The organism is Bradyrhizobium sp. RDI18, from assembly GCF_043203335.1.
Lineage (GTDB): Bacteria > Pseudomonadota > Alphaproteobacteria > Rhizobiales > Xanthobacteraceae > Bradyrhizobium > Bradyrhizobium retamae.
This window is the reverse complement of record NZ_JBICRN010000006.1, coordinates 1307210-1364880: the sequence shown is the minus strand read 5'-3', so window position 1 is coordinate 1364880 and position 57671 is coordinate 1307210. Positions and strand designations below refer to the sequence as shown.

The following is a 57671-nucleotide window of genomic DNA, read 5'->3' as shown; positions in this document are numbered from 1 at the left end:
GAGTGGATCCGGAAAGACATTGCGCCGCTGGCGGAGCGCCTCGGCAGCACCGTCTCCGATCTCGACAATTTCGACTCATTCGAGTGCCGCGGCCGTAACCGCATCGTCGGCGCAAAACTCTCCGAGCACGGCCGCGCCAATGCACTCGACGTGCGCGCCTTCAAGCTCACCGATGGCACCTCGATCTCGCTAACCGACCGGACCGTGCCGCGGAAATTGCGCGAGGCCGTGCTGCACTCCGCCTGCACGCGGTTCTCGACCGTGCTCGGCCCGGGCTCGGACTGGTACCACGAGGACCACATCCATCTCGATCTGATGGAACGGCGCGGCAATTACCGGATCTGCCAATGGGACGTATGGGATCCGCTGCCGCAGAAGGCCCCGTTGTTGCCGGCCGAGCGGCCAGAGGAGGCGCCGCCGCGGGAGGTCGCCGCCAAACCCGATGACGCCAAATCCGACGCGAACAGGTCTGACAAGCCTGATGCAAACAAGTCTGGTGCGAAGTCCAATGCGGCCCAGCCGGACGCTGAATCGAATGGCGAGAAATCGGAAAAGGCCGAGCCGGCGCGCGAGCAGAAGCCCGCAACGAAAAAGCGCCGGAAAAACCGGCGCTCTTGATCTTCCACTGCAGTGTAACCGGCGTCGGCTACTGCGCCATAGAGCTGCTGTTGCCGCCGCCCTGCAGCGCCATCTTGGAATTGAACGGCGAGTCGCCCTGCTTGGGTTCGAGCACGACGACCACGGTGCCCGTCTTCACCCGGCTGTAGAGGTCGATGACGTCTTCGTTGGTCATGCGGATGCAGCCCGACGAGATCGAGGCGCCGATATATTCCGGCTGGTTGGTGCCGTGGATGCGGAACAGCGTGTCGCGGTTGCCCTGGTACAGGTAGAGCGCGCGGGCGCCGAGCGGATTGTCGACGCCACCGGGCACCGAAGCTGGCAGGCCTTCAATACGCTTGTGAATGTCGGCGGTCGGCGTCCATTTCGGCCATTCCGCCATGTTTCCGACGCGCGCGATGCCGGAGAAGGCGAGAGCTTCCTCGCCGACGGTGACGCCATAGCGGATCGCCTTACCACCATCCTGGACCAGATAGAGGTAGTGGTTGTCGGAATCGACAACGATGGTACCGGGCAGTTCCTTGCGGTGATAGTCGACGATGGCGCGGCGGAACGGTTCCGGGGGCTTGACCGCGGCGTAACGCGCCTTGGCGAGCTGGGCCTTGTCGTTCGGCTTGAGGGTGGCTTCAGGGGCGGCTTGGTAAGTGGTTGCCGGCATGCAGCCGGATAACGCAAGGCCGGCGGCGAGCAGCCCCAAAATTACTTTCAGCGACGACATGGGTACACTTCCAATCGAAAGTCTGGCGTTCGCAAGCCACAATCTTGCGCCTCAAACGCGACGATTCCATTAATCCCATTATCCGCAAAAGCCGGCTGACATGCCAGCATTTGCGCGTCCGTTCTGCGCTGCGGAAGGCTGGCTGTGGCTTTTATGCCGCAAATTTTGCGAGTTCCGGTTGATTTCAGGGCAGGTGATGGCGCGGAACCAAATCGCGGCCGCACCGCCGCCACCCCGCTGCCGTAAATATGGACCGCCGGTTAATGCACGGGTCATGATGCGCTTGCCAGAATCGGGTTTAGTGGCGCTGGGTGGGATTTCCACCGGTTCCGGAGTTGCCTATGTTTTCGGTGTTTGTTCCCTCCGAATCTACCCTGAAGAAGCTCCCGGCGGTGGACCCGGCGGCATTGCCGGACAATGCGGTGTGGATCGACCTGTTGAATCCAACGCTGGAGGAGGACCGCGCGGTCGAGCGGCTGACCGGGATTGCAGTACCGACCCGGGAGGACATGCAGGAAATCGAGATTTCCAGCCGGCTCTATATCGAGAACGCCGCCCGCTACATGACGGCGACGCTGATGTGCCAATCCGACACCGATATGCCGCGGACCACGGCCGTCACCTTCATTCTCGCCGGTCGCCGTCTGGTGACGGTGCGCTACGACGAGCCGAAGCCGTTTGCGCTCGTTGAGCACAAGCTGGCGCGCTCCTGCCTGCCCGGGATATCGGGCGAGATGGTGCTGATGGAACTGCTCGACGCGGTGATCGACCGCTGCGCCGACATTCTGGAGCGCGCTGGCGCCGAGGTCGACCAGGTCTCGCACGACATCTTCGAGCCTGAAAGCGCACGCCATGGTCAGGCCAAGCGATACTCGCAGATCCTGATCGCGATCGGGCGGAAGGGGGATCTGGTCTCCAAGATCCGCGAGAGCCTGGTCTCGATCGGCCGCGTCGTCACCTTCCTGTCGGCCGTGATGGAAGGCGTCAAATGGTCCAAGGACATGCGCGAGCAGCTCAAGACCATGCAGCGCGACGTCGGTTCCCTGACCGACCACGCCTCCTACCTCTCCAACAAGATCACCTTCACGCTCGACGCCATGCTCGGCGTCGTCAATCTCGAGCAGAACAACATCATCAAGTTGTTCTCGGTGATGGCGGTGGTCTTGATGCCGCCGACCTTGATCGCGTCGGTCTACGGCATGAACTTCAAGGTGATGCCGGAACTCGAATGGGCGCACGGCTATCCGATGGCGCTGCTCATGATGCTCATGGCAGCAGTGCTGCCGTACTTGTTCTTCAGATGGAAGAAGTGGCTGTAGATCACAGTTCCGTGCGGTTCCCGATGTGCGAAAGATCGGCTCAATCCCACCGCTAAAATTTGAGCGGTGGACTGAACGAATGGTCGAAACTTGTCTGCGATAACGCGTCTCTCAGGCCGCGAGGATCCCATGGTTGAGAAACTTATAATGTCGCCACGCAACGTCATCGACCTGGCCCGCTATCAGCAGAGCCGCGGCGTTGGCAAGGCGCAGGCGTTCTCGACGCGGCTTTGCCGGCACTGCGGTGCTGTGCTGGCGGACGGCGAGAACGAGGACGAGTGCTCGAGCACGTTCAACGTCGCTGCGGCGACTGCTCTGCGCACAGCGCAGCGGAAGTTTTGCGCGGAGTGAACGGCGAGCATCCGACGAAGCGTAGGATGGGTGGAGCGAAGCGATACCCATCGCTTCATCGCGATCCGGTTGATGGGTTTCGCTGCGCTCTACCCATCCTACAAGATCACGTCGTGCACTACACGTGCTGGCCGCCGTTGATGTGAATCTCGGCGCCGTTCACATACGAACTGGTTTCCGTGCACAACACGTAGATGATCTTCGCTACCTCGTCCGGCGTGCCGAGGCGATGCATCGGAATCTGCTGCTCGACGATCTTCTCGGTGCCCGGCGAGAGGATCGAGGTGTCGATCTCGCCGGGCGCGATCGCGTTGACGCGGACGCCGACCCGGCCGAAATCGAAGGCCATTTCCCGTGTGAGCGACGCAAGCGCCGCCTTCGAGGTCGCATAGGCCGCGCCCGCGAACGGGTGCACGCGCGAGCCCGCGATCGAGGTGACGTTCACCACCGCGCCCCTGGCGTGTTTCAACTCCTCGAGCAGTCCGCGCGCGATCATGATCGGCGCGAAGAAGTTGACGTGAAAGACGTGGTTCCAGGTTTCGACATCGGTGTCCATGGTGCCGAGCCGCCCGCCGCCCGGCGCCTTCGGCGAGATCGCCGCGTTGTTGACCAGCGCGTGCAGCTCGTCGTTCTCCAGCCGTCTGCGGATCTCGGAAATCGCGCGCACGGTGTCGTCATGGCTGCCGAGGTCGACCTCGATGTGATCCTCCGGACCGGCGCCCCACGGGCAGACTTCCGGAAAGGCATGCCGCGAACAGGTGATGACGCGCCAGCCGGCCGAAGAAAACCGGATCGCGGTGGCATGGCCGATGCCGCGGCTGGCACCGGTCAGAAGCAGCGTGCGCCGTGGCGCATTGGATGGAGCGGGCATGCAGGTCTTTCAACTTTGAACGTCGTCGCGTGCGTTTAGCGTCAGGGATAGAGCCGCACCTTGCTCCAGGCTTGTGACTGCGCATCGCGGCGGAATTCGATGCGGTCGTGCAGGCGGTACGGTCGGTCGTGCCAGAATTCGAAACGCTGGGGCGTAATGCGCCAACCGCCCCAGCCGGGCGGGCGCGGCACTTCGCCGATGAAGTATTTGGCGGCGACCTTGGCGATTGCCTGCTCGAAGGCGAAGCGGCTCTCCAGCGGCTGCGACTGCTTGCTGGCCCAGGCGCCGATCTGAGCCTGCTTCGGACGCGTCGCGAAATAGGCATCGGCTTCCTCGTCCGTTACCGGCGTCACGCTGCCGCGGATGCGCACCTGACGGCGCAGCGACTTCCAGTGAAATAGTAAAGCGGCCTTAGGATTTGCGGCGAGTTCGCGGCCCTTCTGGCTGGCGATGTGGCTGTAGAACACGAAACCATCGGCATCATAGCCCTTCATCAGCACCATCCGGACATCGGGTAGCCCGTCGGCATCGACGGTCGCCAGCGCCATCGCGTTGGGATCGTTCGGCTCGGACTTCACGGCTTCTGCAAACCACTCGGCGAACAGCGCAAACGGTTCCTCGGCCGCGGTAAAATCACCTGATGTTAACGGTGCCGGGTGTTTGATGGAGGTCGTGTCCGTCATGTCAGGAGTCCCAGTTGCGTACCTTCGCGTCCCAGAACGCGTTGCAGCCCCGATACGGGCACGCCCTATAGGGCATGGGGACGCGTTGGCCTATCGGCGATCGGGCCGAGGGGCGCTGTGATGACGTTGATTTTGATCGGTCTCGGCTCGGGCGGCTGCAGCATGTCGCGCCCGGATGCCTACGCCAGGATGGGCGCTGCCGACGTCACGGGTGCACTGGGCAAGCAATCGCCGGTGCCGACCGAGAGCGATCTCGCTTTTGCCCGCACCGCCGCCTCCGACGTGCTGACCAAGGGCGACAAGGATTCCAGCCAGCCCTGGGAAAATCCGGAGACCGGCGCGCGCGGCTCGGTGACGCCGCTATCCCAGGCCTATTCTGCGGAAGATGGGCGCACCTGCCGGGATTTCCTGGCGAGCTACGTCAACGGCCGCTCGGAAAGCTGGCTGCAGGGCGCGGCCTGCAAGGCAGGCCACGGTAGATGGGAAATCCATACGATTAAGCCGTGGACGAGGGGATAACGCCTCAAATCGACTTCAAGCGACGTAGGTAGTTGCAAAAATGCAACTGGCTCCCCAGATGAAGCCAAAGCGGGCGAATTGCCCTAAGCTTCAAGAACCGAATTTCCGTGAAGGAGACCTGACGGATGCGCGACCCCTATGAGGTCTTGGGGGTGCCGCGAGGCGCCAGCGCTACGGCGATCAAGAGTGCCTACCGCAAGCTCGCCAAGAAGCATCACCCCGACAACAACAAGAACGATCCGAAGGCTGCGGCGCGATTTTCCGAGATCAACGCGGCCAACGAGATCATCGGCGACGAGGACAAGCGCAAGCAGTTCGATCGCGGCGAGATCGATGCCGAGGGCAAGCCGCGCTTCCAAGGTTTTCCTGGTGGCGGCTTTTCCGGCGACTCGCGCGGCCGAGCCGGTGGAGGCGGTTTCGAATCCTACACTTTCCGCAGCGGCGGCGGCCCCGGCGGCATGGGCGGCGCGGGCTTCGAGGACATCCTCAACAGCATGTTCGGCGGCGCAGCCAGGAGCGGACGTGCCGGCGGCAGCCGGACCTTTGAATTCGAGACCGGTGGAGTCGGCCTCGATCTCGATCTGAACGTCACCATGACGGTGTCGCTGGAGGAGTCGGTCAAGGGCGGGGAAAAGCGCGTCCGTTTGCCAACCGGCAAGGAGCTCAACGTCAAGATCCCCGCAGGCGTCACCGCCGGTCAGCAGATCCGGCTAAAGGGGCAGGGCGAAACCGCGCCGGGCCACCCGCCGGGTGATCTCCTGATTACGGTCAGCATCGCCCCGCATCCCTTCTTCAAGGTCGATGGCAGCGATTTGCGCCTGGATCTGCCCATCACGCTCTATGAGGCGGTGTTGGGCGGCAAGGTCCGCGTGCCCACCCTGGGTGGCGCGGTCGAGCTCTCGATCCCGAAAAATACCTCGAGCGGCCGTACCTTCCGCCTCAAGGGCAAGGGCCTGCCCAAGCCCGGGGAAACCGGGGACCTGCTCGTCACCACTCGGATTATTTTGCCCGACGGGAACGATAGCGAGCTCGAGGCATTGATGCAGAAGTGGCGCGATGGCCACCCATACAATCCGCGCAGCGATCTCGGCTGATTCGGCCGGGGTCGTGGCGCAGATTTTGCGTGGAATTGGATGGCGGGGTTCCGAGCAGGAGTTTCCCGAAAAAGCGCATTTCTTTCCTGGAAACAAAGGGTTTCCCGGAAAAGGGGCGGCCTCGAAAGGGGGACCAGCGCGGTACCAAACCCCGATCGAGGCCGCTTGCGCCGATCGGCGGATCGAGCGCTACTCATTTTCGCGTGATCACCCGGTGCATTAATGAGACGCGTCGGTGTTTTGATTCCAGATTTTCGATGTCAGAATTTGGACAAGCGGCGCGGGTGTTGCCAATTCGTCGCTTTTCGGCGCCGTAGCCCGGATAAAGCGAAGCGCAATCCGGGAACACGTGATCCGATCGCAACGATCCCCGGGTTTCGCTGAGTTCCATCCGGGGCTACGGGGTTAACCCTTCTTTTCCATCTGATCGTAGACAGCCTGGGCGATCTGGGTCAGCCGTCCCCGATCGACGCCGGTAGACACCACCGCATAGATGACGCCGTCGTCGGCCCAGAACAGGGTGCTCTCCTTGCCTTCCGCCGCGTACCGCATTTGGGTAGCCTCGGAACCCGATTTTGCGGTGTAGATCGTGAAACGTTCGCCTGAAGCACTCTCATACATCATGAAGGACGCCGGGCCGCCGAAACCGGGCAACAGCCGTCCGCCGACGAGTTTCAATCCGGCCCCCGCCAGCTCCGGCGCGCGGACGACCCAGCCGCAGCGCTTCGTCAGCCATTGCTGCAGATGATGGCGTTCGCTGCCCGGCACCTCGACGGGATGCCGCACTTCCACCACGTAAAGCCGGTGCGCCTCGATCGCATGCACCGTCAAATTTTGGAAAGCCGAAGGTGCAGTCGCCGCGCCGCGTGCGAACCAGCCGATGCCGCCGCCGGCGATGAACGCCGCCAGCGTCGCCGCCACCGCGCCGTACACCCATCTGCGCGGTTGTCGCACCAGCCGTTCGATCTCGAGCCGTCTCGGCACCGCCTCGTCGACAACCGAATCGTACCTGGTATGCAGCGCTTCCGCCATCGCGCGCCACGACCGCACCCGCGCGGCATCGTCGGGATGCGAGGCGAGCCACGCTTCGACGTCGCCGCGGCGTTCTGCCGGCAGTTCGCCGTCGACGTAAGCATGCAGCTCGTCTTCGGTGACGGGAATGTTGCGATCGGTCATTGTCGTCTCTGTCTATCCTGATCTGCTGCGTAACGCGTTTCGTGCGCCTTCGTCATTTCACCCGCCTGAGCGCCGCGCGTTCGCCCTCGAGCGAAGCTTTGACATGCGCGCGTGCGCGGGCAAGCCGGGACATTACGGTGCCGATCGGCACGCCCTGGATGTCGGCGACCTCGCGGTAGCTCAGCCCTTCCAGCATCACCAGGAGCAGCACCGAGCGCTGTTCTTCCACCAGCGTTGCCAGCGCACGCGCAATGTCGCGGCCCTCCGCCTCGGTGCCGCTGGCGTCCGGGTTGTTGTCGAGCAGCGGCATGAACTGCGGCCGCCGCGCCAGCGAGCGCCGCCGGTTCTTGTTCAAATTGGTCAGGATCGTATAGAGCCAGCTCCTGACGTCGCCGCCGAGAAACAGCCGCTCGGAACGCAACGCACGCACCAGCGTATCCTGCACCAGGTCGTCGGCGATGTCGGCATCGCGCGCGAGTGCGCGTGCATAGCGGCGGAGCGCCGGAATCATGGCTTCGACACTTTGACGAAACGCGCTCATCGGGACCAGATTGCTAGAGTTGCGGGCGCGAACGCCTTACCTAGCATAACACCCAATCGCCGCGTCTATTCCGGCCATTGAGGCCGATCCGGAACAGCGTTAATCCGAGAGCCGATTTAGGCTCGACCGCGCTGGACTGCTGGTGTACCTCAAGCCCCACAGGGAAGCTCGATTGGAAACCGGATGTCGCAGAAATCAGGTCTGATGCAGGGCAAGCGCGGGGTGATCCTCGGCGTCGCCAACAACCGCTCGATCGCCTGGGGCATCGCCAAGGCATGCCACGACGCGGGCGCGGAAATCGCGCTCACCTGGCAGGGCGATGCGCTGAAGAAGCGGGTCGAACCTCTGGCCAAGGAGCTGAACGGCCTCCTGCTGGGCCATTGCGACGTCACCGATGCCGAGACGATCGATGCGGTGTTCGATGTGCTCCGCGAGAAGTGGGGCAAGATCGATTTCGTGGTCCACGCCATCGCGTTCGCCGACAAGGACCAACTCGACGGCCGCTATCTGGAGACCACGCAGGACAATTTCTCCAGGAGCATGCTGATCTCCTGCTATTCGCTGACGGCGATCACGCAGCGCGCCGAGAAGCTGATGACCGACGGCGGCTCGATCCTGACGCTGACCTATTACGGCGCCGAGAAATGGATGCCGCATTACAACGTCATGGGGGTTGCGAAGGCAGCGCTCGAAGCCAGCGTGCGCTATCTCGCCGCTGACCTTGGTGAAAAGAACATCCGCGTCAACGCGATCTCGGCAGGGCCGATCAAGACGCTTGCGGCGTCGGGCATCGGCGATTTCCGCTACATTCTGAAGTGGAACGAATACAACGCGCCGCTGCGCCGCACCGTGAGCATCGAGGAAGTCGGCGGCAGCGCGCTGTATCTGTTGTCGGATCTGTCGCGCGGCGTCACCGGCGAGGTGCATCACGTCGATTCCGGCTATCACGTCGTCGGCATGAAGCGCCCCGACGCGCCCGACATCTCGCTCTCCAATTCGGTAGCCAAGGAATAGCCGTAAAGTCCGATGTCCGCGCCCGTGATCTACTACATCCGCCATGGCGAGACGTCGTGGAACGCGGAAGGCAGGCTGCAGGGCGCGCAGGACATTCCGCTGAACGATCTCGGCCGCAAGCAGGCGGCCCACGCCGGCAACGTCCTCTCCGATCTCCTGAAGCGGGACGGCCGCGACAAGTGCGCGCTGCCGTTTGTCGCCAGCCCGCTCGGCCGCGCACGGGCGACGATGGAATTGGTGCGTGGCGCCCTAGAACTTCCGCCGGAAGACTACGCGCTCGACGACCGCCTGCGTGAGATCCGCTACGGTGTCTGGGAGGGCTCGACTCTGGCCGAGATGCAGGCCGCCGACCCCGTGCTCTACGCCAAGCGTCTGACAGCGAAGTGGACGATGGCGCCGGAAGGCGGCGAGACCTATGCCGAGGTGCAGCACCGGATGCGCGACTGGTACGATTCCGTGCGCGCGGATACCGTCGCCGTGGCCCATGGTGGCACCGCGCGGGCGTTGATGGTGGCGCTCGGTATCGAGACGCCGGCCAGCGCCGCCGACCTCGTGATCGAGCAGGGCGCGGTCTACGTGTTCCGCGACGGGGGGCTTAGGAAGTATAGTTAAGGGGGAAGCCGATGAATGCCGTCATTCCGGGTCTGGTCCTTCGGACCATCCCGGAATGACGGTCTGCGGGTTTGACCGCCGCCCGGCACCGCGTTACGACACGTCATGTCCCACAACACCTTCGGCCATCTGTTCCGGGTCACAACCTTCGGCGAAAGCCATGGGGTCGCGATCGGCTGTGTGGTCGACGGCTGTCCGCCGCTGATCCCGCTGACAGCAGAGGACATCCAGCACGATCTCGACCGCCGCCGTCCGGGACAATCGCGCTTCACCACCCAGCGCCAGGAGCCGGATGCGGTCAAGGTCCTGTCCGGCGTGATGGCCCATCCGGAAACCGGCGTGCAGGTGACGACGGGGACGCCGATCGCGCTTCTGATCGAGAACACCGACCAGCGCTCCAAGGACTATTCCGAGATCAAGGACAAGTTTCGCCCGGGGCATGCCGACTTCACCTATGAGGCCAAATATGGCCTGCGCGATTATCGCGGCGGCGGCCGCTCGTCGGCGCGCGAGACCGCGACGCGGGTCGCTGCCGGCGCCATCGCGCGCAAAATTCTCCCCGAGGTGAAGGTGCGCGGCGCGCTGGTGCAGATGGGCCCGCACAAGATCGATCGCGACAAGTGGGACTGGGACGAGATCGCGCGCAATCCATTCTTTTGTCCCGACAAGGACAAGGCCGCCTTCTTCGAGCAGTATCTGGACGGCATCCGCAAGAGCGGTTCCTCGATCGGCGCGGTTATCGAAGTGGTCGCCGAAGGCGTGCCAGCAGGATGGGGCGCGCCGATCTACGCCAAGCTGGACACCGACCTGGCGGCGGCCATGATGAGCATCAATGCGGTGAAAGGTGTCGAGATCGGCGCGGGCTTTGCCGCCGCCGAATTGTCGGGCGAGGAAAACGCCGATGAGATGCGCACCGGCAATAATGGCACGCGCTTCCTGTCCAATCATGCCGGCGGCGTGCTCGGCGGCATTTCGACCGGCCAGCCGGTGGTGGTGCGCTTTGCGGTGAAGCCGACCTCGTCGATCCTCTCGCCGCGCAAGACGGTGGATCGCGCCGGCGCCGACACCGACATCATGACCAAGGGCCGTCACGACCCCTGCGTCGGTATCCGCGCGGTGCCGGTCGGCGAGGCGATGATGGCCTGCGTGCTGGCGGATCACTTCCTGCGCCATCGCGGGCAGGTCGGCGGGTAAGGACCAGCCTTTCTCTCACTGCATGGCGTCTGCGATCTTTTCCGCCGCCATCAGGACCGGGAAATTGGTGTTGGCGCATGGCACCACCGGGAAGATCGAGGCGTCGACCACGCGCAATCCCTGCACGCCCTTGACGCGGCCTTGCGTGTCGACGACCGCCATCGGATCGTCCGCCCGGCCCATCCGGCATGAGCAGGAGGCGTGCCACACGCCGATCGCCGCCTTGCGCACGAAGGCTTCGAGCGCCTCGTCGTCGCGCATGACCTGCTCGAACGTAAAACCTTCGACGATGAAGTTATCGATCATGGCGTGACGCAACGCCGCCGGCCCGTCCATCAGCGTTGCGGCAATGGCGGTGAGGATCTTGTTCTTGGTGTTGACCACACCGATCTTGCGCACGCGGTCGGAATACGAGGCCGGGAATGGCTTGTCGGTGACGGCCTTGAGCGGCGCGCTCATCTGCAGCGCCGCCATCTTGCGAAAGCCGCTCATCAAGCGATCCAGATCGCGCCTGTCGGACAGCAGGTTGAACTGGACAATTGGTTCTGCGCGCGGGTCGGTTGAGGCGAGTTTCACCTGCCCGGTTTCCGAATAGGTCTTGTTGACGAAAGTGAGCAGCGAGGCGATCTGCTCGCCGACCGAATGCCACGCCGACTTGGTGAGGACGGCGACGAACATGTCGCCGGCCGGCGTTCCCGGAAGGCCCGAGGAGTAGCGCAGCCCCATCTGGATGTGGCGTCTGGTGTGCGCGTTCATGCGCGCACCACGGCGCACAAAAGACGACAGCGCGATCGAGGGATGATCCATCAGACCCTGGCCGACGCCCGCAAGGCCCATCAGGACCGGAATGCCCATTTCCTTCAGGTGCCCGACCGGTCCGATACCAGCGCGCAACAGATGCGCCGGCGAATGGATCGCGCCACATGAAAGGATGACCTCGCGACCGCGAAACTCCTGTTCGCGGCCATCGACCAGCGCCTTCACGCCGACGCATTGCGTGCCCTCGAACAGCAGCTCCTTGACTTGCGTGTTGGTCGATATCGTCAGGTTCGCGCGCTTGCGTGTTTCGCGATCAAGATAGCCCATCGCAGCCGAGACACGCTGCTCGTCCTGATTGGAGTGCGTCACCGGAAAGTAGCCGTCGACGAACTCGCCGTTCTGGTCGGGCAGGAACGCATAGCCGGCGAGCTTGCAGGCCTCGCCCATCGCCTGCGAATGCCCTGTCCAATGCTGGCGCGGAATGCGGCGGACGGGGATACGGCCGTCCTTGCCGTGCAACGGCCCGTCGAAATCGAGATCGCGCTCGACCTTCTTGAAGTAGGGCAGCACGTCCTTCCAGTTCCAGCCCGTGGCGCCGCGGGCCTCCCACTCTGCGTAGTCGGTCGGCGCGCCGCGGTTGGCCATCTGGCCGTTGATGGAGGACCCGCCGCCCAGTACGCGCGCCTGCTCATACTTGCGGAGCGGCGGGCGGCTTTCATCGGGGTTGTTGTGGCTGACGATTTGGGTCGTGACCTTGAGTTCGGTCCAGTGGAAGCGCGGATCGAAATATGCCAGCCCCGAATAGCTGTCGCGGATCTCGGGCGGCTCGTTGCCGGGCGGCGTGTCCTGGCCTGCTTCGCAGAGCAGGACGTTGTTGGCGCTCCTGGCGGAGAGCCGGTGGGCCAGGACCGAGCCCGCCGATCCGCCACCGACGATGATGATGTCGTACACTTTGACGTTTCCTCTTGTTTTTGCATCGTAAAGCTAGCGCAGCTCCGTCGTCGGGTCACGCCGGGAGCGCGCTTGACCTTTCACGGAGTTGCGCGGCAAATACCGGCGTGATGGATATCGCAGAACTGCAGAAGCTGACCGACTGGCTGATCGACGGCGGGCGAACCGCGACGAGCCCGACCCGGTTCATGGCCGAGTGCTGTGAACGAATGGTGGCGGCCGGGCTGCCGCTCTGGCGCGTCGGCGTCTTTGTCCGCACGCTGCATCCTGAAATCTACGGGCGGAATTTCATCTGGAAATCGGGTGCCGAGGTCGAGATCGGCACGGTCGATTACAATATCCTGCAGTCACCGGTTTTTCACGACAGCCCGCTGATCATCGTGTTCCAGCAGGGGATTGAAGTTCGAGCGCGCATCGATGATCCCCAGAGCAGGCGTTTTCCAATTATCGACGACGTCCGCGCCGAAGGCGTTACCGATTATGTCGCGCTGCCGCTGCCCTTCATCGGCGGCACCGTGAACGCATCGAGCTGGACCACCAAACAGCCGGGCGGCTTCACCGAGGAACAGTTGGCGGCGCTGCGCAGCCTCGCAAAGCCGCTGGCGCGGGTGGTCGAGATCCTTAGTTTGAACCGCATGGCCGCGAGTCTTCTGGATACCTATGTCGGCAACAGCGCCGGCGAGCGGATCATGGGCGGACAGATCAGACGCGGCCACACCGAGACGATGAATGCCGCGATCTGGCTGTCGGATTTACGCGGCTTCACGGCGCTGTCGGACCGGCTGCCGGCCGAGACCGTCGTCGACATTCTGAACCAGTATTTCGATTGCCAGGTCGCCGCGATCAAGAAGCATGGCGGCGACGTGTTGAAATACATGGGCGACGGGCTGCTCGCGGTGTTCCCGATCGACGAATATGTCGGCGATGAGCAAAAGGTCTGCTCGCATGTGCTGGAGGCCGCCCACGAATCCCGCGCCAGCGTGGCCGAGCTGAATTATCCGATTGGAGACGCGGTCGAACGTTTTCGTTTCGGCCTCGCCCTGCATGTCGGGCGAATTCTCTACGGCAATATCGGCGGCGGCAACCGGCTCGACTTCACCTGCATCGGTCCCGCGGTCAATCTCGCGGCGCGGCTCGAAAAAGATCGCCAGCCAGCTCGGCCGCACCGTCGTCGCCTCCGAAGGCTTTGCCGGAATTTGCCGCGGCGGCTGGAGCGAGCTTGGCGAGTTTCCTGTCGCCGGCTTCTCCAAGGCCGCGCGGGTCTATGGTCTGGCCGACGAAACGTCGGCGAGTTGAGGGCGACTACTCCTCCGGCTCGGTCGTGAACAGTAGCGGATAACCCTTGGCGCGGCCGGCGTCGGTGGCGCGGGTCGCCTTGGTCTCGGCGACGTCCCTGGTGAACACGGCGACGACGCAGACGCCGCGGCGGTGCGCTGTTATCATCACCTTGTGGGCCTGGTCCTCGGTCATGCGGAATTCGGCCTTCAGCACCGTGACGACGAATTCACGCGGCGTGAAGTCGTCATTGATCAGGATGACCTTGTGCAGGCGCGGCCGTTCGACCTTGGTTTTGACCTTGGTTTTTGGCGTGACGACGGTATCTGCCATTTGTAATCCCGAAGCGAAGGAAATCCGACGAGCCCGCCGCGTTCAGTTGGCGCGGCAGTCCGCCAGGCGCTGCGCCATGGTCTGATCGCCGCGGCTGACGGCCGTCTCGATCAGTTTACAGGCTCCAGGCCGGTCCTGAAACCGGGGGTGCCGAGAGTTTCAGCTCGATCAGGGCGGCCATCGCGCCGGATTCGGACAGGGCGCTCGCGCTGTGGAACCGGCCGAGCATGCCTGCTGTGGACGAAGTCGATCCTAACCCGAATGTGAAGGACAAATGATTTCAGAGCTTTGCGTCAGCCATTTTGCATGTCACCATCACTGACGTTCGACGGGAGGGCCGCAATGCGCTGGTATGTCTCGATCGGGGTCGTGCTTGTAGCCGGCATGCTCGCTGGCGGCGACGTGGCAGGTATTGCCGCGCCGAACCCAACGAACCGGGCGAGCCACCAGGCGAACGCCGCTGCTGGCCAACTGGCCGACAAGGACGCCAATCCGACCGTCGACCTGGAACTCGTCCTTGCCGTCGACGTCTCCTATTCGATGGACATGGATGAACTGGCGCTGCAGCGGGAAGGCTACGCGCAGGCGATCGTCTCCAAGGAGTTTTTGCAGGCGCTCAAGAGCGGGCCGAACGGCAGGATTGCGATCACCTATTTCGAGTGGGCGGCATCAACCGACCAGAAGATCATCATCCCCTGGCGCGTGATCGACGGACCCGAGACGGCCGATGCCGTCGCCAACGAAATCGTCAAGACCCCGATCCGCCGGGCATCGCGCACCTCGATTTCGGGTGCGATCAACTTCGCCATGCCGCTGTTCGACGAGAACCCGCACCGCGGTTTGCGGCGGGTGATCGATATCTCGGGCGATGGCCCGAATAACAACGGCGCGCCGGTCCTCATCGCGCGCGATGCCGCGCTGGAAAAGGGCATCGTCATCAACGGCCTGCCAATCATGGTGAAGGAGCCGTCTTATTCCACTATGGATATCGACAATCTCGATTTCTATTACGAGGACTGCGTCATCGGAGGCCCCGGCTCATTCGTGGTGACCATCAAGGACCGCGACAAGTTCAAGGAAGCGATCCGCACCAAGCTGCTGCTCGAGATCGCCGGCCGCACGCCCGAACGCCCGGTAGTGCCTGCAGCGGGCAGGGAGCCGCGCGTCAATTGCATGATAGGCGAGAAGATCTGGCAGGACAGGTGGGGGAGGTAGCCTTCTTACCCTCCCCTGGAGGGGGAGGGTCGGCTCGCATGAGCGCAGCGAAATGCGAGACGGGGTGGGGTGATCTCTCCACTCGGGCACTGTTGGATGTGGAGAGACCGTCACCCCGCCCCGCCGCTCCCTTTGGTCGCGTCGACCCTCCCCCTCCAGGGGAGGGTGAAGATAGGGTGCTTACCTCTTAAACCGCGCCACCAATTCCACATGCGGCGTGTGGCGGAACTGGTCGACGGGCGTGACGCCTTCGATTTTAAAGCCGCCGTCGATCAGGATCTTCGCATCGCGCGCGAACGTCGTGACGTTGCATGATACTGCAACCACCGTCGGCACCTTGCTCGCTGCAATCTGGGTCACCTGCGCTTGTGCGCCCTGCCGCGGAGGATCGAACACGACGGTGTCGTAGTCGCGCAGCTCCTGCGGCATCAGCGGGCGTCGGAACAGGTCGCGTGCCTCGGCCTTGACCGGCTTCAGCCCTGAGGTGGAGGTCGCGGCTTTCTGCAAGGCTGCTACCGCGCCGGCGTCGCTGTCGAAAGCGGCTACACGCGACTTCGCCGCAAGCCGCAGCGCGAAGGGGCCGACGCCGCAGAACAGGTCGGCGACATGTTTGGCGCGCTTGCAATGATCCGATACCAGCGCGGCGAGCCGCTCCTCGCCCGCCACCGTCGCCTGCAGGAACGAGCCGGGCGGCAGCGTGACTTGCGCCGCGCCAATCGAGATTACGGGCGGCGTTCGCATCAGCACCAGTTCGCCATGACGCGTCAGCCGCGCCAGCCGGTGTTGTTCGGCGATGCGCGACAGCCGCGCGATCATGGCTGAAGATACCGGTCCGGAGCCGCGCACATCGACGTCGAGTCCGCTATTGGTTGCGGTGATCTGGATGTCGAGCGGCTTGCCCATCGCGATCAACGGCTCGGCGATAGCCCAGGCGGCCTCGATCGCGCCACTCAATTGCGGATCGAGGATCGGGCAGCGGTCGATCGGAATGATGTCGTGCGAACCGGCCGCTGCATAGCCGACCTTGAGCACGTCGTGCGTTCCGATTCGGCCGTGCAGGGTGATGCGCCGGCGGCCCGCGCCATGGGCATCGACGAGGGCTGCGACGTCGCAATCGATTCCTGCCTGCGAAAGCGTCGTCACCACGGACTCGCGCTTCCAGGCGCGATAGGGTTCGGCGTCCCAGTGCTGGATCGCACAGCCGCCGCAGACGCCGAAATGCGGACAGAACGGTGCGACGCGCTCGACGCTCGCTGTCTCGACCTTGAGCAATTGCCGGCGGTCGGGATGGTGGCCGGGGACCGGACCGACCTCTATTGTTTCGCCGCCGAGCGCGTACGGCACATAGATGTTGCCGCCGCCTGATATGGCGACGCCGTCGCCGTGATGGCCGACATGGTCGATGACGAGGCGTTCGCTTTCATCCACGGCGCGCGCCCATGAAGAACTCGATATTGCCGTCGCCGCCTTTGATCGACGACGGAAACACCTGGATATCGGTGCAGCCGAGCGAGGCGGCGAACGTCGAGATGTCGTCGCAGATTGCCTGATGCACCATCGCGTTGCGGATGATGCCGTGCTTGGAGTGCTTTCGTTCCGCCTCGAACTGCGGCTTGATCAGCGCGAGCAGATGCATCGGGGCTGCGGCCAGCGACAGCGCCACCGGCAGCACCGCCTTCAAGGAAATGAAGCTGACGTCGATAACGACGACATCCGGCCGGGCGGGCAGGCGCTTGCCCTCGAACTGGCGAATGTCGGTTTCTTCCATCGACACGACTTTGGGATGGCTCTGCAGCGAGGGATGCAACTGGCCGCGCCCGACATCGATGGCGAAGACAAGGCTGGCGCCGTTTTGCAGCAGCACTTCGGTAAAGCCGCCGGTGGAGGCGCCGACGTCGAGGCAGACATGATCCTCGATCTCGATCGGATACTGCTCCAGCGCGCCGGCGAGCTTGACGCCGCCGCGCGAGACGTAAGGGTGCGCGGGCTGGGCGGACAATTCGGCATTGGCTGCGATCATCTCCGACGCCTTCAACACGGGCCTGCCGTCGGCCGTCACGCCACCGGCGTCGATCGCAGCGCGTGCGCGGGCGCGGCTTTCGAACAGGCCGCGCTCGACCAGCAGCACGTCCACGCGCGTGCGGGGAGAGGTTTTGCTGTCGCTCTTGTCAGCCAAGTTCAGTCCGATTTGCCGGTAGCGCGATCCGCCGCCACAGCGACGCAGACCTCGAACGAGGTGAGATCGTGCCAGATATCTTGCGGCCGCTGCCGCGGCGTCACCAGTCTAGCACCATGCAGATCGAGCGTGTGGATCATCATGAGATTGTCGGGCAGGCCGAAATCTTCCACCGCCAGCCCGTCGCCGTCGATCAGATGGCCGGTGGCGGATTTGGTCACTTCGTAGTTCCGCTTTACCCGCTCGACATAAACGGCGGGGTCGTTGCTATAGGCCAGGCAGAGCTTGCCGCGACCGGCCATGTAGCCGAGTTCATAGACCGTGCCGGCGTCGGCACTGGGGCCGCGAAACGGCGTAAGATTGGCAATGATCGCGTCCGCCGCATCCATCATTGCCTCATTGCCCTTGAAAATGGCGAGCGAGGCGTCAGCGGCTGCAAAGTCGACCGTATTGTCGAGGGGGTAGAGGCCGCTCACGCCATGGCGGTCGCAGATCGCGACCTTGCGGCGCCCGATCTCGATGGCGTCCGGCAGGAACACATCGGGACCTGCCAGATAGATCTTCATGGGCTTACCGGTGCTAGCGCTCCCTCTCCCGCTTGCGGGGAGGGCTGGGGTGGGGGTGCATCCGCGCTTCGCGCTGTTCGCGTGGAGCGAGTTTCCCCACCCGCATCGCATCCTCAGGCGAGCTTGACGGTCTCGGTCTTGTAGTCCTTGCCGAGCGCGTCGAACACCTTGGCGACGATGCCCTTGGCGTCGAGGCCGGCATGGGCATACATCGCGGCCGGCGAGTCGTGGTCGATGAACTCATCGGGCAGGATCATCGCACGCATGCGCAAGCCGCCGTCGAGCATGCCGTGTTCGGCCAGCGTCTGCATGACGTGCGAGCCGAAGCCGCCGATCGAGCCTTCCTCGATGGTGAGCAGCACCTCGTGGTCGCGCGCCAGCTTCAGCACCAGATCGACGTCGAGCGGCTTCATGAAGCGCGCGTCGGCGATGGTGGTGGACAGGCCGTGGGCGGCGAGTTCGTCGGCAGCCTTTTCGCATTCGGCCATTCGCGTGCCGAACGAGAGCAGGGCGACCTTGCTGCCCTGGCGGACGATGCGGCCCTTGCCGATCTCGAGGGGGATGCCGACCTCCGGCATTTCGACGCCGCGGCCTTCTCCGCGCGGATAACGCACCGCGCTCGGGCGGTCGTTGATCGCGACTTGCGTGGCAACCATGTGCACCAGTTCGGCTTCGTCGGACGCCGCCATGATGACGAAGTTCGGCAGGCAGCCGAGATAGGCGTTGTCGAACGAACCGGCATGGGTGGCGCCGTCGGCGCCGACCAGGCCGGCGCGGTCGATCGCGAAGCGGACCGGCAGGCTCTGGATCGCAACGTCATGGACCACCTGGTCATAGCCGCGCTGCAGGAAGGTCGAGTAGATCGCGCAGAACGGCTTGTAGCCTTCGGTGGCAAGCCCCGCCGCAAACGTCACCGCATGCTGCTCGGCAATGCCGACGTCGAAGGTGCGCTCCGGAAATGACTTGTTGAAGATGTCGACGCCGGTACCTGACGGCATCGCGGCGGTGATGGCGACGATCTTGTCGTCGTTCTCGGCTTCCTTGACCAGGCTCTGGCCGAACACGTTCTGGTAGGCCGGCGCATTCGGCTTGGCCTTGGCCTGCGCGCCGGTGGCGACGTCGAACTTGACCACGGCGTGATACTTGTCGGCGGAGGCTTCCGCGGGGGCGTAGCCCTTGCCCTTTGCGTCACGACGTGAACCAGGATCGGGCCGGTTTCCATGTCGCGGACGTTCTTCAGAACAGGCAGCAGATGGTCGAGGTTATGGCCGTCGATCGGGCCGACATAGTAGAAGCCGAGCTCCTCGAACAGCGTGCCACCGTCCATCATGAAGCCGCGGGAGTATTCCTCGACGCGGTTGGCGCGGTTGGCGAGGATCTTGGGCAGACGCTTGTTGATCTGCTTGGCCGCCTCGCGCAGCGAGCGGTAGGTCTTGCCGGAATAGAGCCGCGACAGGTACGCGCTCATCGCGCCGACCGGCGGCGCAATCGACATGTCGTTGTCGTTGAGAATGACGATCAGGCGCGAATTCATTGCGCCCGCATTGTTCATGGCCTCATAGGCCATGCCCGCCGACATCGCGCCATCGCCGATCACGGCAATGACGTTGTTCTTGCCACCGGCGAGGTCGCGCGCCACGGCCATGCCGAGGCCGGCGGAAATCGAGGTGGAGGAATGCGCCGCGCCGAACGGATCGTAGTCGCTCTCGCTGCGCTTGGTGAAGCCGGAAAGGCCGCCGCCGGTGCGCAGCGTGCGGATGCGGTCGCGGCGGCCGGTCAGGATCTTGTGCGGGTAGGCCTGGTGGCCGACGTCCCAGATCAGGCGGTCGCGCGGTGTGTCGAAGATGTAATGGATCGCGGTGGTCAGTTCCACGACGCCGAGACCGGCGCCGAAGTGGCCGCCGGTCACCGAGACAGCGTCGATGGTTTCCTGGCGGAGTTCGTCCGCGACCTGCCGCACCTGCTCGATCTTGAGCTTGCGAAGATCGTCGGGCGTGCGGATGGTATCGAGAAGCGGCGTTTTACTATATGTGGTCACTGCGATATTCCACTTTTGCATGTCGGGATAAAGGCCCGACGCGAGACGGGAAGCGCGTTAACCGCGCCGCGAAAATCCGGACCCACCTGCCAGTCCGGCAGGCCGGTACCTGATTTGAAAGCCTAGATGCACTCCGGATTAAGCCATGTGATATGCATCACTTAGTCGCTTCTAACCCCTTCCCGGTTCAGTTTCTTTAGTTATTTGAAGTGCTTGCAGCCGTGGAAAATCGCCCGGCAGGCTGCTTTCCCCAGCGCATAGAACCGCAAGCTTTACACCAAAGCCGCCGCCAAAGCCAACCCGGAGCGCCGATTCGGCGTCCGGGGCGCAGGGCCGAAAAATCTCGATTTTTCAACCGCTGCGGCGGGCGGTTGGTTCCAGTTTGCTCAAATCGGTGGCACTTGCGGCCGCCGTGGTGGCGGCTTCGATCCTCTTCCAGGCCCGATCGCGCGCTCCGGAATCGCCGGTGGCGACATCAAGCGCGGCGTCGGGGACGGCCATGCGCGCGCTGAGCGGGACCGGCCCGCAGACGATCATGAAGAAGTCGTAGGCGTTGGGCCGTTCGTTGGCCATCACGAACTGGAAATGCACGCGGAAGAACTGCCAGCGGAATTTCTCGTAGTGCTCGGGCCGGATGATGTCACGGAAGCGAACCGGCACGATCTTCGGGTTGCGCCTTGCGGCGCCAACGTCGATGCCGTGGCTCGTGATCGGATCGAACTGGTAGAAATTCATCACGTCCTTGCGGGCCTGACAGTCGATCCAGTCGACCGACGGCTCGACCGCCAGCATCCGCAGATGCTCGCGAAATTCTTTCGATACGGCGTGATAGCCGACGATCGGGAAATTGCCGCCGATCGTCAGCAGCACGATCCGCGGCCCGTGACGGCCGAGCGCGGGATCGAGCTTGAGCGCACGCGCCAGCATTTCGGTCGACAGGAACGATCCGGAACTATGGCCGACGATGACGATCTCGTCGGCGTCGGTGCTCTTGGCGACATTGACCAGATGCTGGGCAAAACGGTCGATGCGCTGGTCCCATTCCGGGCGCTCGCGGTGCGAGAACTCCCAGGTCCAGATCGTGTCGCACAGGAGATAAAGCACGTAGGTGGCATTCTCGGTGTATTTCAGCACCGTGCCGAGCAGGGCCACGAAGAGGGCGGCCGCGATGGCGATGCTGAATGCGTCGGGAATGCCGATGGCGTTCAGGCCCTTCTCGAACACGAAGGCGATGGCGCCGACACACACGGCCTCTAGCAACAGCATCAGGTGCGGATAGGTGATGAAAGTTGCAAAACGCCAGTTCGCCTTGCCGAAGCGGGCGATGGTGCCGGCGAAGACGAGACGCCAGTAGATCCAGACCGCGCTGAACACCGTGCGCCAGATCGGCGACGCCAGGTCCTGCTGGATAAAGTCCTCGAACCGGAGGAAGTCGTAGGACGTGCGTGTCTGCCAGTCCTCAGCCTTGGTATCGATGGTCCAGGACGCGATCTCGTCGTCGGACGCCACCTTTGGCCGGCCGATGGTGGCCTGGAGCTGATAAAGCCGGCCGAACTTGCGCAGCTCGGTCCGGAACATGCGGTAATATTGCGCCAGCCCGCGCGGATCGTAGCCCTGAATATAGATGATATGGCGGTGCTCGACGCGCACGTACTGTCCCCAAATGTCGGCGGACTATATCAGGCTGCGCGGGGGGCAAAGAACTAATTCGGCTGGTCCGCCTCCCACGGCCGGGAGCGCGGAATTCGCCCGATATTCCCGATTGTTGCGCGAACCCCGAAATACCAGACGGCTGGCTTACTGCACGTCGAGCGGCTCGGTCCCCGTGACCTGGCCGTTCGCATCGGTCGTGATCTTGTCGACGCGGGCCTCTGCCTGCCGCAGCAATTCTTCGCAGCGGCGCTTGAGCGCCTCGCCACGTTCGTAGATCGCGACCGATTCCTCCAGCGGCACCTTGCCGTCCTCGAGCCGTTTCACGATCGATTCAAGCTCCTCGATCGCCCGCTCGAAGGAGAGTTTTTTGACGTCCATCTGGTTATTTTCGGCCATATCGAGTTCCCGAATGCGCCCCGTTCAGGCGCGGAATCAAACTATAGCGTTTCAAGCGACGTGGGTACCGGCCCGCACGAAGAAAACGCGGCAAAACAAAGGGCTCCACGGATCTATTGTGGCGGAGATTTACGCGCCCATCAGCGCCGTGACATGCGCCGCCACCGACTCTTTCAGCCCCTGCAGGTCGTAGCCGCCCTCCAGCACCGAGACAACCCGCCCGCTGGAGTTGCTGTCTGCCACATCCATCAGCTTGCGGGTGACCCAGCCGAAATCGTCCGCCTTCAGGTTGATCGAGGCCAGCGGATCGCGGTAGTGCGCGTCGAAGCCCGCGGAGATGATGATCAGTTCCGGCGAGAACTTCTGCAATTGCGGCAGGATCAGGTTTTCGAACGCGGCGCGGAATTTGGCGCTGCCGTCCTCGGAAGCCAGCGGCGCATTGACGATGGTGTCATGCTCGCCGCGCTCGCCGCTGGCGCCGGTGCCGGGAAACAGCGGCATCTGATGCGTCGAGCAATACATCACGGTCGGATCGTGCCAGAAGATGTCTTGCGTGCCGTTGCCGTGATGAACGTCGAAATCGACGATCGCGGCGCGGCCGATGCCGTATTTGCGCTGGGCGTGACGTGCGGCGATGGCGACATTGTCGAAGAAGCAGAAGCCCATCGGCTTCGAGACCTCGGCATGATGGCCGGGCGGGCGCACCGCGACGAAGGCGTTCTGGTGGGTTCCGGACATCACTGCATCCGTCGCAGCCACCGCGCCGCCGACGCCACGCATCACCGCTTCCCAGGTGCCCGGCGACATCGAAGTATCGCCGTCGATATAGATCATCCCGCTCTGAGGGGCGATGTGGCGGAGTTCGCCGATATAATGTTCGCCATGGCACAGCGTGACGGAATCAAGATTGCCCTCCGGCGCATCGCCGCGCGAGAGCGGCTTGAAGCGCTCTTCCCCCAGCACCTCGGCGACCGCGCGCAGCCGGTCGGGGCGCTCGGGGTGCCCCGGAGGCGTGACATGGTCGAGACAGGCGGTATGGGTCAGAAGCAGCGTCATGCAAAAATCCTGGCGTATAAGGAACGCGCCGGTAAGGAGCGGCTAATCTAGGCTCTTAAGGGCCGCTCGGAAAGGCCTCTGGCCTCGGCTCAGTTGATCCTGGTGATGCGATCGGCAGCTGTCGGGCTGACCGGGCTGTTCGCCGCAAAATAGGCGTATAGCGCGTCGACGTCGTAGATGCCGACCTGCGGCGCGGTTCCTTGCGTGAGCACGGTGAAACCGTCGCCGCCGACGAAAAGGAAATTGTTGACGGTGACGCGATAACTCGCGGCCGGATCGACCGGTTGCCCGTTCAGCAACATCCGCTCGGGCAGCACGCGTTCGCCGTCAGGCTTGCTCGCGTCCCACGCATAGGCAAATCCCTTCGACACCTGCAGGATCCGCGGACGCTTCGGATCGAGCCATTGCTGCTCCAGCATGTCCTTGATCTGCTTGCCCGTGAGCGTCAGCGTCACAAGCTGATTGCGGAACGGCTGGCTGGCGAACACGTCGCCATAGGTCACCGCGCCATCTTCCTTCCGCGTTACGTCGGCGCGCACGCCGCCGGGATTGGTGAACGCGATGACCGCGCCGCCTTTCGTCTCGCTGCTGGTCGCGGCGAGTTGCGCATCGGCGATGATGTCGCCGAGCGGGCTTTCGCCGGCGGCATTGGGCACCCGCGACAGCGTTGCGGTCACCGAGCCCGCCGGACGGTTGGCGATCGGCGCGGCCAGCCGGTCATAGGATCTCGATCAGCGCGGTCTGTTGGGCGTCCTTCGCCAGCGTTGCGGTGCGGACGATGGTGTTATCGGCCTTGGCGCTGATGACGTCGCGCGTCACGGGATCGAGCTTGAGATCGATCGCGGTGACGAGCGTGCCGTACTTGTCGCCGGAGGTAACGAGCCGTCCGTCGATCTCGCAGACATAGGCGCGATGAGTATGGCCGGAGACCACGACATCCACCGCCTTGTCGAATTTTTTCACGATATCGACGATCGGCCCCGAAACGCCAGGGCATTCGTTGTAGTCGCCGGTCGGTAATCCGCCTTCGTGGATCAGGACGACGATCGCCTCGGCGCCGCGCGCCTTCAGTTCAGGCATCAGCGCGTTCACCGTATCAGCCTCGTCGCGGAATTCCAGGTCGGCAACGCCGACCGGTGCAACGAGACCCGGCGTGCCTTTCAGTGTCAGGCCGATGAAGGCGACCGGGATGCCGTCGAATGTGCGGATTTCGTATGGAGGAAATACCGTTTTGCCGCTGCTCTTCTCGATCGTGCTGGCGGCGAGATAGCGGAATTTCGCGCCAGTAAACGGGTGCGGCCCCTGGCATTTGTCGACCGGATGGCAGCCGCCATTCTGCATGCGCAAGAGTTCATCCTTGCCCTCGTCGAACTCATGATTGCCGACGGAGGAAAGCGCCAGCCCCATCATCGACAGCGCTTCGATCGTCGGCTCATCATGGAACATCGCCGACAGGAATGGGCTGGCGCCGATCAAGTCGCCGGCCGCGACGAAGATCGAGTTCTTGCGCCCGTCGCGAAGCTGGCTCACCAGCGTCGCCATGTGTTCGGCGCCGCCGGCCTCGACGGTGATCTTCTTCGTCTTATCTTCGGGATCGGCGATCGTGATTCCGCCCGGCGGCGGACGGAGGTAGCCGTGAAAATCGTTGATCGCGAGAATGCGCAGGTCCGCCGGCGCGGTGGTTTGCGCGCCTGATGGCGTCGCAGGCGCAAACAAGATCAACAATGCAAGGATGGGACGGAAGAGAGTTCTCATGGCACTGACATTAGTAGGTAGCTTGACTTTTTGGCTCGCAATGACGGTGGCCACATCCTACATGATCCAGCAAGAGGCCAAACTGTCCCGCCCACCGAAGTGACTACGAGGACAACGCAATGCAGCTAGGCGGAATTCATCATCTGACCGCGATCTCGGCGAAGCCGCGGGAGAATTTGGCGTTTTACACCGGCCTGCTCGGCATGCGGCTGGTGAAGAAGACCGTCAACCAGGACGACGTCAGCGCCTATCACCTGTTCTATGCCGACGGCAAAGCCAATCCCGGCACTGATCTCACCTTCTTCGATTTTCCCGCGGCCCCCGAGCGGCGCGGAACCAATTCGATCTCGCGCACCGGGCTGCGCGTCGCCGGCGAGAAGACCCTCGGCTACTGGCGGGATCGCCTCAAGAAGGCGGGCGCAGCGACTCGCGATATCATCGAAGTCGACGGCCGGCTGACGCTGCCGTTCGAGGACGGCGAGGGGCAGCGGCTGGTGCTGGTCGACGATGGCGGCGTGGGCCCGGCCTCGCCATGGGAGCGCAGCCCGGTGCCCGTCGAGCACCAGATCCGCGGCCTCGGTCCGATCGTGCTGACTGTGCACGAGCTGTCGCGGATCGCGTCCGTGCTGACCGAGGTCATGAACATGCGCCGCGTGCGCGAGTATGCCGCCCACGGCGCGGAGATTCATGTATTCGAGATGGGCGAGGGCGGCCCCTCCGCCGAGTTGCACGTGATCGAAGCCAAGGGTTTAGCCGTCGCGCAGCAGGGCGCCGGCGGCGTGCACCATGTCGCATTCCGCACGCCGGACGAGGCGCAGTACCACGCCTGGACCCAGCGCCTGAACCAGTTTCGCCTCCCCAACAGCGGCGAGATCGACCGCTTCTATTTCCGCAGCCTCTATTTCCGCGAGCCCAACGGCATCCTGTTCGAAATCGCCACCGACGGCCCCGGTTTTGCGACCGACGAGCCGATGGAAGCGCTCGGCGAGAAGCTGGCGCTGCCGCCGTTCCTGGAGCCGCGACGGGCGGCAATCGAGGCGGGGCTGAAGCCGATTATGTAGATTCTGTAGGATGGGTAGAGCGACTTGTCCGCCGTAGCTCAACGAGCGAAGGCGGAAGCGAAACCCATCAACCCGTGCCGCCATTGCGCCTGCCTGGATGTGTATAACATCCTCGATCCATACACATCACATCGAGACTGGTCATGCGCACCAATATCGAAATCGACGACGCGTTGATGGCCGAAGCGCAGAAAGCCTCTGGCCAGAAAACCAAGAAGCAGACGGTGGAACAGGCGCCGCGCCTGATGATCAAGCTGCGCGGGCAGCAGGACGTCGATACGGCCTTTGGCAAGTACCGCTGGCGCGGCAACCTCGCCCGCAGTCGCAAGGCGCGAGGGGCTGGGTGATCGTTGTCGACAGAGCGTCTGGATCGATTTCCTCAACGGGCGTAATGCGCCTGATGTCCGGCGATCGCGCGCACTACTCGGCACGGGGGAGATTATCGTCGGCGACTTGATGCTTTGCGAGGTGCTGCAACGTCTCGACAGCGAGCGGGCAGCCCGCGAGGTGGAAGCTCTGCTGCGCCGCTTCGAGATCGTATCGATGGCCGGCGACGCGATCGCCACCGCTGCGGCCCGCAATTTCCGTTCCTTGCGACGCCGTGGCATCACGATCTGCAAGACCATCGACTTGCTGATTGGTACCTGGTGCATCGAGAATCGCAGGCCGCTGCTCCACAACGACAGCGACTTCAGGCCCATGATGCGGTATTTGGGGCTGATCGAGGTGCCGGCGCACGTGTGAATGCCGGTGAAGATGCGATACGCCAGTTAAGTGCGCTGGCACCGCAATCGCCTGATAGGGGAGCCGGTCTGAACGACCATGATCCAGTTTTTTGCCATGGGAGCAGCTACACCATCCCGCGTGCAGCGCCGTCAAATATAAAAGCGATAAGACGGTTTCGGCGTGGCGTTATCCGACAGTTCGCACATGAGCTCGCCGACGCGGCGTGCGAACAGAAGCGTGATGGGCAGTCGGGATATTCCGTCGCTCGAATTCCAGTTCATTTTCGTGAGCGTTAGAATCTCTTTTGCGCGATCCTTTATATTCGTTGCGGCTGCACTACCGAGTTCGAGCGGCGCCGGAATGTGCATGCCGGGATATTCGTTCCACCACGGCACGTAACCGCTCGTGAACAGGTAGGACTGATCCGTCAACGTGCAAAGCGTGCCGCGCCAAGGCTCTTCCTGGCCCTTTCGGACGATCCGGAATGACGTTGGTCGAAGCCAGATATAGTCCACCTTGGAAACACGATTTTTCGCTCCCTTGTTAAAGCCTTTCAGCTCTTCGGGCGCAAATCCGGTCGTTTTGTGAATGACGATTCTGTCGGGCATGACGCCGGCTCGGTTGAGATATTGAGAAAGGACGTCTTCGAGGAGCCCGGATGCTTGCGCCTCGTTGAGATATGGCTGCCTGTCGTGCTTCTGCTTGTGATCGATGTTAGCGCCCTTTAACGCAAACGGCTCGACGTCAGTTGAATAGGCTTGCGCGACGCTCGCGTAAACGAGGTGGCCGCTTCGCTTCTTCATGTGGTGGAATGAAATTCCGACGAAGCAGACGTTCTTCGGCAGGTCGGTCGGACGCCAGGGAATTCCCTTCGCCTTGTAATACAGCGAGGTGGCGAAGTTCCAGGACCGCGTCGCGTAGCTTTGACCCTTATCGTCGGCGCGGTCGATGGTGTCGCGCCGAAGGATCTGGATCGGAACAGCTTCGTCGTGTGTCATCGCGCGCGCTTTGATGGCGCGATAGAACGTTCGGAATAAAAGATCGTCAGCGACCGTATAGAGCTCTTGCGCTGCCTTCTTTTCTTCCTCGGATGGCTGGAACAGCGCGAGCTGGTCGCTTTCCTCTTCGGCCCTCAACACCTCCAGGGCTTTGCGCTCCTCGGGCGTCAGCCCGGGATTGGCCACACGCAAATCGCCGAGTTCGGGCTTGATGCATACGACGATGCAGTCGGGCGCTTCATCGCCAAACAAGCTGTTGATCCGGCCATCGAACATTTCGACGAGTTCATCGAACGTGCGCCCGGTCATCGCGTCTTTAAAGAGACTGTTGTAATGCACGGCTTCGATTGGCCGCACGAATTGATCCTCGATGACGAAGGAGCAATTAAGCGCTTCCTTCGACCCCGGCCAGTCGCGGAAGCGGTTGGAATTGCCTTCGAACGCGGGCGTGAATTGCTTGAGCCGGCTTATCCAGTTTCGCGCGGCTTCAATGTCATCGGGAAGACCCACAAGTCCAAGACGAATGGTTCTTAAGCCACGGTTGTCGGCCGGCCCGTTGGCCGCGAGACCGCGACGCGGGTCCACGTCGTGCGACGCATTCGCAAACTCGACTTCGGGTTCAGGCAGAACGTCGATCTTGAGTGGCAGAGCCATCGATCAGTCCTCCTTCCTGAACATCGATCGCCACGAAGGAGCCATCGAGGAGAAGTCCATCGACATGCCGGCCGCCGATATTGATCGTTTGGGCCCCTTGGGAAAGGAAACGGCTCCAGAAGACGAAATCACTTTCGACGTTCGCGTTGCGGTCGAATTTGATGCGGTGGGTTGCCTTGCCGGTGCGCATGTAACCGGGGAGTGGCGAAACGCCATCGCGCTTGGCGAACATGTAGAACGGCTTGATCCGAATTCCCCACATACCGGCTTGTCGGACAACCTCGTAACCAAATCCCTCACATTCGAACCAGGTTTGACCAGTGGCTCGGGCATCAGGCTCCAGAGATCGCCGGTGCGCCATTCGTAAACGAAGGTTCCAGCTTCTTCTAGCGGGACCTTTCGTTCCAGTTCACTCCAGCCTGTCACCTCGATCGGGATGTGCGTTAGATTCTGTGGCGTGGATGCAAAAGATAGAAGGTTGAGGACATAGGTGCCAACGGGCCTTGTATCGCGGGCCACGGTGGTTGAACCGGCGGATGCTTCGATCCGGAACAGTTCGGCGCTGAAACTGTCCTCGCCGGGCGGATAGGCAAAAGTGGCCGCGCCGCCGATCTCGGCTGCAAGCTCGCAGGTGTCGGTAAGGCCGGTGCCGGCCCGCTCCATCGCGCTTATGCCGAAGAACACGTCGCATAGGGCACGGTTGCGCAGCTCGCTAAACTGCGGCACGGGCTCGAAAGCACCGTCGGGCCCGAGTGTAAGGCGGTTCATGGCTGAGGGGAGCCGCGAACCCGGATTGATGAAACGAATGGATCGGTTCGGCACCACGTCGATCTGAGACGGCCTCGCGATCGAAAAATCGCGATGAACGATCATGTTCACCAGCAGCTCGATCAAGGCCCGGTCAGGATAGGATTTGCGCGTTTCGTGCTGGCGGCGCACCTTGACCTTGATCGGCGGATTGACCTGCTCCTCGTCAAACCATTCGAGCACGGCCTTGTATTGGCTGAGTAAGTTGCCGTTGAAAACTTTTCGCTTTTTTCCCGTGACCGTGCCCGTGATCACGTTGTGAGAGAAGAAGCGCCCCATATCGCGGCCGAAGAGAAGAATGCAGGCGGCGCTCGGCTTTTCATCATCTTCGACGCGGACCAACAAACCCAGCTCTCGCATGAGTGGCTTCAACTGGGAAGAGTCGATCGGCCCGCGGTTGAGCTTGGTGCAGTATTGCCGCAGCGTCGTGAGCGCGAGATCCGTATCGACATCGGCCCAGGTTGCGTTAAGGACCGGTTCGTCGTCGAATTGCAGCGTCGGCATCGGCGCATCGGCGGAAGCAAAACGCTGGATGCCGGCGAGTTCGGTATTGAGATCGACAAAGAGCTCGTCGAACCCATCGATTTCCAAGTAACGGAAATTACTGCCAAGCCGTTGCGCGAGCGCCTCGACATTCGGGTGCGGCGTTTCTGCGGGGCGGTGGCACCAATAGATGCCTTGCCGAAACTTGAGCCCCGTATCTTCGCCAAGCAAGGACTTCGTGATGGAAGGCTCGGCGCCGCGGTAGCCGACGACGATGAGGGGCGTCGCATCCAAAAGGGGCGTTAGCTTCCTGACGAGTTCTGGGTCGAGTGTTTGCGTCTCGCTGACGAGGTTTCGATCGGTGTATTGCTCGGCCTTGCCGTGAAGCCAGACGATTTGCGCCCGCGCGAAGGGATTATACTCGTTGAAGTCGTCGGGTCCGCGATTGACCTCGGCTACGTATCGGATGTGCGGCAGCTTCTCGTTCAAGGCTTTCGGCAGGCACACGTCGAAATTGGTCGTGAGGATCGTGCCGGCCAGCCCGCGCAGCACGAGTTCGGCGACAGCCCGGTAGCCGGGGCCGAGTTCTTGCTTCAAGGCAACAAGGCCGAGCAGGGCGTTTCGACGATAAGCTTCTGGACGAAGCTGGTCCTGGATCAGGAGAGGAAAGTTTTCCGCGAGGCGACCGGCGCCATCGACAAACCAAGATTGCCCTTGGAGCCAAGCGGTCCATTCCGACACCTTGATCTGCTCAGTTAGAGTCTTGCCGCCGAGAACGCGATCGGCGTAAACCTGTTTTGCAAGGCGGTTGACGCTTTCGCCGGCAAGCGGAATCCCGGACGAAAACGATGCCCCGGCGCCGAATAAAAACGTCGGCCTTGCATCGTTGTCCGGCGTGAGCAAAGAGCGGAGAAGCGCGACGCTCGTGGAATGGGTCATTAATAGTGGCTGGCCGATTCGGCGGAACAAAACAAGCACAAAGCCGCTGCCCGCGCGGGATTTCCACAAGGAGAAATCACGGGTGTTTTGGCCGCTCAGCGGCCTTATCAGTCGACCTGGATATTCTATAACATTCGTGTCCGGAGTCCCGCCAAGCGACTGGCGATGCTCATGCGAGGAGAAGCGGAAGTAATTTTTCGGCTACCTTGACAGCGCCAAATCATTCGCCTGCACCCCTGGGCCCTGCGCGCAAACACTAATTTCCCCAGCCAAATCAACGTGATTTGCACCGTCCAGTCCCTTCCGAAAAAACAATTTCCTTTTCGACCACCCCAAATCAGCACTAAAAATCTCGCTGTCTCATCCCTCACGAGGGGCGGATCGCGATCGTCACGGACGCGGGGTGGGATGTGGTGGACGCAGCAGCGTCGGGCGCGAGAAGGTGTTCGCAGGGCGGTTATCCGTGAGCGAACACGGCGCGCAAGACGTACGGCGCTGAAGCGTACGGCAAAACCGTGTGGTCCTGACACCCGTGGCTGGTGCCAAGCTGCCGGTGGCGAATTTGATCCAACCGGATCGATCTCGCCATCAAGCCGGCAGTGATGGAGGCAAGAGGAATTCGTCTCCAGGGAGAGCTCGGCATAAGCCGTCAAACCATTGCGCAGGGAATGCCGGAGTGCTCCGGCTGTACCTGTATGCTCGTGTGCGCATCTTACTCCATCTCTTGCACACGAGACCGCGGGTGCAGCAAGCACCCGGCATTCCCTGCTCCCTCTGTCTTGAGGGAAAAGGTTCATGCAAACCTCGGGCGCATCGCGCCGCGAGAAGGCGAGGTCATGTCTCCGAACGTTGACGCAAGCAAGTTCGTTATATCAGGCAAAGAACCGCGCCAGCGTGAGGTAGTCTGTGGCGCCTCAGGCTTCGTTCTTCGGAACGTATTTTCCGAGCACGCACTTGTAACGTTGCAATCGCCATTCGCGATACGGCCCCTTGGCGAGCCAATCGGCGATTCCAATCTGCGCGTTGACCGCGCAGGCGCTCATGGTGATGCCGGACTGGTCACTGGTGGTGACGATTTTTTCGAGACAGAGTTGGCTGTTGCAGAGAACGGCGACGAGAGTAACGAGCATGGCGACCTTCGTTGCTGGATATCAGTTCGTTTGGCTTATTTCGTTCAACCTATGCAGGGTTCATGCCAGCCACGGTTCACACCGTGGTCTTCGGGGCGCCCCGTCGGGGAAATCGGGCCGTAAAAATACGCACTTCAGCCCAAACGCCTTTTCTGGCGCGGCACGGAAAATAGAACGCTCAGGGAATACAGATTGCGTTGACAGTAGAGTGGCAAGGCGGACGATTCGCAAAGCGTAGAACTACGGCCGCCCCGCCGGAATGGCGATAACTGTCGTTAAGCGGCAACAGTTCTGTATTGCATCGGGCGGACTCGCGATGAATTCAGATGATCGGCAGATTTCCGCTTCGAAGCGCACTTCTGACTCAATCCGGACATTGCGCCGTGTTGGTTTCGCGCTCAGTTTGCAGAGCGTTCCCTTCCGGGAGCAGGATGAGACATTCGTGCAACAACCAGCGTCCTAAATTTCGGAAGACGCATCGTTAAGGAGCGACTGTCTGCTGGTGCGGGTATAATCGCATCAACAGTTCGCGTAGGAGTTTTCGATGTCGAAGTTTGCGATTGAGACGCAAGCCGAACACGTCGTTGACGGTCGTCAATCGGGTCCGGTTGTTGCCGCGTTTGCGGCCGTTGACGGAAGCTCCGGGTATGCTGTCGAGACGGACGGTTGTGTAGGCCGGCTGTTCACCGGAGCGAGACTGGCTTTCATACTTGCGAGGCGGGGGCTGCATGACAGGCCGCCCGACCACGCACGCGATCTCCGCGGCAGAGCTGACGGGGGAGGGTGATGCTGCGCGCATCAGGCATCAGCTTGAGAGCCTGGCTAGTGCCTCAAGTCGCACGCCCAGATTAGTGGCGACACCTGCGGAAGAGATGAGCGTCAAACCATCTGACGAGGCGCCCTTGCCGGCAGCGAAGCGCGGCCGCTCCTCTTCCGCTTCCGGTCGCGCCAAGGCCAGCAAGAGTACCAAGGCCAAGGCCGCCAAGGCCAAGATAACCGAAGACAAGATAGCCGAAGACAAGTCAGCCGAAGACAAGACAGCAGACGTCAAGGCAACCGAGCTCGGTGGCGAGCCGGAGGCGCCCAACGCGCCGTTCGAGCCGCTGACGGTTTCCGTCGCGCCCATCGTGGCGGAGGCCGTTCCGGCCACGTCGACAGCCACCAGCCGCACCATCGCCCTCGTCGCAGCTTTCGCGCTGGCAACGGTTGCGGCCTATTTTTCAGTCGCGGGCATGGCCGAAATATTTCCCGGTGATCCGGTTGCCGTGATGGTGCTCGCCGCCACGATGGAGGCCGGCAAGCTGGTGATCGCCGGATGGCTGGCGACGCATTGGCGCCGGACCAACTGGAAAATGCGTTTCGTCATGGTCGCGCTCGTTGCCGGGCTTGCGCTGATCAACGCCGCCGGCGTGTTCGGCAAACTGGTCGAGGCGCATGTCAGCGTCGCTGCCACGGCGCGCTCCGGCGTCACCGAGCGCATCGAAGCGCTGGACGCGCGCGTCTCGGCGCAATCGGCTGTCGTTGCCGATTTGACCAACCGCATCGCGCAAATCGACCGTGCCGTGGATGAATCGACACGGCGCGGCCGGGTGACGCGGGCCATCAACATCGCAACACAGGAGCGCGCGACACGGGACGGGCTGGATACGCAGCGCCAGACGGCCACCGCAACGCTGGTTGGACTGCAGGCGCAACGCGCGGCGCTGGCCGGCGAACGTTCGCGCATCGAGGCATCCGCCGGACCGATCCAGTATCTCGCGATGATGGTCGGTGCCGCACCGGAAGCCGCGGTTCGCTGGCTGATATTGTTGATGGTGCTCTGCTGCGATCCCGCAGCGATCGCCTTGACGGTCGCGGCGGCCAGTTCGCGACGCTAGCTAAGTTAGAGAGGTCGCCGAACCCGTCACCGGCGGTAAGCGCGTTCGTTGGACCGGTTACATGGTCCTGCCTTTCGACAATTTCGCGGTTTTCGCCTGTTTTGCTACGGTTTTCGCCTGTTTTGCTGCCTTGTGATCGTGCCGCTTGTGATCGGGCCGTGCGGCCACACGGACGCGCTTCTTTGCGCTCGCTTGCACGTCTTGCGTCTTCGTTCCGCCGCGGCGGGAGGCATATTCCTTGCCGTCGATCGGCCCGACGTGCGGCGGATCCCTGTCGAGGTAGGGCCGTCCGATTCCAAATTCCTTGCCGTGCTCATCGATCCATTTCCAGAACTTGTCCGTGGAGACCCATCGCTGCGCCCGGCTTGCGCCGTTGACGCTCACCACGTCAGCCGCGAGTCCGCGGCCGTAGCCGCCACGCAAACTCCCGCCATGGTAGGACCGATCGCTTGCCGCCTTCAGGCCGCTGGCGATTGATTGACGGTAGTCATCGCGAAACGCGCTGGTGATGCCGGGCGAGTGCCCGGCCTGCTCCGCCGCGTGGAGCATATGAAAGAGCTTTAGCTTGAAGCTCTTGTCCATGCCGCCGATCACGTAGTCCATCATGGTCATGCCGGCTCTTTCCGCGGCCTTCGGGTCCTTCCACGTAAAATCGTCGTCGACACGCCTGGTAAAGGTCTTGGTGACAGTCACCGTCTTGCCCTTCCTCTTGACCGTCACTTTCCTCCGCTCATGCACCTTGATGGCGTCGATCTTGGGCGCGCGCTCGTAGAGAGCCCACAAATAGCGATCGATGCAGGGCTCCGCGACCAGACATTCCTCGTTGATCTCGATGGTGCGCACTGCCGGCACGGCTTTGTCGGGTGCAGAATCGGGCGTCATCGTCGTTGCAATCTCGGCGGAAGAAACTTCCGGCGGCAGTATCTCCGCCGGATCGGTCAGCGTGGCCACGACAACAGGTTTCGGCTCATCCGAGCCCGCGGTCGTGTCAGGAGCTTTCGACGTATCGGGAGCTTTCGTTGTGTCAGGCGCTTTCCCGATCACGGATGCGGTAGGGATCGGCACATCGATGGCATCGATGGCGGCGCTTGCCAGGGCGATCACAGGCGGCGTGTGCGTGGGCGCGGCGGTTGCGGTGAGAGATGGCTCTTGACGTTCCACGACTGAAGGCGCGTCGGCGTTCTCGATGGAAGCAGCGGCATTCTTGGTGGAAGCGCTGGTGACAGAAGCGCTGACGCGTTCGGTGGAAGCCGAATCGAAGCCAGCGAAACAAATGAGAACCCAGCTCGCTAGAGCCGAGCCCGCGACAATGTTGATGCGGCGCTGCGCCGTCGTCGCCAATCGCCAGGGGTCCATGATCCGGCCTCCCAAGGCTCCGCATGAGCCTGATTACACAAGCACGCGACAGGGTTCATTCTTCGGATTGCGAAATGAATCCGCAACGGCCGAAGACTACGGGATTATCTGTTTTTTCTAGGGTGTTGCCTCAAAACAACGAGCGGCACAATGGAACTTGTTGTGTATTTTTGGGACTTGTGTGCGATACCGACAAGGGCTTACCCCAGCAATGCCGCATCCGCGCCGTTCACCGCATCGGCACTGTCGGTCACCGTCTTCTCCAGCGAGCCCGCCTGCACGGTAATATTTTCCGCAAAGAACCGCGCGACCGTCACGTAGCGCTGCGGATCGCCGGCATCGCCATGGCTCTTCGCGGCCAGCGCTTCGCCGGCCAGCATGCAGCCGCCAAGCGTCGAGCCGAACAGGCGCAGATAAGGCGTGGCGCCGGCGAGCGCGTCGTTCGGCGCAGACGCCACGCGCTCCAGGAGCCACTTGCTGGCGCGCTCGAGCGAGCCGAGCGCCTCGCGCAGTTTCGCGCCGGTCGTGCCGAAGGCGGGATCGTTCGAGGTTTCGACCTGCTGGACGATGCCGCCAAGTTCGTCGAGCAGCGCCCACACCGATGCGCCGCCATTTGCCGCGAGTTTGCGCGTCACGAGATCGATCGACTGGATGCCGTTGGTGCCCTCGTAGATCGAGGTGATGCGCGCGTCGCGATAATGCTGCGCGGCGCCGGTTTCCTCGATGAAGCCCATGCCGCCATGAATCTGCACGCCGAGATACGTCACCTCGTTGCCGATATCGGTGGAGAATGCTTTTGCGATCGGCGTCAGCAGCGCGCCGCGCGCGGCCGCATCGGCGCGCACCTTCGGGTCCTTGGCGCGGGTGGCGATATCGAGCGCCACCGCCGTGGCATAACAGATCGAGCGCGCCGCCGCCGTCATGCTACGCATCTGCAACAGCATGCGCTTGACGTCGGGATGCACGATGATCGGATCGAGCCCGTCGCCCTTCTTGCCGATCGCGCGGCCCTGTTTGCGCTCCTGTGCAAAGGCCAGCGCCTGCTGATAGGCGCGGTCGGCAATGCCGACGCCTTCGAGGCCGACGCCGAGGCGGGCTTGGTTCATCATCGTGAACATGCATAGCATGCCCTTGTTTTCCTCGCCGATCAGGTAACCTATCGCGCCGCCATGATCGCCCATCGTCATGGTGCAGGTGGGGGAGGCGTGCATGCCGAGCTTGTGCTCGACGCCGGACGGATAGATGTCGTTGCGCGCCCCGAGCGAGCCGTCGGCGTTGACGAGGAATTTCGGAATCAGAAACAGCGAAATCCCTTGGTGCCCGCGGGCGCATCGGGCAGGCGCGCCAGCACGAAATGCACGATGTTGTCGGTCATGTCGTGGTCGCCATAGGTGATGAAGATTTTGCTGCCCTTGATGCGGTAGGTGCCGCCGCCGGCGCGTTCGGCACGGGTGCGCAGTGCGCCGACGTCGGAGCCGGCCTGCGGCTCGGTGAGCTGCATGGTGCCGGTCCATTCGCCGGAGACGAGTTTCTGCAGATAGATCTTTTTCAGTTCCTCGCTGCCATGGGCGTCGAGCGCCTCGATCGCCGAGAGCGTGAGCAGCGGGCAGAGGCCGAAAGCGATGTTCGAGGCGCTCCAGATTTCGGTGCAGGCGGCGTTGATGGCGAGCGGCAGGCCCTGGCCGCCAAACGCTTCCGGACCCGATACCGCGTTCCACCCGGCGGCGGCCCAGCGCTGGTAGGCGTCCGGCCAGCCCGGCGCGGTCGTCACCTTGTTGTCCGCAAGCTTGATGCCGTGTTCGTCGCCCACCCGGTTCAGCGGCGCCAGCACGTCGCCGGCGAATTTGCCGGCTTCCTCCAGCACGGCGGCGGTGATCTCGGCGTCGAAATCGCCGTAATGGCCGGCCTTCACGGCCGCCTGCAGGCCGGCGCCGTGGTTGAGCGCGAGCAGGATGTCGGAGATCGGCGCGCGGTAGGTCATGACGATAATCTCGCTTTTTGGGTAGTGAGCTGCCGCCGTCTTCCCACGAAACCGGGGTTCTCTCAACTCTCCGGTGGGCGGTATCGGTCCCGCCCGGGCGCGAAAAACCGGCCCGGGAGACCGGAAGCAGCGACCCTTTATAGCGACCCTTTATAAAGGGTCAGACCGAGGGAGCTGATTTTGGGGTGAAATTCGCCCCCGCTGCCTGTTGAAATGGCGGGGCTCCCTCTATAGACCGGCGGTGCCGGACACGGATCGCGTCGGTCCCCGCGTCCCGGCCCGGCCTTTTGGGGCGTAGCCAAGCGGTAAGGCAGCGGATTTTGATTCCGCCATTCGGAGGTTCGATCCCTCCCGCCCCAGCCAGTTGATATTGCTTACCTAAATCGCCCTTTCGGGGCTGCATTCTGAACGGCGCGATTCCGCTGCCCGTTGATGGATGAGAACGAAAGTACGGCTCAACGACCAATGCGAGCAGTCCTTCAGAAATGGGACGGGCCACTGAGGTCGAGTAGGTGCAGACAAATGGTCGGGGCAGGAGAGACACACTTGCCGCCGAAGAGCAGACCTCAATTGCCTGGGATGGCAAACCTCGGACCCAACTTGCGCTTAGCCGCGCGCCGCCGGTTGAGCTTGAGAACAAAGAATCCTTGCAGCTGGATTGGTAGCGCTCCCCCGCTACCACGGGCCACGATTGTCCCACGCCAAACTACGATTTTCTGCGATTTCGTGCGCGCGATGGTAGCGCCCAAGGTGCAGGCCGCATCATCGGTGGCGTTCGCGGAATGAACGAGAGGCTCCGGACGAGTCCCAGGTCGGGATGGCACGAACCGTGACGTCGGTAGCGATCAGCCAGCCGAACCTGGTCACATGCATTGTCTAAGCTGAAGCCTGCGCCGATGAACCGCAAACTTGCAGTTATCGTTGCCGAATTGTCGTCAGTTGCTTGAGATGCCGGCTTCCTTGATGAGATTGCGCCATTTGACAACTTCCGACGAGATCAGAGCTTTGAACTCAGCCTGGCTTGTGTAGATCGGATCGGCTCCGATATCGATCATCCGTTTCTGCACCGCCGGATCCGACATGATCTTGACCACCTCGGCGTGAAGCCGATCCACAATCGGTTTTGGCGTTCCTTTCGGAACGAGCAGGCCGAACCAAGCAGAGGATTCCAGATCCGAAATACCCGCTTCCGCCATGGTGGGGACGTTCGGAAGTGCCTTGCTGCGTTGCTTGCTGGTGACCGCCAGCGGCTTTATCTGACCGGCCTGCAGTTGGCTCGCAATGTTGGGTATGAGCTGAAAGCTGGCCGGCACGTCGCCCGACACAAGATCGACGGTTAGTTGGCCGGCCCCGCGGTAGGGAACATGAAGCAAACGCGTTCCGGTCCGGCGCTCGAACAGCACGCCGGCAAGATGTTGCGAGCTTCCATTGCCGATGGACGAATATGAGATCTGCTCTCGGCTCGCTTTCGCAAAATCGATGAATTCCTGCACATTGGATACCGGAACCTTGGCCGGATTGACGACCAGAACATTGGGCATGGTCGAGATCAGCGAGATCGGTTCGAAAGCGGTCTCTGGATCATAGGGAAGATCCGTCGTCAGCGTCTTGTTGACGGCGAGCGGGCCCGAAGAGCTCAGCAGCAGGGTGTACCCGTCCGGAGCGGACCTTGCCACGTTGTTCGTGCCGATATTGCCGCCGGCGCCTCCCTTGTTTTCGACCACAATCGTGCCGCGAAGAGCCTCTCCCAGTTTGTCGGCGAGGATACGGGTGATGGCGTCACTTGCGCCTCCGGCCGGAAAAGGCACCACCAATGTTATCGGACGCGACGGATAATTCTCTGCGGTTGCCGACGCGCCGTGCATGACGAGAGCGGACAACGTGCAGAGTGCAATGGCAGTGGAGCGGAATAGCATTGGCGTCCTCAAAGGGTGGGGGCCGGCGGACCGTGGCCCCCCGGACACTCTTGTCCATGGGGCTCGTGCGACCTGTACCCGAACGTTTCCTCGCGGCGCACTTGGGCGCCCTTGAGGTCCAATTCTGGACACGCAACCGACGCACCTCGATTCCGTCGAGTCTCGGGACTTACCAAAGCGTCTCAAAAAAACTTCGCATGCTGTCGATGCGATTTCTGCGGGGGATGGGCTCGATCTAGAACGCCAGCTATTTTCGTCGGCCGCGCTTAAGTAAAATCGAAAGCGCCCCGGTGGCGACATGTCAGTTGTGTTAGCGCGTCGAGTGAATGCGCGCCCAGTTGTCCCATTGCGGTTTCCAGTTCTTCCTTCAGCAGCCCAGCTACATAGGCTGCGCCGTGCTCGCCGAGCGCGCCAAGGCCGAGAAGGAAAGCGCGGCCTGCAAATGTGCCGCGGGCGCCCAGCGCGAGGGCACGGGCGACGTCGAGGCCCGAGCGGATGCCGCTATCGAACAGGACGGTGGTCCTCGCTCCCACTTTGGCTACGATGGCGGGCAGAACATCGATCGCAGCAGGCGCAGCATCGAGCTGCCGGCCTCCATGATTGGAGACCATGATGCCATCGACTCCTGCCGCAATTGCCTGTTCGGCGTCGTCGGGATGCATGACACCTTTCACGACGAGCGCGCCCGGCCAGGCGTCCCGCATTCGCTTTGCGAAATCCCACGAAAACGTGCCCTTGATCTGGCTCTGCACAAAGCCTGCCGTGTTCGCCAGCGTCGCCGGTTTTTCGACATAGCGCTCCATGTTGCGGAAGGCCGGCGTGCCTGCTTTGGCCAGTGCAAGCAGCCACGGCGGCGATAGAGCTACGTCCAGGATGGTTCTGGGCGTGGGACGAAACGGTACGACCAGGCCGTTGCGCAGATCACGCGGCCGCTTGGAGCGCACCGGCGCATCCAGTGTCGCGGCGAGCACCCGCACGCCGGCGGCAGCCGCCCGCTTGATCAGATCGAAGGTAACGGCGTGGTCGTCCGCGGGCAATCCATAGAGCTGAAACCAGGCATAGGGACCTGCAAGCTCGACAACCTCTTCGATCGCTGCGGTGGCGAGCGTGCCGGCAATATAGGGAATGCGTGCCTTGCCGGCCGCGCGCGCGAGAATCCGCGTAGCGCCGGGCCAGACGATGCCGTCGACCCCCACCGGAGAAATGCCGAGCGGCGCGGCGCAATGGACGCCGAACAGCTCAACCTCCGTGCAGACGGGACCGGGATTGCCGTAGCGGGGGACCAATTCCACCGCGTCGAGGGCCAGTCGATTGCGCCTCGTGTTCAGATCGCTTCCGGTGCCGCCCTCAAGAAAGTCGAAGGCAAAACGCGGGATGCGCCGGCGCGCGCAGCGCTCGATGTCGTCCAGCGTGGGCAAGCGCTGCCGCAGGCGAGCCTCGGGAGTCGTTCCGCTACCTGCACCCCAGGCGTGCGCGCGCGGCGAGGAGCGGCGAAGATCGCCCGTCATGAGAAAGCGTCCTTGTTGCGTTTCTTCCCATAGGATGCATCGGGTCATCACGGCAAATAATTAGGGATGATAGCCGCGATAATTTCGGATGATTACCGGGCGATGCCTCTATCGGGACCTTGCGCGCCGGACCGCGCTGCGCCTCGGGACGTCGCCGGCAGTCGGCTGCACGTAGTTGCTTGCCGAGGTCGCTGCCTCGAGCAGGTCGCGGCGAATGATATCCAGCACGGCTCTGGCGGTGGCGGACACCATTCGGCGCGGATGATGAACCCAGGCGATCGATCGGGTGATACGCGGTTCTGCAAACCGGTGCGCTCGCACCCGGCCGTCGGACAGCGACTGTTGAAGCGCAATTGTGGGCAGCACGGTCACGAGGTTCGTGGTGGCGATCACATCGCAAACCGCGGGCAAGGTGTCGAGCTCCAGTCTGGGCTTCAATTCGATGCCGGCTGTGGCGGCGTGCTCCTCCAGGATCATGCGCAGGCCGTGCCGTTTCGATGGCATGACCAGATCAAACTCGGCCAGATGCTCGAAGCGCAGGTTCGTCGGCGGCTTGATCGGTGCATCCTTTCGGCAGGCGAATACCATTTCCTCGTCCATCACATGGTGCGCGGCGAGCGAAACGCGCCGGCGCGGCACGTTGATCAGCGCAAAGTCGAGTTGCCCGGAATTCACCCAGTCGGTCAGCGTTTCGGTGTAGCCCTCGCAGGCCGAGAGCGTGATCTCCGGATAGAGTTGCGCGACGGTTGCAGACGAACTCGCCATCGTGCTTTGCGCCACCGACGTGATCAGCCCGACTGAAACCCGCCCCGAGATCCGGCCGTTGAGCCGCGCCATTTCCTGCTTGGCATACTCGACATCGCGCACGATCGGCGAGACGAGCCGGGAGAACGCTTCGCCGGCGATCGTCAGCGTCATGCCGCTGTTGCTTCGTTCGAACAGCTTTTGGCCGAGCTCGGCCTCAAGCTTGGCGATCTGCATGCTGAGTGCCGGCTGCACGATGTTGAGCTGGCGGGCCGCGCGGGTCACGTTCCGCTCTTCCGCCAGGCAAAGGAAGTATTGCATCTGCCTGAATTCCATCGCCGTTCCCTCCCTGTCCTGACGAACCCCTGCACGGCCATCATTTCAGATGATGGAGTTGATCATCAATCATTATTTGTTCTGATCCTGACTTCCCTCTACTGTCCCTTCAAATGGCGCAAGACGCTCGAGCGTCTGTTGCGCCGCGACACAGGGAACCGTCATGCAGGATCGGACGCCCTCACGGCTGATTATCGGCATTTCCGGAGCCTCCGGCGTCGTCTATGGCGTGCGCTTGCTGCAATTGCTCCGCAATGCCGGCGTCGAGACGCATCTTGTGATGTCGAAGACGGCCGAGCAGACCTTTGCCTACGAGACCGACCTGAAGATCTCGGAGGTGAGGGCGCTCGCCAATTTCAACCATGCCATCGACGATATGGCCGCCTCGATCTCCAGCGGCTCCTTCCGCACGGCGGGCATGGTCATCGCGCCCTGTTCAATGCGGTCAATGTCGGAAATTGCGTCCGGCGTCACGACCACCCTGCTGACGCGGGCTGCCGACGTGGTCCTCAAGGAGAGGCGCCGGCTCGTGTTGATGGTGCGCGAGACGCCGCTGCATACGGGGCACCTGCGCACGATGGCCGCGCTCTCCGAGATCGGGGCGATCATCGCGCCGCCAGTGCCAGCGTTCTACGCCAAGCCCGACAATCTGGACGACATGGTCGAGCACACCGTCGGGCGCGTGCTCGACCTGTTCGATATCGACATCGGCGTGGTGCGCCGATGGGGCGAGGACGAGGCGCTGAAGCGTCGTTCGCTGCGAAAAATGGCGCCCTGAACGCCTGCAGAAGACCACGGAAAGGAGCGCATCATGCGGACCGAAAACCCGGACAGACCTGCTGCTGCGGATGCGCCTAAGGACTTGCGCGCCTGGCTCGCCCACCTTGCCGAACGAGGCAAGCTCGCTGTCGCCCGCGAGGGCGTGGAGCTTGCCGATGAACTTGCTGCCGTTTCGAAGCGGCTGGAGCGCGACCGCGCGGTGCTGTTTCCAAAGCCCGGCGGACACGACATTCCGGTGATCGCCAATCTCTTCGTGGCGCGCGACTGGGTCGCCGCATCCATCGGGGTCGGCGCAGAACAGTTGCTGGCGCGCTTCCTCGCTGCGGCGCGTGAGCCGCTGCCGAGCCGCGAAGTGAGCAGCGGGCCGGTCCAGGAAATCGTCCACAACGAGGTGGACCTTCTCCGGCAGCTACCAATCCCGAAGCACAACGAGCGCGACAGCGGGCCCTATATCACGGCAGGTCTGCTGATCGCGCGCAATCCGCGCAACGGCATTCAGAACGTATCGATCCATCGCTGCCAGATCAGCGGTCCGAACCGGATCGGCGTTCTGTTGCTGCCCAGGCATACGCTTTCCTATTTCCGCATGGCCGAGGAGGCAGGTGAGGCACTCGAGATCGCGATCGTCATCGGCGTTCATCCGGCTCTCCTTCTGGCGTCGCAGGCGATTGCTGCGCTCGATGAAGACGAGATGGGGATAGCCGGCGCGCTGCTGGGGCAACCTATCAACGTCGTGAAGTGCAAGACCAACTCCGTCCGCGTGCCAGCTCAGGCGGAGATCGTGATCGAGGGGCGAATTCTCCCGCGCGTGCGTGAGCCGGAAGGGCCGTTCGGTGAATTTCCCCAGTACTACGGGCCGCGCGCAAATCGCGAGGTTATCGAGGTGGACGCCGTCACTCACCGTGCCCGGCCGATCTACCACACGATTGTCGGTGGGGGCTATGAGCACCTCATCCTGGGCGCCGTGCCGCGCGAGGCGACATTACTGCAGCATTTGCGGCGCAGTTTCCCGAACGTGCTCGACGTGCGTCTGCCGCGCGGCGGTACCTGCCGCTACCATCTTGCCGTCAAGATCGACAAGACGTCCGACGGCGAGCCGAAGAACATCATCATGTGCGCCTTCGGCGCGCACTATGACATCAAGCAGGTCGTCGTCGTCGACAAGGACGTCAATATCGATGACTCCGAGGAAATCGAGTGGGCGATAGCGACGCGCTTCCAGGCCGATCGCGATCTGCTGATCGTTTCCGGCGCGCTCGGCTCCAAGCTCGATCCGACCACAAGAGACGGCATCAGCGCAAAGATGGGTCTCGACGCGACCGTGCCAGTCGACGCGCCGGAACTCGATTTCAAGCGTATTCACGTCAAGGGGGAGGAGCAGGTCGATCTCGCTCATACCTTGCAGAAGAATCCGGCTCCGGCGCTCTCGCGTGTCCTTGTTCGAGATGCGCCCTAGGAGCCAAGCGCCAACCTGTTCGATCAGCCATGTATCTTGAGCCGAAGAGCTGTCGATGTTGATGACTTCAAGCACGCGCAGTGGCGGCGAGATCCTCGTCGACGCACTGAAGACTAACGGCGTGGATACGGCATTCTGCCTGCCGGGTGAAAGCTTCCTGGCCGCACTCGACGCGCTTGCCAGCGCGGGCGAGGCGATCTGCACCATCGTGACCCGGCACGAGGCGGGCGCGGCGCATATGGCCGAGGCGTATGGAAAGCTGACCGGGCGTCCCGGAATCTGCTTTGTCACGCGAGGGCCGGGCGCAAGCCATGCCGCAATCGGCGTTCACACGGCGTCGCAGGATTCGACGCCGATGATCCTGTTCATCGGCCAGGTCGCCCGCCGCATGCTGGGGCGTGAAGCCTGGCAGGAGGTCGACTTCCGGCGGATGTTCGGCGGCATGGCCAAATGGGTCGTCGAGATCGATCGTGCCGAGCGCATTCCCGAGCTGGTCAGCCGCGCCTTCCATGTTGCGGTGTCCGGGCGCCCGGGGCCGGTCGTGGTCTCGCTGCCTGAGGACATGCTGACGGAGCAAGCCGCGGTGGCGAATGCTGCTCCTTACGTGCGGGTTGCGGGCCATCCCGGTCCCGATCAGCTATTGCGCTTGGTCGAGATGATCGACGGCGCCGAGCGTCCGCTGGTGATCGTCGGTGGCGGCGGATGGAATGCCCGAGCCTGCGCGGATCTCAAGGGCTTCGTGGAGACATTCAGCCTGCCGGTTGTCGCGGGCTTTCGGCGGCAGGACATTCTCGACAACCGGCATTCGCATTATGTCGGCCACGCGGGCCTGGGCCCAAGCCCAAAATTGATCGAACGCATTCGCGGCGCCGACCTGATCATCGCCCTGGGCGGACGCTTGGGTGAGACCACGACTTCGGGCTACACGTTGTTTGAAATTCCCCGCCCGGCTCAGCGCTTCGTGCACATACATGCCGATCCGAACGAGCTTGGACGCATCTATCAGGCCGATCTGCCGATCAACGCCGGTATGTCCGAGATGGCCGCGGCGCTCGCCGCGCTCCGGCCTTCGGAGCGATACGAAGCGGGGACGGAGGCGCGGCGGAAGGCATGGCTCGCAGCGGCGCGCGAGGACTTCATCGCCGACCAGATACCCGGATCGATGCCGGGCCCGGTCGATCTCGGCGCGGTGATGCTTCACTTGCGCGAAGCCCTGCCGGACGATGCCGTCATCTCGAACGGGGCGGGCAACTACGCGATCTGGGTGCACAAGTTCCACCGCTATGGCGGTTTCAGGACGCAGCTTGCACCGACATCCGGCGCGATGGGCTATGGCCTGCCTGCGGCGATCGCGGCCAAGCTGGTTCATCCCGACCGCACGGCAATCTGCTTTGCCGGCGATGGCTGCTTCCTGATGAGTTGCAACGAACTCGCGACGGCGTCGCTATATGGACTGGGCGTCATTGTCATTGTCGTCAACAACGGCATGTATGGGTCCATTCGCATGCACCAGGAGAAGGAATATCCGGGGCGCGTTCATGCGACCGCGCTCGAGAATCCGGATTTTGTCGCGCTGGCCCGCGCCTTCGGCGGCTTTGGCGAGCAGGTCCTGGAAACCGAAAGCTTTGCGGCGGCCTTTGCCCGGGCAAGGGCCTTTGCAGACGAGCGGCGCAAGCCGGCCCTCCTCGAACTGAAGATCGAGGCGGAAGCCATCACACCTTCTGCCACGCTGACCCAATTGCGTCAGCGCGCGCTGGCGTCGCGGCACGCGGTACGATCTGCACCATGAAACGAAGCGGCTTGTGAAGGGAGGGACCAGTATGTCGACAGCTCTGCGCATCGCTCACGGCGCCTTCGGTAGGGTTGCGCTCCTGGACATGGATCGCTCGCTGGTGCGTCATGCGCATCCGCAGTGCCACGTCCTCCTGAAGGTCGAAGGCGCCGATACGCAATTCCTGGTGGGCGACAGAGCCTATCCACTCACCGATACCAATGCTGTCCTGGTCGATGCCTGGACGCCGCATGCCTATGTGCATGATCCTGCGCGGCCGAGGACTCTCATTCTCGCGCTCTATGTCGAGCCGCATTGGCTCAGGGAGTTTCGCCCGGGCTGGGCTGCCAGCGGCGCGCCCGGATTTTTCGAGCAGCCTTCGGGCGAAATCTCGCCGCGGATTCGTCAGCTCACGCTCCGGCTTGCCGCCGAGATGGTGGAGCATCCAGAGTGCATCCGTGTCCATGAGAAGGCGCTCTCGGACCTGATGATCGCGGTGATCGAGCGCTTCACCGCCTGGCGCCATTTTCCGAATTCGATCCGCGGCATGAATGCGAAGAGCTGCGACTGGCGGATCAGGCGCGTTACGGAAGTGATGCGGACCCGGGAGCATCCGCGCGCGAGCGTCGATCAGTTCGCAAGGGACGCGGGTCTGTCGCGGGCGCAGTTCTTCCGCCTGTTCGAGTCGTCGCTCGGCGTGTCGCCCAAGATCTATCTCAACGTAATGCGAATGGAGCGGGCACTCGAGGCGGTGATGCACCAGGATGTGCCCTTTGGCGAACTCAGTGAACGCTTCGGCTTTCCGGAGCCGGCGCATTTCACGCGCTTCTTTCGTGATCACGCCGGTGTGAGTCCGCGCGAGTTCCGCAACGTCTCGCGCCTTGCCAGTTGACTGGTCGCGCGCCGTCCAAATGAGACGATTTGGTAAGTCGTGAGAGCAGGCGGTATGGCCCGGCCGGTGAGCATTCTTACATCTGCTTGACGTGGCTTCGCAGAGCGCGGTCGGGAGGAATGTCATAAATGGCGCAGCCTGCGGCTCGATCCGCATCATCTGTCGACCGGGAAGGCCGGCCGTGGGTCGGCCGCTCAATCGAGCGCGTCGAGGATGCGGCGCTCCTTACCGGCCGTGGCCGCTTCATTGACGACATCGGCACGCCGCCCGGCACACTGCATGCTGCGATCCTCCGGTCTCCCCACGCCCATGCCGACATCGTTTCGATTGACGCAGAGGCGGCACGTCGAGCACCGGACGTCGCAGCCGTTCTCACGGGGAGCAGGTCAAGGCGCTGACCTCAAGCCTCGTGGTCGGCGTAAAGGCGCCGGTGGAATGCTGGCCGATCGCTACTGAGCGCGTTCGCTATGTCGGCGAGCCCGTCGCGGTGGTTGTCGCGAGCGATCGTGCCCGGGCCGAAGATGCCGTCGAACTGATCCATGTCGAGTACCGGCCGCGCATGGCCGTGGTCGATCCGCTGGCGGCGCTTGCGGCCGATGCGCCAGTTCTACACGACGGTTTTCCCGGCAACCTCGCCAGTGACCGCAGCTTCTCCTATGGCGATCCGGACCAGGCGTTTGCGCAAGCGCCGCATCGCTTCTCGATCGATATCCGCTATCCGCGCAATTCCTGCACGCCCATCGAAACCTATGGCGTGATTGCTTCTCACGATGCGGCAGAGGACGCCTTCGACATCCTCGCCAATTTCCAGGGACCGTTCAGTATCCACACGGTGATCTCGCGCGCCCTGAAAGTACCCGGCAACCGGCTGCGGCTGCGCACCCCGCCCGATTCCGGCGGCAGCTTTGGCGTGAAGCAGGGCATCTTTCCCTACATTGTGTTGATCGGCGCGGCTTCGCGCGCTGTCGGACGTCCCGTGAAATGGATCGAGGATCGGCTCGAGCACCTCACTGCTTCGGTCTCGGCCACCAACCGCGCCACCACGCTTTCGGCTGCCGTCGCCGCCGACGGCAGGATCCTCGCTCTCGATTGGGACCAGGTCGAGGATTGCGGCGCCCACCTGCGCGCACCCGAACCGGCAACGCTCTACCGCATGCACGGCAACCTTACCGGCGCCTACGACATCCGCCATGTGAAGGTGCGCAATCGCGTCGTGGTCACCAACAAGACGCCGACCGGCCTCAATCGCGGCTTTGGCGGACCGCAAGTCTACTTCGCGCTGGAACGCCTGGTGCAGCGGATTGCGATCGGGCTGCGCCTTGATCCGCTCGACGTCATCAAGCGCAATCTCGTTCCCGCGAATGCCTTTCCCTATCGCACGGCCACCGGCGCATTGCTCGATTCCGGCAACTACCAGGAAGCGATTGCGAAGGCCGTCGAGCAAGGAAGATTGGCCGAACTGATGGCGCGACGTGATGAGGCGCGTGCTCAGGGACGGCTCTACGGCATCGGCTTCACCGCGGTCGTCGAGCCCAGCGTCTCCAACATGGGCTACATCACGACCGTGCTTACGGCGGCGGAGCGCCGCAAGGCGGGGCCGAAGAACGGCGCCCAGGCGACCGCCACCGTTGCGCTCGATCCGGTTGGCGGCGTCACAGTTCATGTGGCGTCGGTGCCGCAAGGGCAGGGGCACCGCACGGTGCTTTCCCAGGTGGTCGCAGACGTGTTCGGCCTCAAGCCGCAGGATGTGCGCGTCAACACCGAGATCGATACCGTCAAGGATGCCTGGTCGATCGCCTCCGGAAATTACGCGAGCCGGTTTGCGGCGGCAGTGGCTGGCACCGCCAAGCTGGCGGCAGAACGCATCGCTGCCCGCCTCGCCCGTGTCGCCGCGAGCCATCTCAATGTCGAGCCGACGGATATCGTGTTCACCGGCGGCTTCGTCGCCTCGAAGCACAATCCAGAGAACTGCATCGCCTTCTCGCGTGTTGCGGCCTTGGGCCATTGGTCGCCGGGCTCATTGCCCGACGACGCCGGCCAGACCATCCGGGAAACCGTGTTCTGGACGCCGCCGGAACTGACTGCACCGGATGACGACGATCGGATCAACTCCTCTCTGCCACGGCTTCATCTTCGATTTCTGCGGCGTCGAGATTGATCGCACCACGTTTGAAACCCGCATCGATCGCTACGTCACCATGCACGATTGCGGCACCATCCTGCATCCCGGCATGGTGAACGGGCAGATCCGCGGTGGCTTTGCCCAGGCGCTGGGGGCGGCGCTCTATGAAGAATACGCCTATGGCGCCGACGGCAGCTTTCTGACCGGAACGTTTGCCGACTATCTGTTGCCGACCACGACCGAAGTTCCGGATCCGCAGATCATTCACATGGAGACGCCGTCGCCCTTTACCCCGCTGGGAGCAAAGGGCGTCGGGGAAGGCAATTGCATGTCGACGCCGGTGTGCATCGCCAATGCCGTTGCCGATGCACTGGGACTTGCCGACGTCACATTGCCGCTGGTGCCGGCGAAGCTTGCCGACTTGGCGCGCGGGCCGGAGCCGGTGCCGCCGGCAGGACAAACGAGGGCAGCCGCCGCTCGGGAGGCAGACCGCCGGCTGCGCGGAGAGGGCAGCGCCGCGGTCAACGCAGCGCCGGAGCAGGTGTGGACGATGCTGCTCGATGCCAGGACATTGCAGGCGGTAATTCCCGGATGCCAGCGCGTCGAGAAGGCCTCCGACACGCATTTCCGCGCCGACGTGACGCTGGGCATCGGTCCGGTGACAGGACGCTATCGCGCAGATGTCGAGTTGTTCGATCTCGACCCGCCCAATGCCGTCAGGTTGCGCGGCAAGGCCGAGGGCGCGCTCGGCTTCGGCGACGCCGAGGGGCGGATCACGCTCGAGCCCGACGGCAAGGGCGGCACGAGGCTGCGCTACAGCTATGACGCATCGATCGGCGGCAAGGTCGCCAGCATCGGGGGCCGCCTGCTCGACGGTGCCACGCGCTTGATCATCGGACAGTTTTTCGCAGCACTTGCGCGCAAGGCCGGCGGTGGAGCGTCCGCCAGCGGCTTCTCCCTCGTTGCGCTGCTCGGCAGGCTCGCAAGCCTGCTTGAGGACGACGATGAAGCCCGCCGCCTTCGACTATGTCAGGGCCGAGTCCCTCGACGAAGTTCTGGAAGGACTTTCGAACGAGGGCGGCAATGCTCGCGTGCTGGCCGGCGGCCAGTCGCTGATGGCGATGCTCAACATGCGCCTGGCCCGGCCAAAGGTCCTGATCGACATCATGCGGCTAAAGGAGCTCAACCGCGTCGAGGAGCGGGCGGGTGTCGTGACGATCGGCGCGGGCGTACGCCAGGCCACATTGCTCGCTTGGCCGGAACTGACACGGACGCTGCCACTGCTTGCGCTGGCGCTACCCTGGATCGGCCACGTCCAGACGCGCAGCCGCGGCACCATCTGCGGCTCGCTGGCGCATGCGGACCCCAGCGCCGAGATGCCGCTCGCGCTCATTGCGCTCGGCGGCGAGGTGCATCTGCGCAGCAAAAGGCGGCGTCGCCGCGTCTCAGCCCGCGATTTCTTTCTCGGTATGATGGCCACCGCGCGCGCCGAAGACGAGTTGATCGAGGCCGTGTCGTTTCCCGGTCATCGCGGCGGCCGATGCGCCTTCCGCGAGGTCGCCCGCCGTCACGGCGATTTTGCCATCGTGGCCTGTGCGGCGGTGGCAACGCCGAAAGGGGTCCGCTTTGCCGTGGGTGGCGTCGCGGATGTACCGATAGCGCGGGACTGGCCACGCCTGGACGGCACCGCGCTGGACGATGCGTTGAACGGCTTTGCCTACGAGCTTGACGCGCGCGACGACGTACACGCGAGCGGACGCTATCGGCGCGATCTGGTGCGGACTATTGGGCGCGACCTGATCGGCGAGGTGCTGCAATGACGCGTCTTGCCGCCCATGGCCGTCATCCGGTTCGCCTTAGCCTGAACGGCACGCCGGTGGAAGCCGAGGCCGAGCCCCGCATGTTGCTGTCCGATTTCCTGCGCCATCGGATCGGCGCGACCGGAACCCATGTTGGCTGCGAGCACGGCGTTTGCGGCGCCTGCACGGTAATCGTCGATGGCATGCTCACGCGCTCTTGCCTGACCCTGGCAGCGCAGGTCGATGGCTGCGAGGTTCAAACCGTCGAGGGCCTTGCCCCGTCAGCCGACCGGCTTGGCATCCTGCAGCAAGCATTCCGCCGCAACCACGCTCTGCAATGCGGGTTCTGCACGGCTGGCATCCTGATGTCGCTTGACCACTATCTGCGCCGCAATCCCTCGCCGCGCGAAGCCGATATTCGCGATCTCCTCAGCGGCCACCTCTGCCGCTGCACCGGATACACCCCGATCATCAAGGCGGCGCTGGAAGCGGCCGCCGACTTTGCCAACACCACGGAAGAGAAGTCAGATGCTTGATCTTGGCAGCAGCTTTGTTGCAAGCGTCGCGCGGGATCCGGATGCGCTTGCGCTGGTCGATGGCGATGTCCGCCTCACTTATCGCCAGTGGTACCGCAAGATTTCGTCGCTCGTGGCATCCTTCGACCAAATCGGGCTGAGGCCCGGCGATCACGTTGTCACCGTGCTGCAGAACCGCTGGGAAGCGGCGACGCTGCATTGGGCCTGCCAATTGGCAGGCCTCGTCCTCACCCCCATCAACTGGCGCGCCAAGGCCGACGAGCTCGATTTCTGCATCGAAAATGCCGAAGCCCGCGCCGTCTTCTATCAGGATGTCTCCGCCGAGGCCGTCAGAAATTCCACACGCGCGGCCAGCCTGCAGCGCGTCGCAGTCGGCATGAAGGTCGACGGCGATCCGGCCTTCGCGGAGATGGTGGGTGACGCCGCTTCCGATGCCCTGCCGCGAGTCGGCGCCGATGCCTGGTCGATCATGCTCTACACCTCGGGCACGACATCGCGGCCAAAAGGTGTGCCGCGCCGTCACTGCGCCGAGCGGGCAGCGGCCGTCGCGCATGTGGCGCAGAACCTCTACGGCCGGGGCGAGCGTACGCTTGGCGTGATGCCGCTCTATCACACCATGGGCGTCCGCTCCCTGCTCGCCATGTCCCTGATCGGCGGCGCCTTCATCTGCCTGCCGCGCTACGACGCCCGCGAGGCGCTTGCGTTGATCGACCGTGAGAGGGTCAGCAATCTCTATCTGGTGCCGACGCTTTATCACGATCTCGTTCACAACGACGCGTTTGCCGCCACCGACATATCAAGCGTTCGAAAGCTCGGCTTTGCCGGCGCCTCGATGACGGATGGGCTGCTCAAGAAGCTGGTCGACGTGTTCAAGCCTGAGCTGTTCGTCAATCATTACGGCAGCTCCGAGATCTACACCTTCACGATCGACCAGAATGCGCCGGCCAAGCCCGGCTCGGCCGGCAAGGCCGGCATCAACCAGCACATCAAGGTCGTCCGCATCAACGCCCGCTCGGTGGACGAACTGGCTGCACCGGGAGAGGAAGGCGAGATCATCGCCTCGCTCGCCGGCGACGAGGCGTTCGAAGGCTATTGGCGACGGCCCGAAGCCGATGCCAAGGCGTTGCGCGAGGGCTGGTACTTTACCGGCGACACTGGCTTTATCGATGCCGAGGGCGATCTCTTCGTCACCGGCCGCGTCGATGACATGATCATCACCGGCGGCGAGAATGTTTCGCCGGTGGAGATCGAGAGCTGCTTGTCGCTGCATCCCGCGGTTTCCGAAGTGGCCGTGGTCGGTCTTGCCGACGAGAAATGGGGCAAGATCGTCGCAGCCTTTGTCAAGCGCAACCGGCCGGTGTCGGAGGCGGAGCTCGAGCAGTTCTGCTGCACCTCGGGTCTTGCCAACTTCAAGCGCCCGCGGCGTTACGTCTTCGTCGATGCCATCCCGAAATCTCCGGTCGGCAAGCTGCTGCGGCGCCTGCTCGTCGCCGGAGAATATGACGCCGAGCGCCGGCCGCCGCCGGACGCGGCTTAGTTGCACACAAACAGAAGGGAAGTAATACATGCCGTCACTCTACAGCTTTACCGATCCTCGTTTGACCAAGCTCGACGGATTCAAGGTCGAGATCGATGAGGCGCGTGAACGCGCTGACATTATTCTCGGCCGACCGCCCTATAACGTCGTCGCAATGCCGCAACGCGATCAGCTCCGGCTGACCTTTGAAGCGCTCGACGAAGATCCGCGTGTTCGCGTCATCGTGCTGCGGGCCGAAGGCGAACATTTCTCGAGCGGCGGCAATATCGGCGGGTTCATGGAAGCGAGCCCAGAGCATGTATCGAAACTGGCCTGGAATATCGCGGCGCCTGCGCGTTGTGCCAAACCTGTGATCGTGGCCAACCGCGGCTATTGCTTCGGTGTCGGTTTCGAGCTGTCGCTCGCCTGTGACTTCCGCATCGCGTCAGAGACCACGCAATATGCCCTGCCGGAACAGAAGCTTGGGCAAATCCCGGGATCGGGTGGATCCGCACGCCTGCAGAAGATGATCGGCATTACCCGCACGAAGGACATCGTGATGCGATCAAAGCGCATTTCGGCAAAGCAGGCGCTGGAATGGGGGATTGCGACCGAATGCGTGCCGGACGTCGAACTGGAGAAGGCGACAGATAGGCTCGTTGACGAGCTTCGTACCTTCTCGCCGTTGGCGCAGCGTACCGCGAAGAAGCTTTTGAACGACACGGAGGACTCCACGCTCACGATCGCCATCGAGCTCGAAGGCCACTGTTATAGCCGCCTGCGCCAATCGGAGGACTTCAAGGAAGGCGTCGAGGCCTTCAACGCCAAGCGCCCGGCGAAATTTGTCGGACGCTGACGCGCCCATCGTGGCGACGATGATGGGATGAACGTGGAAATTGGCCTCGGCAGCGAAGAAGGTCGTGGCGGCGTCGCCGATGGCGCGGGTGGTGCGCTCGGCGACAGTCACGATATCCGGTGCGGAGACCAAGGCGTCGAGATCGGCGAGTTCGTTTGCCTGGCAAAAACTATCTATTCAGTCTAGCGTGCACTACGCCTCGATGTTGAAGTTGCGCAGACGCATTCCTTCGTCGGCGAGGCCGCAAATGCGCGGAGTCGCTGCACCGCGAAGGATTCCAACGCTGCAAATGGCCGATCGCCGAGGCTCAATCGCTATGCTGCCCCTTTTCATGCAAAGGAAAAAATCCGCTTCCAGTCTCTCTTCATGTCGACCACGGTCCACTTGTTCACCGCTGCCGCGTCCAGCGCTACGTCGAGCTTTCCGAAATGCGAATGGCGGTCGTAGGCATATTCGCGCTCCGCATCTGTGTGGTGCACAATCAGGCCAAACCGTGCGCCGCTGGCGCCGAGCGTTGCCCATTGCAGCATTTCGAGATCGCCGTCGGAATTGCCGAAGGCCGCAATCGGACGACGGCCGATGTGCTCGTTGATGCCGATCGGCTTTCCCGTTTTGTCGTCGATGAAGTTGATTTCGGGCAGGCGGAAAAGCGTTGGTGCGCCGTCTTTCATTTCGAATCGTGTCTTGATGGACGAGCCGACGACCTGCTCCGGCGGAATTCCGTAGATCCGCTCGGTCCATGGCCGCATGAACTCGATACCGCCGCCCGACGCGATGAAGGTCTTGAAGCCATTGGCGCGTAGATAGGCGAGCAATTCCAGCATCGGCTGGTAGACCAGTTCGGTATAGGGCCGCTTGAAGCGGTGATCACGCGCGGTCGCGAGCCAGTCGGTGACGATCTTCTCGAATTCTGCCGTGGTCATCCCGGCATGCGTCACTGCGATGATCTCGACCAATCCTTTTTCGCCGGAAGCTGCCAGTGCCTTCAGGTCGTCGTCCAGCACCGCCGCGAACGGCTGCTTGGTCTTCCATTCCGGATGCATCGGCGCAAGAGCCTTCACCCGGTCGAGGGCGAAGGCCAATTGGATATACATCGGCTGCTCGATCCAGAGCGTGCCGTCATTGTCGAAGGTCGCGATGCGTTGCTCCGCCGGGACGAAGAAGGGCCCGCCCTGCGTCGTGACCCGCGCGACAAAGTCGAGGATCGAGGACCTGGTTGTACCCTCGTTCCAAGACGGCAGCGGATCGCGTTGCGCCTGCGCAGAAGCAGAGCGATGCGATGCTGAAAGCAGCGGGAGGGTTGCGAGTGAGGCGAGGAGAAAGCGACGATCCATGAGAAGAAAACGACCCGGTTTCATATCAATCTCCATGGGGCTAACGAGGACGGCGCCATGAGAGCGCCGTCCCATGAAGTCGCATATCCTCTAGTTCCCGTTCGGCATCGGAAGAGAGACGCCGTCCTTCGCCAGTGACTCTCGTACGAATTGGAACTTTTCATAGTTCGAGAGCGTGATCGGCCCGGTGTAGCCGTAGCTCTGCACCTTGCGCGGCGGGTACTGCACAAAAGTAGCCATCACCTTCTTCAACTCTTCGCTCATGACCACACCCATCCAGGTGCGCTCCGTGAAGTTGTTCATGAAGATGTCGTAGCGCTCCTGCGGGTCCTGCCAGAGGTCGAACACCTGCGGCACGGTGGCGACGTATTTCTCGGCGCCCTTCCAGCCAAGGTTGGTGTCCACTGCTAGGCCGCCAGTCGAAGCGCCGTCGTCGCCACGCAAGTTGAACATGAACTTGTAGTTGGCGTAGCGGACCGCACCCGGCGACAGCTCGTTTTCCGTGAAGTAGAACCAGGTAGTGCGTGCGGACTTGCCCGAGCCGAATATGAGCGGCGACATATCGTAGCTATCGAAGATGATCGGCTGACCGGCACGATCTTGCGTCGGCAGCTTGGCTCCACCCACGGCGGCGAAGGTGGCCATCAGGTCGAGCCCGCCCACAACATCGTGGGTCTTCGAGTTGGGCGCGACCTTTCCAGGCATCCACGCGATGGCGGGAACACGGTTGCCACCTTCGCGCAGGGTCCCTTTGGTTCCTCGGAACGGCGTGTAGCCGGCATCGGGATACACATCTTGCCAGGCGCCGTTGTCGGTGGTGTAGAACACCAGCGTGTTGTTGGCGTTCGGGAGCGAGCGGATCTTATCCATGATGCGCCCGATCCGCGCGTCGAGTTCGACGACTGAATCGGCATATTTGCTCTTTGATAGGGACTTATGGATGTAGTCCGGGTGCGGCATATTCGGCTGGTGCACCTTCATGAAATTGATGCTCATGAAGATCGGTTCGCGGGAGTTCGCGTTGCGGTCCAGATACTCGATCGCAGCTTTTTCGACGTAGCCGTCAAAGAATGGAATGCCGACAACGCCTTCCTTGCCGTTGACCACGGGCGTATCGACTTGAAATCCTCACGTACCGGTCCACCGGCATTGCCAGACAACGAGCCTTTGGTCACACGCTGGAACATGGCGCGCAGGTCTGCAGGCATATCCGGGAACCAGGTCGGATCGGCGTACGTGTAGGCGTTGAGATGATATAGCCCGCAATACTTCATCTCGTCGTAGCCGTGGGCAGTGGGTAACGCGTAGTCGGACTCGCCGAGGTGCCACTTGCCGGTGAAGAAGGTCTTGTAGCCGCCGGTCTTGAGCACCGACGCGAGTGTCCATTCCTCCCGCGGCAGGCCGCCCGGCTGGCCCTGAAAGGCCACGGTGGTCATGCCGCTGCGGTTCGGAAAGCGACCGGTCTGCATGGCTGCGCGGCCGGGCGTGCAGCTCGGCTGTGCGTAGAAGGAAAAGAACGTCATCCCTTCCGCCGCAAGCCGATCGATGTTCGGCGTTGGCATACCACGGCCGACACCTCCACCATAAGGACCAAGGTCACCGTACCCGGTGTCGTCCGAAATGATCATAATGATATTTGGCTTGCTCTGCTGTTGCTGAGCCTGCGCCTGGCCAAACTGAAGCCCGTCGAGGGCAAGGGCGGCTGCGAGCATGGTGCCGGCGAGCAATGTATTGCGTCGGCTGACGCCGCGGCTCGTGGCTTTTTCTTTAGAAATCTTCATTCTCTTACTCCTGTTTGACGACTTCCGTGCTTCTCAGGCTCTCACGACGTTCTCCGAACACAACGAAATCCGAGATGGCTGGTTGATGTGTCGACAGGCTCAGCATGCCGCGCCGCGGGTCGGTAGCGCCGGCAGTAGTTGGGCGCGCAAAGATGCGAGCCGCCCTTGATGACCTTGCGCGGAATTCTGCTGGCTGAATGCCGGAGATCAAAGCTATCTTGTTCACGCCCGCCGCGCGGATTCTTCGGAATGCAGCATGCCTTCTTGGCATCGGCTGTGTGTTTTGGCGAATACCAGTCGGTGGTCCACTCCCATGCGTTGCCGATCATGTCGTGTATGCTATAACCATTTGCCGGAAACGCGTTCACAGGCGACGTTCGAGCGAAACCATCGTTCAGCAAATTCTCAACCGGAAAGCTTCCTTGCCAGGTGTTGGCCATGTGGCGCCCGCCCGGCATGAATTCGTCGCCCCATGCATATTCGGTGGCCTCCAGTCCCCGCGGGCCGCGAACTCCCATTCCGCCTCCGCGGGTAAAGTCTTGCCGGCCCACTTCGCATAGGCCAAGGCGTCGTCGAAAGTGATGTGAACGACAGGATGGTCATCCAGTCCGTCGATATGGCTTTCGGGCCCATAAGGATGTTGCCAATTGGCGCCCCGCATGAGGTGCCACCATTGGCTCCAGTGTGAAGGGCTCGACAGGCGCCGGGGTGGAACGAAAACCAATGAGCCGGCGAAAATAAGTTCGGGGAGAGCGTCCGGATAGTTCGCAGGATCCGGCGCGACTTCCGCAAACGTCACATGGCCCGTCGCGCTCACGAATTCCCGAAACTGCCGATTCGTCACGGGATAGCGATCTACCCAGAAGCCGTCCACGGTGACGCGATGTGCCGGTGCTTCTTCCGGATAGTGTTTGTCGGAGCCCATGCGGAAAGTGCCACCGGGTATCCAGATCATTCCTTCGTCCTGGCGGAGGTCATCAACTGAAGAATCAACCTCGGCCGCGAGTGCAGGATAGAGCGTTGTCATTTAGCGTTGCCTCCCGATCGATTGCCAAAAGGAAGCTCAGACCGGAGGACGCTACGGGAAGAAGACCATCACAGGATATTGGACCGTGGTCCAATATCGAAACCTGAGACGTGCTTCGCTGTTTTCCAGCATCTATGCGCAGGCGTCCGCCGCGCGGCCATCGCGCAAGCGAGCGAAGCGGACAGAGCGAGCGAGACGGTCCTGCGAATGTATGGCTCGTGCAGTCCTCAGTAACAGGGCGGATAGGGGTAATAGCCGCAGTAGGGATAGGCGGCATTTGCTGCCGCCGCACCCAGCGCAGCGCCACCCACCGCGGCGGCACCGACTGCTGCAGCACCGTAGCCCCCGCGATACCAGGCACCACGAGCAACGTAGGGACGACCCCCGACCCGCGCGTAGCCG

The 57671-nt window shown here is 62.8% G+C and carries 44 protein-coding genes, 1 tRNA gene and 7 pseudogenes (2 of these 52 running past the window's edge); 25 read left to right on the top strand and 27 right to left on the bottom strand.

Annotated features, from left to right (window positions below; translation table 11 throughout):
* Positions 1-618: the 3' portion of an extensin family protein gene (locus ACFXS9_RS07495; protein ID WP_392686781.1), read on the top strand. 525 nt of this gene lie to the left of the window's left edge; the window shows 618 of its 1143 coding nt (coding positions 526-1143); its start codon lies off the left edge, out of view; its stop codon occupies positions 616-618.
* A 28-nt stretch (positions 619-646) separates the two neighbouring features.
* Here ACFXS9_RS07495 and ACFXS9_RS07490 read toward each other — a convergent pair whose 3' ends face one another.
* A complete protein-coding gene (locus ACFXS9_RS07490) occupies positions 647-1336 on the bottom strand; it encodes a L,D-transpeptidase (protein WP_057843542.1) in 690 nt (229 codons plus the stop codon).
* Positions 1337-1677: 341 nt separating this feature from the next.
* On the opposite strand from ACFXS9_RS07490, the gene ACFXS9_RS07485 reads away from it, so the two are divergent.
* Positions 1678-2655, top strand: a complete 978-nt coding sequence (locus ACFXS9_RS07485; RefSeq protein WP_392686779.1) for a magnesium transporter CorA family protein — start codon at positions 1678-1680, stop codon at positions 2653-2655.
* 129 nt (positions 2656-2784) lie between these two features.
* Complete coding sequence (locus ACFXS9_RS07480) at positions 2785-3006, top strand: hypothetical protein (RefSeq protein ID WP_392686776.1); 222 nt, start codon at positions 2785-2787, stop codon at positions 3004-3006.
* 118 nt (positions 3007-3124) lie between these two features.
* On the opposite strand, the gene ACFXS9_RS07475 is transcribed toward ACFXS9_RS07480, so the two are convergent.
* Both ACFXS9_RS07475 and pdxH read right to left on the bottom strand, forming a co-directional pair.
* Positions 3125-3877 carry an SDR family NAD(P)-dependent oxidoreductase gene (locus ACFXS9_RS07475; protein ID WP_392686773.1) on the bottom strand — a complete coding sequence of 251 codons (753 nt, stop codon included), beginning with the start codon at positions 3875-3877 and terminating at the stop codon, positions 3125-3127.
* A 41-nt stretch (positions 3878-3918) separates the two neighbouring features.
* The gene (pdxH, locus tag ACFXS9_RS07470) at positions 3919-4560 is read right to left on the bottom strand and encodes a pyridoxamine 5'-phosphate oxidase (RefSeq protein ID WP_392686770.1); all 642 of its coding nucleotides are present in this window, start codon (positions 4558-4560) and stop codon (positions 3919-3921) included.
* 120 nt (positions 4561-4680) lie between these two features.
* On the opposite strand from pdxH, the gene ACFXS9_RS07465 reads away from it, so the two are divergent.
* Complete coding sequence (locus tag ACFXS9_RS07465; protein WP_392686767.1) at positions 4681-5079, top strand: RT0821/Lpp0805 family surface protein; 399 nt, start codon at positions 4681-4683, stop codon at positions 5077-5079.
* A 125-nt stretch (positions 5080-5204) separates the two neighbouring features.
* Entirely contained in the window at positions 5205-6173 is a 969-nt protein-coding gene (locus tag ACFXS9_RS07460) for a DnaJ C-terminal domain-containing protein (protein WP_392686765.1), read from the top strand.
* A gap of 405 nt (positions 6174-6578) precedes the next feature.
* Here the strand turns inward: ACFXS9_RS07460 and ACFXS9_RS07455 are convergent, their stop codons facing one another.
* Both ACFXS9_RS07455 and ACFXS9_RS07450 read right to left on the bottom strand, forming a co-directional pair.
* Positions 6579-7349 carry an anti-sigma factor family protein gene (locus tag ACFXS9_RS07455; protein WP_392686762.1) on the bottom strand — a complete coding sequence of 257 codons (771 nt, stop codon included), beginning with the start codon at positions 7347-7349 and terminating at the stop codon, positions 6579-6581.
* A gap of 52 nt (positions 7350-7401) precedes the next feature.
* Positions 7402-7890: an RNA polymerase sigma factor gene (locus ACFXS9_RS07450; RefSeq protein WP_027537716.1), complete on the bottom strand. Its 489-nt coding sequence runs from the start codon at positions 7888-7890 to the stop codon at positions 7402-7404.
* 183 nt (positions 7891-8073) lie between these two features.
* Here ACFXS9_RS07450 and fabI point away from each other — a divergent pair, with 183 nt between their 5' ends.
* The 3 genes from fabI to aroC all read left to right on the top strand — a co-directional run bounded on the left by fabI (position 8074) and on the right by aroC (position 10710).
* Positions 8074-8904, top strand: a complete 831-nt coding sequence (gene fabI / locus ACFXS9_RS07445) for an enoyl-ACP reductase FabI (protein ID WP_392686758.1) — start codon at positions 8074-8076, stop codon at positions 8902-8904.
* 12 nt (positions 8905-8916) lie between these two features.
* Entirely contained in the window at positions 8917-9516 is a 600-nt protein-coding gene (locus ACFXS9_RS07440) for a histidine phosphatase family protein (protein ID WP_392686755.1), read from the top strand.
* 105 nt (positions 9517-9621) lie between these two features.
* Entirely contained in the window at positions 9622-10710 is a 1089-nt protein-coding gene (gene aroC / locus ACFXS9_RS07435; protein ID WP_392686752.1) for a chorismate synthase, read from the top strand.
* A 15-nt stretch (positions 10711-10725) separates the two neighbouring features.
* On the opposite strand, the gene ACFXS9_RS07430 is transcribed toward aroC, so the two are convergent.
* Entirely contained in the window at positions 10726-12420 is a 1695-nt protein-coding gene (locus tag ACFXS9_RS07430) for a GMC family oxidoreductase (RefSeq protein WP_392686749.1), read from the bottom strand.
* A 110-nt stretch (positions 12421-12530) separates the two neighbouring features.
* Between ACFXS9_RS07430 and ACFXS9_RS07425 the strand changes: the two are divergent.
* A pseudogene (locus ACFXS9_RS07425) lies at positions 12531-13716 on the top strand (adenylate/guanylate cyclase domain-containing protein).
* A gap of 6 nt (positions 13717-13722) precedes the next feature.
* Here the strand turns inward: ACFXS9_RS07425 and clpS are convergent.
* Positions 13723-14028: an ATP-dependent Clp protease adapter ClpS gene (gene clpS, locus ACFXS9_RS07420; protein WP_065748947.1), complete on the bottom strand. Its 306-nt coding sequence runs from the start codon at positions 14026-14028 to the stop codon at positions 13723-13725.
* Between the two features lie 342 nt (positions 14029-14370).
* Here clpS and ACFXS9_RS07415 point away from each other — a divergent pair, with 342 nt between their 5' ends.
* Positions 14371-15243, top strand: a complete 873-nt coding sequence (locus ACFXS9_RS07415; protein WP_392686746.1) for a DUF1194 domain-containing protein — start codon at positions 14371-14373, stop codon at positions 15241-15243.
* A gap of 180 nt (positions 15244-15423) precedes the next feature.
* Here ACFXS9_RS07415 and ACFXS9_RS07410 read toward each other — a convergent pair whose 3' ends face one another.
* From ACFXS9_RS07410 to ACFXS9_RS07375, 8 genes and pseudogenes are all read right to left on the bottom strand, one after another.
* Positions 15424-16671, bottom strand: a complete 1248-nt coding sequence (locus ACFXS9_RS07410) for a class I SAM-dependent RNA methyltransferase (protein ID WP_392686744.1) — start codon at positions 16669-16671, stop codon at positions 15424-15426.
* Positions 16664-17419, bottom strand: a complete 756-nt coding sequence (locus ACFXS9_RS07405) for a TlyA family RNA methyltransferase (protein WP_392686741.1) — start codon at positions 17417-17419, stop codon at positions 16664-16666. The genes ACFXS9_RS07410 and ACFXS9_RS07405 overlap by 8 nt, the downstream gene beginning before the upstream one ends.
* Before the next feature lie 2 nt (positions 17420-17421).
* Positions 17422-17985, bottom strand: a complete 564-nt coding sequence (locus tag ACFXS9_RS07400) for a nucleoside 2-deoxyribosyltransferase (protein ID WP_392686738.1) — start codon at positions 17983-17985, stop codon at positions 17422-17424.
* A 113-nt stretch (positions 17986-18098) separates the two neighbouring features.
* Positions 18099-20044: pseudogene (dxs, locus tag ACFXS9_RS07395) on the bottom strand (1-deoxy-D-xylulose-5-phosphate synthase).
* Positions 20045-20374: 330 nt separating this feature from the next.
* Positions 20375-21673: a hypothetical protein gene (locus ACFXS9_RS07390; protein WP_392686735.1), complete on the bottom strand. Its 1299-nt coding sequence runs from the start codon at positions 21671-21673 to the stop codon at positions 20375-20377.
* 147 nt (positions 21674-21820) lie between these two features.
* Entirely contained in the window at positions 21821-22072 is a 252-nt protein-coding gene (locus tag ACFXS9_RS07385; protein WP_028346794.1) for an exodeoxyribonuclease VII small subunit, read from the bottom strand.
* A 129-nt stretch (positions 22073-22201) separates the two neighbouring features.
* Positions 22202-23128 carry a histone deacetylase family protein gene (locus ACFXS9_RS07380; RefSeq protein WP_392686731.1) on the bottom strand — a complete coding sequence of 309 codons (927 nt, stop codon included), beginning with the start codon at positions 23126-23128 and terminating at the stop codon, positions 22202-22204.
* 89 nt (positions 23129-23217) lie between these two features.
* Positions 23218-24883 (bottom strand): annotated as a pseudogene (locus ACFXS9_RS07375) (bifunctional metallophosphatase/5'-nucleotidase).
* Between the two features lie 119 nt (positions 24884-25002).
* Between ACFXS9_RS07375 and ACFXS9_RS07370 the strand changes: the two are divergent.
* The 3 genes from ACFXS9_RS07370 to ACFXS9_RS07360 all read left to right on the top strand — a co-directional run bounded on the left by ACFXS9_RS07370 (position 25003) and on the right by ACFXS9_RS07360 (position 26688).
* Entirely contained in the window at positions 25003-25944 is a 942-nt protein-coding gene (locus tag ACFXS9_RS07370) for a ring-cleaving dioxygenase (protein ID WP_392686728.1), read from the top strand.
* A gap of 143 nt (positions 25945-26087) precedes the next feature.
* A complete protein-coding gene (locus ACFXS9_RS07365; protein ID WP_392686725.1) occupies positions 26088-26291 on the top strand; it encodes a type II toxin-antitoxin system VapB family antitoxin in 204 nt (67 codons plus the stop codon).
* Positions 26230-26688: a PIN domain-containing protein gene (locus tag ACFXS9_RS07360; RefSeq protein ID WP_392686722.1), complete on the top strand. Its 459-nt coding sequence runs from the start codon at positions 26230-26232 to the stop codon at positions 26686-26688. Before ACFXS9_RS07365 ends, ACFXS9_RS07360 begins: the two co-directional genes overlap by 62 nt.
* A 131-nt stretch (positions 26689-26819) precedes the next feature.
* On the opposite strand, the gene ACFXS9_RS07355 is transcribed toward ACFXS9_RS07360, so the two are convergent.
* The 3 genes from ACFXS9_RS07355 to ACFXS9_RS07345 all read right to left on the bottom strand — a co-directional run bounded on the left by ACFXS9_RS07355 (position 26820) and on the right by ACFXS9_RS07345 (position 31681).
* Complete coding sequence (locus ACFXS9_RS07355; RefSeq protein ID WP_392686719.1) at positions 26820-28322, bottom strand: hypothetical protein; 1503 nt, start codon at positions 28320-28322, stop codon at positions 26820-26822.
* A gap of 3 nt (positions 28323-28325) precedes the next feature.
* Complete coding sequence (locus tag ACFXS9_RS07350; RefSeq protein WP_392686716.1) at positions 28326-30551, bottom strand: SIR2 family protein; 2226 nt, start codon at positions 30549-30551, stop codon at positions 28326-28328.
* A gap of 914 nt (positions 30552-31465) precedes the next feature.
* Positions 31466-31681, bottom strand: coding sequence for a hypothetical protein (locus ACFXS9_RS07345; RefSeq protein WP_057843360.1), 216 nt, complete (start codon positions 31679-31681; stop codon positions 31466-31468).
* A 902-nt stretch (positions 31682-32583) separates the two neighbouring features.
* On the opposite strand from ACFXS9_RS07345, the gene ACFXS9_RS07340 reads away from it, so the two are divergent.
* Entirely contained in the window at positions 32584-33558 is a 975-nt protein-coding gene (locus tag ACFXS9_RS07340; RefSeq protein ID WP_392686713.1) for a hypothetical protein, read from the top strand.
* 57 nt (positions 33559-33615) lie between these two features.
* Here the strand turns inward: ACFXS9_RS07340 and ACFXS9_RS07335 are convergent, their stop codons facing one another.
* Both ACFXS9_RS07335 and ACFXS9_RS07330 read right to left on the bottom strand, forming a co-directional pair.
* Positions 33616-34914, bottom strand: coding sequence for a hypothetical protein (locus ACFXS9_RS07335; protein ID WP_392686710.1), 1299 nt, complete (start codon positions 34912-34914; stop codon positions 33616-33618).
* A 200-nt stretch (positions 34915-35114) separates the two neighbouring features.
* Positions 35115-36895, bottom strand: a pseudogene (locus ACFXS9_RS07330) (acyl-CoA dehydrogenase).
* Between the two features lie 288 nt (positions 36896-37183).
* On the opposite strand from ACFXS9_RS07330, the gene ACFXS9_RS07325 reads away from it, so the two are divergent.
* Positions 37184-37258, top strand: a tRNA-Gln gene (locus ACFXS9_RS07325).
* Positions 37259-37830: 572 nt separating this feature from the next.
* On the opposite strand, the gene ACFXS9_RS07320 is transcribed toward ACFXS9_RS07325, so the two are convergent.
* The 3 genes from ACFXS9_RS07320 to ACFXS9_RS07310 all read right to left on the bottom strand — a co-directional run bounded on the left by ACFXS9_RS07320 (position 37831) and on the right by ACFXS9_RS07310 (position 41399).
* Positions 37831-38997 carry a Bug family tripartite tricarboxylate transporter substrate binding protein gene (locus ACFXS9_RS07320; protein WP_392686707.1) on the bottom strand — a complete coding sequence of 389 codons (1167 nt, stop codon included), beginning with the start codon at positions 38995-38997 and terminating at the stop codon, positions 37831-37833.
* A gap of 80 nt (positions 38998-39077) precedes the next feature.
* A complete protein-coding gene (locus tag ACFXS9_RS07315) occupies positions 39078-40319 on the bottom strand; it encodes an alpha-hydroxy acid oxidase (protein WP_392686704.1) in 1242 nt (413 codons plus the stop codon).
* Positions 40320-40427: 108 nt separating this feature from the next.
* On the bottom strand, positions 40428-41399 hold the full coding sequence (locus ACFXS9_RS07310) for a LysR family transcriptional regulator (RefSeq protein ID WP_392686700.1): 972 nt from the start codon (positions 41397-41399) through the stop codon (positions 40428-40430).
* Between the two features lie 163 nt (positions 41400-41562).
* On the opposite strand from ACFXS9_RS07310, the gene ACFXS9_RS07305 reads away from it, so the two are divergent.
* From ACFXS9_RS07305 to ACFXS9_RS07260, 10 genes and pseudogenes are all read left to right on the top strand, one after another.
* Positions 41563-42177, top strand: a complete 615-nt coding sequence (locus ACFXS9_RS07305; protein ID WP_392686697.1) for a UbiX family flavin prenyltransferase — start codon at positions 41563-41565, stop codon at positions 42175-42177.
* A gap of 33 nt (positions 42178-42210) precedes the next feature.
* A complete protein-coding gene (locus tag ACFXS9_RS07300) occupies positions 42211-43635 on the top strand; it encodes a UbiD family decarboxylase (protein WP_392686694.1) in 1425 nt (474 codons plus the stop codon).
* A gap of 61 nt (positions 43636-43696) precedes the next feature.
* Entirely contained in the window at positions 43697-45424 is a 1728-nt protein-coding gene (locus tag ACFXS9_RS07295) for a thiamine pyrophosphate-binding protein (RefSeq protein ID WP_392687331.1), read from the top strand.
* A 31-nt stretch (positions 45425-45455) separates the two neighbouring features.
* On the top strand, positions 45456-46298 hold the full coding sequence (locus ACFXS9_RS07290) for an AraC family transcriptional regulator (RefSeq protein ID WP_392686691.1): 843 nt from the start codon (positions 45456-45458) through the stop codon (positions 46296-46298).
* A gap of 128 nt (positions 46299-46426) precedes the next feature.
* A pseudogene (locus ACFXS9_RS07285) lies at positions 46427-49411 on the top strand (molybdopterin cofactor-binding domain-containing protein); the annotation flags it as partial.
* 13 nt (positions 49412-49424) lie between these two features.
* Complete coding sequence (locus ACFXS9_RS07280) at positions 49425-50240, top strand: FAD binding domain-containing protein (protein WP_392687328.1); 816 nt, start codon at positions 49425-49427, stop codon at positions 50238-50240.
* Positions 50237-50755, top strand: coding sequence for a (2Fe-2S)-binding protein (locus ACFXS9_RS07275; RefSeq protein WP_392686688.1), 519 nt, complete (start codon positions 50237-50239; stop codon positions 50753-50755). The genes ACFXS9_RS07280 and ACFXS9_RS07275 overlap by 4 nt, the downstream gene beginning before the upstream one ends.
* Positions 50748-52292 (top strand): AMP-binding protein, encoded by a 1545-nt coding sequence (locus tag ACFXS9_RS07270; protein WP_392686685.1) that lies wholly within the window; start codon positions 50748-50750, stop codon positions 52290-52292. The genes ACFXS9_RS07275 and ACFXS9_RS07270 overlap by 8 nt, the downstream gene beginning before the upstream one ends.
* A 28-nt stretch (positions 52293-52320) precedes the next feature.
* The gene (locus tag ACFXS9_RS07265) at positions 52321-53127 is read left to right on the top strand and encodes an enoyl-CoA hydratase/isomerase family protein (protein ID WP_392686682.1); all 807 of its coding nucleotides are present in this window, start codon (positions 52321-52323) and stop codon (positions 53125-53127) included.
* Positions 53128-53154: 27 nt separating this feature from the next.
* On the top strand, positions 53155-53313 hold the full coding sequence (locus ACFXS9_RS07260) for a hypothetical protein (protein WP_392686680.1): 159 nt from the start codon (positions 53155-53157) through the stop codon (positions 53311-53313).
* A gap of 143 nt (positions 53314-53456) precedes the next feature.
* On the opposite strand, the gene ACFXS9_RS07255 is transcribed toward ACFXS9_RS07260, so the two are convergent.
* The 4 genes and pseudogenes from ACFXS9_RS07255 to ACFXS9_RS07240 all read right to left on the bottom strand — a co-directional run.
* Positions 53457-54485, bottom strand: coding sequence for an HAD family hydrolase (locus tag ACFXS9_RS07255; protein ID WP_392686677.1), 1029 nt, complete (start codon positions 54483-54485; stop codon positions 53457-53459).
* Between the two features lie 66 nt (positions 54486-54551).
* Positions 54552-56173 (bottom strand): annotated as a pseudogene (locus ACFXS9_RS07250) (arylsulfatase).
* A gap of 110 nt (positions 56174-56283) precedes the next feature.
* Positions 56284-57197, bottom strand: a pseudogene (locus tag ACFXS9_RS07245) (formylglycine-generating enzyme family protein).
* 299 nt (positions 57198-57496) lie between these two features.
* Positions 57497-57671, bottom strand: partial view of a hypothetical protein gene (locus tag ACFXS9_RS07240; protein WP_392686674.1) — the 3' end only. Its footprint extends 581 nt past the window's final position; only the last 175 of its 756 coding nucleotides appear in the window; the start codon falls outside the window, past its right edge; it ends in the stop codon at positions 57497-57499.

Bases quoted from the DNA above. Each gene is read 5' to 3' on its own strand.
- ACFXS9_RS07265 (WP_392686682.1), top strand. From the start codon at position 52,321: ATGCCGTCACTCTACAGCTTTACCGATCCTCGTTTGACCAAGCTCGAC.
- clpS (WP_065748947.1), bottom strand. From the start codon at position 14,028: ATGGCAGATACCGTCGTCACGCCAAAAACCAAGGTCAAAACCAAGGTC.
- ACFXS9_RS07440 (WP_392686755.1), top strand. From the start codon at position 8,917: ATGTCCGCGCCCGTGATCTACTACATCCGCCATGGCGAGACGTCGTGG.
- ACFXS9_RS07295 (WP_392687331.1), top strand. From the start codon at position 43,697: ATGACTTCAAGCACGCGCAGTGGCGGCGAGATCCTCGTCGACGCACTG.
- ACFXS9_RS07280 (WP_392687328.1), top strand. From the start codon at position 49,425: ATGAAGCCCGCCGCCTTCGACTATGTCAGGGCCGAGTCCCTCGACGAA.
- pdxH (WP_392686770.1), bottom strand. From the start codon at position 4,560: ATGACGGACACGACCTCCATCAAACACCCGGCACCGTTAACATCAGGT.
- ACFXS9_RS07370 (WP_392686728.1), top strand. From the start codon at position 25,003: ATGCAGCTAGGCGGAATTCATCATCTGACCGCGATCTCGGCGAAGCCG.
- ACFXS9_RS07465 (WP_392686767.1), top strand. From the start codon at position 4,681: ATGACGTTGATTTTGATCGGTCTCGGCTCGGGCGGCTGCAGCATGTCG.
- ACFXS9_RS07355 (WP_392686719.1), bottom strand. From the start codon at position 28,322: ATGGCTCTGCCACTCAAGATCGACGTTCTGCCTGAACCCGAAGTCGAG.
- ACFXS9_RS07450 (WP_027537716.1), bottom strand. From the start codon at position 7,890: ATGAGCGCGTTTCGTCAAAGTGTCGAAGCCATGATTCCGGCGCTCCGC.
- ACFXS9_RS07460 (WP_392686765.1), top strand. From the start codon at position 5,205: ATGCGCGACCCCTATGAGGTCTTGGGGGTGCCGCGAGGCGCCAGCGCT.
- ACFXS9_RS07310 (WP_392686700.1), bottom strand. From the start codon at position 41,399: ATGGAATTCAGGCAGATGCAATACTTCCTTTGCCTGGCGGAAGAGCGG.
- ACFXS9_RS07260 (WP_392686680.1), top strand. From the start codon at position 53,155: ATGAACGTGGAAATTGGCCTCGGCAGCGAAGAAGGTCGTGGCGGCGTC.
- ACFXS9_RS07350 (WP_392686716.1), bottom strand. From the start codon at position 30,551: ATGACCCATTCCACGAGCGTCGCGCTTCTCCGCTCTTTGCTCACGCCG.
- ACFXS9_RS07475 (WP_392686773.1), bottom strand. From the start codon at position 3,877: ATGCCCGCTCCATCCAATGCGCCACGGCGCACGCTGCTTCTGACCGGT.
- ACFXS9_RS07415 (WP_392686746.1), top strand. From the start codon at position 14,371: ATGCGCTGGTATGTCTCGATCGGGGTCGTGCTTGTAGCCGGCATGCTC.
- ACFXS9_RS07270 (WP_392686685.1), top strand. From the start codon at position 50,748: ATGCTTGATCTTGGCAGCAGCTTTGTTGCAAGCGTCGCGCGGGATCCG.
- ACFXS9_RS07455 (WP_392686762.1), bottom strand. From the start codon at position 7,349: ATGACCGATCGCAACATTCCCGTCACCGAAGACGAGCTGCATGCTTAC.
- ACFXS9_RS07365 (WP_392686725.1), top strand. From the start codon at position 26,088: ATGCGCACCAATATCGAAATCGACGACGCGTTGATGGCCGAAGCGCAG.
- ACFXS9_RS07315 (WP_392686704.1), bottom strand. From the start codon at position 40,319: ATGACGGGCGATCTTCGCCGCTCCTCGCCGCGCGCGCACGCCTGGGGT.
- ACFXS9_RS07345 (WP_057843360.1), bottom strand. From the start codon at position 31,681: ATGCTCGTTACTCTCGTCGCCGTTCTCTGCAACAGCCAACTCTGTCTC.
- ACFXS9_RS07275 (WP_392686688.1), top strand. From the start codon at position 50,237: ATGACGCGTCTTGCCGCCCATGGCCGTCATCCGGTTCGCCTTAGCCTG.
- ACFXS9_RS07290 (WP_392686691.1), top strand. From the start codon at position 45,456: ATGTCGACAGCTCTGCGCATCGCTCACGGCGCCTTCGGTAGGGTTGCG.
- ACFXS9_RS07400 (WP_392686738.1), bottom strand. From the start codon at position 17,985: ATGAAGATCTATCTGGCAGGTCCCGATGTGTTCCTGCCGGACGCCATC.
- ACFXS9_RS07380 (WP_392686731.1), bottom strand. From the start codon at position 23,128: ATGACGCTGCTTCTGACCCATACCGCCTGTCTCGACCATGTCACGCCT.
- fabI (WP_392686758.1), top strand. From the start codon at position 8,074: ATGTCGCAGAAATCAGGTCTGATGCAGGGCAAGCGCGGGGTGATCCTC.
- ACFXS9_RS07485 (WP_392686779.1), top strand. From the start codon at position 1,678: ATGTTTTCGGTGTTTGTTCCCTCCGAATCTACCCTGAAGAAGCTCCCG.
- ACFXS9_RS07385 (WP_028346794.1), bottom strand. From the start codon at position 22,072: ATGGCCGAAAATAACCAGATGGACGTCAAAAAACTCTCCTTCGAGCGG.
- ACFXS9_RS07335 (WP_392686710.1), bottom strand. From the start codon at position 34,914: ATGGACCCCTGGCGATTGGCGACGACGGCGCAGCGCCGCATCAACATT.
- ACFXS9_RS07480 (WP_392686776.1), top strand. From the start codon at position 2,785: ATGGTTGAGAAACTTATAATGTCGCCACGCAACGTCATCGACCTGGCC.
- ACFXS9_RS07300 (WP_392686694.1), top strand. From the start codon at position 42,211: ATGCGGACCGAAAACCCGGACAGACCTGCTGCTGCGGATGCGCCTAAG.
- ACFXS9_RS07255 (WP_392686677.1), bottom strand. From the start codon at position 54,485: ATGAAACCGGGTCGTTTTCTTCTCATGGATCGTCGCTTTCTCCTCGCC.
- aroC (WP_392686752.1), top strand. From the start codon at position 9,622: ATGTCCCACAACACCTTCGGCCATCTGTTCCGGGTCACAACCTTCGGC.
- ACFXS9_RS07490 (WP_057843542.1), bottom strand. From the start codon at position 1,336: ATGTCGTCGCTGAAAGTAATTTTGGGGCTGCTCGCCGCCGGCCTTGCG.
- ACFXS9_RS07305 (WP_392686697.1), top strand. From the start codon at position 41,563: ATGCAGGATCGGACGCCCTCACGGCTGATTATCGGCATTTCCGGAGCC.